The 40,426-nt window shown below is 68.6% G+C and carries 37 protein-coding genes and 1 pseudogene; 22 read left to right on the top strand and 16 right to left on the bottom strand.

Annotated elements, in window-relative coordinates; genetic code table 11:
• On the top strand, positions 1-1,120 hold a 1,120-nt coding region (locus tag ACFSXZ_RS29950; RefSeq protein ID WP_378268685.1), incomplete at its 5' end, for a styrene monooxygenase/indole monooxygenase family protein.
• Positions 1,121-1,542: 422 nt separating this feature from the next.
• On the opposite strand, the gene ACFSXZ_RS29955 is transcribed toward ACFSXZ_RS29950, so the two are convergent.
• The 5 genes from ACFSXZ_RS29955 to ACFSXZ_RS29975 all read right to left on the bottom strand — a co-directional run bounded on the left by ACFSXZ_RS29955 (position 1,543) and on the right by ACFSXZ_RS29975 (position 7,139).
• Positions 1,543-2,697, bottom strand: a complete 1,155-nt coding sequence (locus tag ACFSXZ_RS29955; RefSeq protein WP_378268687.1) for a glycosyltransferase family 4 protein — start codon at positions 2,695-2,697, stop codon at positions 1,543-1,545.
• 62 nt (positions 2,698-2,759) lie between these two features.
• Positions 2,760-3,890, bottom strand: a complete 1,131-nt coding sequence (locus ACFSXZ_RS29960; RefSeq protein ID WP_378268689.1) for a radical SAM protein — start codon at positions 3,888-3,890, stop codon at positions 2,760-2,762.
• Positions 3,891-3,950: 60 nt separating this feature from the next.
• Entirely contained in the window at positions 3,951-4,361 is a 411-nt protein-coding gene (locus ACFSXZ_RS29965; protein ID WP_378268691.1) for a hypothetical protein, read from the bottom strand.
• A 109-nt stretch (positions 4,362-4,470) separates the two neighbouring features.
• The gene (locus tag ACFSXZ_RS29970; RefSeq protein ID WP_378268692.1) at positions 4,471-4,893 is read right to left on the bottom strand and encodes a hypothetical protein; all 423 of its coding nucleotides are present in this window, start codon (positions 4,891-4,893) and stop codon (positions 4,471-4,473) included.
• 863 nt (positions 4,894-5,756) lie between these two features.
• On the bottom strand, positions 5,757-7,139 hold the full coding sequence (locus ACFSXZ_RS29975) for an MFS transporter (protein ID WP_378268694.1): 1,383 nt from the start codon (positions 7,137-7,139) through the stop codon (positions 5,757-5,759).
• A gap of 294 nt (positions 7,140-7,433) precedes the next feature.
• Between ACFSXZ_RS29975 and ACFSXZ_RS29980 the strand changes: the two genes are divergently transcribed.
• The 3 genes from ACFSXZ_RS29980 (at position 7,434) to ACFSXZ_RS29990 (ending at position 10,283) form a co-directional block, all read left to right on the top strand.
• Complete coding sequence (locus ACFSXZ_RS29980; RefSeq protein ID WP_378268695.1) at positions 7,434-8,675, top strand: S1C family serine protease; 1,242 nt, start codon at positions 7,434-7,436, stop codon at positions 8,673-8,675.
• A gap of 199 nt (positions 8,676-8,874) precedes the next feature.
• On the top strand, positions 8,875-9,990 hold the full coding sequence (locus ACFSXZ_RS29985) for a WD40/YVTN/BNR-like repeat-containing protein (RefSeq protein WP_378268696.1): 1,116 nt from the start codon (positions 8,875-8,877) through the stop codon (positions 9,988-9,990).
• The gene (locus ACFSXZ_RS29990) at positions 9,987-10,283 is read left to right on the top strand and encodes a MoaD/ThiS family protein (RefSeq protein WP_378268697.1); all 297 of its coding nucleotides are present in this window, start codon (positions 9,987-9,989) and stop codon (positions 10,281-10,283) included. The genes ACFSXZ_RS29985 and ACFSXZ_RS29990 overlap by 4 nt, the downstream gene beginning before the upstream one ends.
• 92 nt (positions 10,284-10,375) lie before the next feature.
• On the opposite strand, the gene ACFSXZ_RS29995 is transcribed toward ACFSXZ_RS29990, so the two are convergent.
• The 4 genes from ACFSXZ_RS29995 to ACFSXZ_RS30010 form a co-directional block, all read right to left on the bottom strand.
• The gene (locus ACFSXZ_RS29995) at positions 10,376-11,548 is read right to left on the bottom strand and encodes an ROK family protein (RefSeq protein WP_378268698.1); all 1,173 of its coding nucleotides are present in this window, start codon (positions 11,546-11,548) and stop codon (positions 10,376-10,378) included.
• Positions 11,549-11,580: 32 nt separating this feature from the next.
• Positions 11,581-12,999 carry a sugar ABC transporter permease gene (locus ACFSXZ_RS30000; protein WP_378268700.1) on the bottom strand — a complete coding sequence of 473 codons (1,419 nt, stop codon included), beginning with the start codon at positions 12,997-12,999 and terminating at the stop codon, positions 11,581-11,583.
• A 181-nt stretch (positions 13,000-13,180) separates the two neighbouring features.
• Entirely contained in the window at positions 13,181-13,954 is a 774-nt protein-coding gene (locus ACFSXZ_RS30005) for an ATP-binding cassette domain-containing protein (protein ID WP_378268702.1), read from the bottom strand.
• Positions 13,955-14,051: 97 nt separating this feature from the next.
• Entirely contained in the window at positions 14,052-15,176 is a 1,125-nt protein-coding gene (locus tag ACFSXZ_RS30010) for a sugar ABC transporter substrate-binding protein (protein WP_378268704.1), read from the bottom strand.
• Positions 15,177-15,417: 241 nt separating this feature from the next.
• Between ACFSXZ_RS30010 and ACFSXZ_RS30015 the strand changes: the two genes are divergently transcribed.
• The 7 genes from ACFSXZ_RS30015 (at position 15,418) to ACFSXZ_RS30045 (ending at position 21,328) form a co-directional block, all read left to right on the top strand.
• Positions 15,418-17,199: a gamma-glutamyltransferase family protein gene (locus tag ACFSXZ_RS30015; RefSeq protein ID WP_378268706.1), complete on the top strand. Its 1,782-nt coding sequence runs from the start codon at positions 15,418-15,420 to the stop codon at positions 17,197-17,199.
• A 501-nt stretch (positions 17,200-17,700) separates the two neighbouring features.
• Positions 17,701-17,943, top strand: a complete 243-nt coding sequence (locus tag ACFSXZ_RS30020; RefSeq protein ID WP_378268708.1) for a hypothetical protein — start codon at positions 17,701-17,703, stop codon at positions 17,941-17,943.
• Positions 17,876-18,154, top strand: a complete 279-nt coding sequence (locus ACFSXZ_RS30025; protein ID WP_378268709.1) for a hypothetical protein — start codon at positions 17,876-17,878, stop codon at positions 18,152-18,154. Before ACFSXZ_RS30020 ends, ACFSXZ_RS30025 begins: the two co-directional genes overlap by 68 nt.
• Positions 18,155-18,614: 460 nt before the next feature.
• Positions 18,615-19,772, top strand: a complete 1,158-nt coding sequence (locus ACFSXZ_RS30030; protein ID WP_378268711.1) for a globin domain-containing protein — start codon at positions 18,615-18,617, stop codon at positions 19,770-19,772.
• A 29-nt stretch (positions 19,773-19,801) separates the two neighbouring features.
• Positions 19,802-20,416: a DivIVA domain-containing protein gene (locus tag ACFSXZ_RS30035; protein ID WP_378268713.1), complete on the top strand. Its 615-nt coding sequence runs from the start codon at positions 19,802-19,804 to the stop codon at positions 20,414-20,416.
• Complete coding sequence (locus tag ACFSXZ_RS30040) at positions 20,403-20,762, top strand: group I truncated hemoglobin (protein WP_378268715.1); 360 nt, start codon at positions 20,403-20,405, stop codon at positions 20,760-20,762. The genes ACFSXZ_RS30035 and ACFSXZ_RS30040 overlap by 14 nt, the downstream gene beginning before the upstream one ends.
• 167 nt (positions 20,763-20,929) lie before the next feature.
• Entirely contained in the window at positions 20,930-21,328 is a 399-nt protein-coding gene (locus ACFSXZ_RS30045; protein WP_378268716.1) for a VOC family protein, read from the top strand.
• 6 nt (positions 21,329-21,334) lie between these two features.
• On the opposite strand, the gene ACFSXZ_RS30050 is transcribed toward ACFSXZ_RS30045, so the two are convergent.
• Together ACFSXZ_RS30050 and ACFSXZ_RS30055 are read right to left on the bottom strand one after the other, a co-directional pair.
• Positions 21,335-22,711, bottom strand: a complete 1,377-nt coding sequence (locus tag ACFSXZ_RS30050; protein ID WP_378268718.1) for a hypothetical protein — start codon at positions 22,709-22,711, stop codon at positions 21,335-21,337.
• Positions 22,653-24,875: a hypothetical protein gene (locus tag ACFSXZ_RS30055; RefSeq protein WP_378269089.1), complete on the bottom strand. Its 2,223-nt coding sequence runs from the start codon at positions 24,873-24,875 to the stop codon at positions 22,653-22,655. Before ACFSXZ_RS30055 ends, ACFSXZ_RS30050 begins: the two co-directional genes overlap by 59 nt.
• Positions 24,876-25,006: 131 nt before the next feature.
• Here ACFSXZ_RS30055 and ACFSXZ_RS30060 point away from each other — a divergent pair, with 131 nt between their 5' ends.
• On the top strand, positions 25,007-25,948 hold the full coding sequence (locus ACFSXZ_RS30060; RefSeq protein ID WP_378268719.1) for a ribose-phosphate diphosphokinase: 942 nt from the start codon (positions 25,007-25,009) through the stop codon (positions 25,946-25,948).
• Between the two features lie 19 nt (positions 25,949-25,967).
• Here the strand turns inward: ACFSXZ_RS30060 and ACFSXZ_RS30065 are convergent, their stop codons facing one another.
• Together ACFSXZ_RS30065 and ACFSXZ_RS30070 are read right to left on the bottom strand one after the other, a co-directional pair.
• Entirely contained in the window at positions 25,968-26,108 is a 141-nt protein-coding gene (locus ACFSXZ_RS30065) for a hypothetical protein (protein ID WP_378269103.1), read from the bottom strand.
• Positions 26,041-26,247: a hypothetical protein gene (locus ACFSXZ_RS30070; protein WP_378269090.1), complete on the bottom strand. Its 207-nt coding sequence runs from the start codon at positions 26,245-26,247 to the stop codon at positions 26,041-26,043. The genes ACFSXZ_RS30065 and ACFSXZ_RS30070 overlap by 68 nt, the downstream gene beginning before the upstream one ends.
• Between ACFSXZ_RS30070 and ACFSXZ_RS30075 the strand changes: the two genes are divergently transcribed.
• Positions 26,203-26,709 carry a hypothetical protein gene (locus ACFSXZ_RS30075; RefSeq protein WP_378269104.1) on the top strand — a complete coding sequence of 169 codons (507 nt, stop codon included), beginning with the start codon at positions 26,203-26,205 and terminating at the stop codon, positions 26,707-26,709. The two genes, ACFSXZ_RS30070 and ACFSXZ_RS30075, sit on opposite strands and share 45 nt — an antisense overlap.
• On the opposite strand, the gene ACFSXZ_RS30080 is transcribed toward ACFSXZ_RS30075, so the two are convergent.
• Positions 26,690-27,619, bottom strand: coding sequence for an alpha/beta hydrolase family esterase (locus ACFSXZ_RS30080; RefSeq protein WP_378268720.1), 930 nt, complete (start codon positions 27,617-27,619; stop codon positions 26,690-26,692). The two genes, ACFSXZ_RS30075 and ACFSXZ_RS30080, sit on opposite strands and share 20 nt — an antisense overlap.
• Before the next feature lie 170 nt (positions 27,620-27,789).
• Between ACFSXZ_RS30080 and ACFSXZ_RS30085 the strand changes: the two genes are divergently transcribed.
• The 4 genes from ACFSXZ_RS30085 to ACFSXZ_RS30100 are packed head-to-tail and all read left to right on the top strand — an operon-like array spanning position 27,790 to position 31,560.
• Positions 27,790-29,247: a class I adenylate-forming enzyme family protein gene (locus ACFSXZ_RS30085; RefSeq protein ID WP_378268722.1), complete on the top strand. Its 1,458-nt coding sequence runs from the start codon at positions 27,790-27,792 to the stop codon at positions 29,245-29,247.
• Positions 29,244-30,401 (top strand): acyltransferase, encoded by a 1,158-nt coding sequence (locus ACFSXZ_RS30090; protein WP_378268723.1) that lies wholly within the window; start codon positions 29,244-29,246, stop codon positions 30,399-30,401. Before ACFSXZ_RS30085 ends, ACFSXZ_RS30090 begins: the two co-directional genes overlap by 4 nt.
• Positions 30,398-31,138, top strand: a complete 741-nt coding sequence (locus ACFSXZ_RS30095) for a phosphosulfolactate synthase (protein ID WP_378268725.1) — start codon at positions 30,398-30,400, stop codon at positions 31,136-31,138. Before ACFSXZ_RS30090 ends, ACFSXZ_RS30095 begins: the two co-directional genes overlap by 4 nt.
• A 23-nt stretch (positions 31,139-31,161) precedes the next feature.
• Complete coding sequence (locus tag ACFSXZ_RS30100; RefSeq protein ID WP_378268726.1) at positions 31,162-31,560, top strand: VOC family protein; 399 nt, start codon at positions 31,162-31,164, stop codon at positions 31,558-31,560.
• A 27-nt stretch (positions 31,561-31,587) separates the two neighbouring features.
• Here ACFSXZ_RS30100 and ACFSXZ_RS30105 read toward each other — a convergent pair whose 3' ends face one another.
• Complete coding sequence (locus ACFSXZ_RS30105) at positions 31,588-32,286, bottom strand: response regulator transcription factor (protein WP_378268727.1); 699 nt, start codon at positions 32,284-32,286, stop codon at positions 31,588-31,590.
• Complete coding sequence (locus ACFSXZ_RS30110) at positions 32,283-33,455, bottom strand: sensor histidine kinase (RefSeq protein ID WP_378268729.1); 1,173 nt, start codon at positions 33,453-33,455, stop codon at positions 32,283-32,285. The genes ACFSXZ_RS30105 and ACFSXZ_RS30110 overlap by 4 nt, the downstream gene beginning before the upstream one ends.
• Before the next feature lie 106 nt (positions 33,456-33,561).
• Here ACFSXZ_RS30110 and ACFSXZ_RS30115 point away from each other — a divergent pair, with 106 nt between their 5' ends.
• The 5 genes and pseudogenes from ACFSXZ_RS30115 to ACFSXZ_RS30135 form a co-directional block, all read left to right on the top strand.
• Entirely contained in the window at positions 33,562-35,085 is a 1,524-nt protein-coding gene (locus ACFSXZ_RS30115; protein ID WP_378268731.1) for a hypothetical protein, read from the top strand.
• A 119-nt stretch (positions 35,086-35,204) separates the two neighbouring features.
• Positions 35,205-35,828 carry an L-threonylcarbamoyladenylate synthase gene (locus ACFSXZ_RS30120; protein WP_378268732.1) on the top strand — a complete coding sequence of 208 codons (624 nt, stop codon included), beginning with the start codon at positions 35,205-35,207 and terminating at the stop codon, positions 35,826-35,828.
• Between the two features lie 84 nt (positions 35,829-35,912).
• Positions 35,913-38,684, top strand: a complete 2,772-nt coding sequence (locus ACFSXZ_RS30125; protein ID WP_378268734.1) for an AfsR/SARP family transcriptional regulator — start codon at positions 35,913-35,915, stop codon at positions 38,682-38,684.
• Between the two features lie 58 nt (positions 38,685-38,742).
• Positions 38,743-39,468 (top strand): type VII secretion target, encoded by a 726-nt coding sequence (locus ACFSXZ_RS30130; protein ID WP_378268735.1) that lies wholly within the window; start codon positions 38,743-38,745, stop codon positions 39,466-39,468.
• A pseudogene (locus tag ACFSXZ_RS30135) lies at positions 39,465-40,426 on the top strand (hypothetical protein); the annotation flags it as partial. The gene ACFSXZ_RS30130 and the pseudogene ACFSXZ_RS30135, both read left to right, overlap by 4 nt.

Below are 40,426 nucleotides of genomic sequence, written 5' to 3' on the forward strand. Positions count from 1 at the left end.
CATGTTCCACAACGCCCTCACCCTCGAACGCAACCACGGCCTCAACTTCTTCGACCACGTCGCACCCGAAATAGGCGGCCTTGGCGTCTCGATAGCAGGCCCCGAAGGCAACCGCGCCCTGAACTGGATCGCTTCGTGGGACGACGGCCCGGCACAATCGGTCGACCAGCGGGTGAAAATGGCGCTCTGGCTGGAACGCTTCGAGAAATGCGGCGGGAAGGTCGTCATCCACGGTGCGACCACGGCCGATCTCAATGCTCTCGCGGCACTGTACGACCTGGTGATCGTCGCCGCGGGCAAAGGCGAAATCGCCCAGCTCTTCGACCGCGATCCGCAGCGGTCGGTGCACTCGAAACCCTTACGGATGTCGTCCGCCACCTATGTGCACGGCGTGAAATCACGCACCGAACGCCCGGGCGCCACCGACATCTGGATCAACATCGTGCCGGGGGTGGGCACCTTGCTCAACATTCCCGCCTACACCAGGTCCGGCGCCTGCGACATCCTCTATCTCTCCGCTGTCCAAGGCGGCCCCTTCGACGCGTTCCGCGACCGGCCCTCCCCCGCCGAGCAACTGTGCCGGCAACTGGATCTCCTGCGGCAGTACCTTCCGTGGGAATACGAGCGTTGCCGCGACGCCGAACTGACCGACTCCCGTGGCACCCTCGCCGGCGCCGTGACGCCCACGGTGCGCAAACCCGTCGGCCGCCTGCCCTCCGGCGCCTACGTACTCGGCATGGCCGACGTCGTCACGATCAACGACCCCGCGGCCGGTCAGGGTTCCAACAGCGCCGCCAAATGCGCACAGTATTATTTGGACAGTATCCTCGAACGCGGGAGCCGCCCGTTCGATCCGGGTTGGATGCAGGCCACCTTCGAACGGTTCTGGGACTACGCGCGGCACGTCGCGAAGCTCACGACCACCATCGCGTCACAACTGCCGCCGCACGGTCTCGAAGTCCTGTGCGCGGCCCAGACCAACGAAAAGGTGGCCAAGGCCTTCGTCGAGGGTTTCAACCATCCGCCGTCACTCGCGGACTGGCTCTACGAGCCGGAAAAGGCACGCGCCTTCCTGGCCGGCGCCGGAGCCGCACCGGCCCCGGCCGCCTCATCGTCCTGAATCGCTTTTCCGCCGACCTGGCAAAGATTTCTCCTCTTAGCGAAGGAATCCACGGGACGGGCCGGGTCTGGAGGCGGTTGCATGAAACCTGCTGGCCGGTTGAACGGCCGCGTGCCAGCCGCCTGGCCGAGGGTGGTGATCGACGGCTCGGGTGTCCGGCCGATGAAAGCTAGCCCACAACCCGGCCGAACCTGGTCGACCGTGCGCGGCCGCCGCGGCCGTCCACGACGACGACCGGACACGGTGTGCTTGCCGACCGTGCCTACGACCACGACACCTACCGGCAAACAGGTCCACTCGGCCGGCGTCACATCGACACGACATCCACGAAGCATTCCTCCGTCGCTGGTGCGCCATCGCCGACTGACCAACATCAAACTCTGTCAGGCAGTTTTCAGTGCCATCGGCCGTGCCGGTGAATGCTACCCGTACAGCGCGATATACAAATTCCTGCATATTTCGCCGGTCAGCATGGGCAACTCCGCCTCGCTGCAGGTGGCCAGTCTGAAAATTTCTTCGATGCCGTTGAGCGATAGGTGCTCGGCTGCTTCCCGGAGTAAGGGATCGAGTCGCCCGGACTTGCGTTCTTGTCCGCGCCGCGCCGAGCCGGTGCCATCCAGTGTTTCCAGCAGGAGTCCGTTGAAGCGAGATTCGAACCATGTCCGCGTGCACTGTTTCGGGGCTGGGTCCGCACGTGGCTGGGTGATGAGAACATCTACGCACGCTCGCACCGTCGCGGAAAGATCGGCCATCGCGTACGACCAACGGTCGTACACCGGCTCGGTCAGGAAGTTCACCGGCACCAGACGGTGGCCGTCACCCCGCGCATAGGAACGGAATCCGTCCCAGTCGGGCAGAACCACAGGACAGCCGCACGTCATCGCCTCCAGCGGCGACATTCCGAATGTCTCATGATAACTCGTGGCGCAGGAGAGGAAGACATCCGCCGCGCAGTACAGATCCGCCAACTCCGGCGGGGAGAGATTATCCAGGATCTTCACGTCGGCAAGTGCACCCAGGCGGCTCTTGTAATGAACGTCCACGAAACGGACGGCCATGACCAGCTCAACCTCGGGAATGTATCGTCGCACCGAGCGGTACGTCGCGATGAGCGCGCCGATGTTCTTGTCCGGCGCCAATCTCCCCGTGTAAAGCATCAAAGGCGCGCCGGAAAGTCCGAACCTGCTACGTGCGGCATCCTTGTCCCGACGTAGATAGACCGATTCGTCCACACCGTAAGTCGGCATCGGCTCCGACCGCATACCGAACAGTGACTCGTACCGCCGTGCGGTCACCGGCGAACCGGCAACCACAACATCACGAGGACCCCACAAGCCAGACCAGAGCAACGCGTGCACGAAATTCCTGGTCGGGTAGGGGTTCACGTGCGGGATCACGACTACTGGCCCCGAATAACCTTGCCGCCTGAGCTGGAACATCACCGGGGCCGATGAGAGGTTTTCGCAGATGACGCAGTCGACCTCCGAAAGCTCCCCGACGCCCGAGCACGCCGACGCGATGGCCGTCGGCGACTCGCGACCGTACACCCCCGATTCGGGCCAGTCGATGGTCTCCACCGGGTAATTCCGGCAGATCGTACCGAGTTCGCTGCTGTTCTGCGCTATAAGAAGAAGTCGTCTCACGCGCGACCAGTTCCGAGCCCGGCCGGGTGTCCTAGTTTCAACCTGGCTACCTGAGGGTTCTCAATGATCCTCGCGGAGATGTGCTCGATAAGGTTGGCATATCCGCAGCACAGCACCGGGCCACCGCCGCCCAGCCGTGCGGCCACGTACCTATCCTTCGGGCAGCCACCATTGCACACCGACTTCCAGTTGCACGTCAGGTTGCGCAGGTTCGCTTCTTCGGACTTGATCAGCGCCTTTATCCGTGACCCCTCCAGCAAGGTCTTCATGTCGTGTTCGACTATGTTGCCCAAGCGGTAATCCGAGTCCGTCATAAATTCATCACAGTGGTAGAAGTCGCCGTTGAAGTTGATCGCGAAATCCTGCCCAATGCACTGGCCGGCCAGCAGGCAGATCGAATGTTCGCCGCCGAGGAGGACGCGCATGATGGACTCGAAATCCCGAATGTGGACCCCTGGGTCGTCCATCTCGTACCATATATCAAAAATGTCATTGACGAATTCGGAATGACTGCTACTCTCTCGCGGCAGGTGACCCTTACCACCTTTTATCAATACCGGCTTGAGGGAGAGCAGGGCGATGTCTGTCAGTCCATTGTCAAGATAGAAATCGAAGAATTTACGCGCGCCCAGCTTTATCGTTTCTTCGGTCACCACGGCCAGGACACCGAACCGCTGGTTCCGGGCTTTCAGCAGCGAAATACCGCGCATGGCTTTGTGGAACGTGCCGGTCCCATTGCGGAGCACCCGGTTGCTGTCGTGGAGCTCCGCCGGACCATCGAGGCTCACCCCGACCGAAAAGTTCCCATCATCGAAAATGTCGATCCATTCGTCGTTCAGCAGGGTGGCGTTGGTCTGGATCGAGTTGGAGACGAACTGGTTCTCCCGCCGGTAGTGCTCCTGCAACCAGAGGGCCTTCCGGTAAAATTCCTGCCCGAGCAAGAGAGGTTCGCCGCCGTGCCAGATAAATTGCGCGGGCCGTCCGGTTCCCAGAGCTTTGGCGGTCAGGCTGGCCAGCACTTCGAAGGGCATCCGCCGACGCGAGTAAATGTCCGCGTCGCAATAGGAACAGGCCATGTTGCAGGCGCTGCTGGTCTTGACGATCAGGGTAAGTGATGGCTGCCGCAATAATCTGCCCTATCTTTCTGTGCCCTCGCCGTTATTTTCGCCTGATCCGCGGGACCACCATCATTCCCTGAGGTCTATGTCCAGCCGCTTGACGACTTCGAGTTCGTCCGCGGAAAGGCTTACCTTGGCGACCAGGCGTCGGATAACCCTGCTCACCTCGGGAAGTGCCGTGACGACAACCCTTTCCCAGTGATTGATGCGGTCCCAGGACTGGCGCCATTCGTGGCCGAACACCTGTAGTCCCGAATCACTGTACCCTAGTTTCGCTCTCAGAATATCGGTGATCAGAGCCTTGATGATGGCCTCACCGAGGACTCTGGTGGTGGGTTCTTCACCCCCGGTCCGGGTGAGGATTTCGGAAAGCCGTGTGACGTCGACCGTTTCGAGGCTGTAGCCACCAGGTGGCGTAGACGGCAGACTCGGTACGGAGGGAGGATCCGGACCGTGCCGCGGGGCCCTTTCTTCATTCATCTTCTGCGCACCTCCCGTGCGGTTCCAGTGCCTGCTTCGCTGGTGACGAACAGGGGAAGACGCGCTGGCAGAAGACGACAACTTTTCTGCCGCCACGCGACGTCAGGCGTCATTCCTCCAGGTTGATGTCCAGTTGCTTGATGACCTCCAGTTCGTCGGCTGAAAGGCTCACGTTGGCGATCAGCCGGTTCACGACTTTGCTCACCTCAGGAAGGGGCCTGGTGGGAGTGTTTCTGTCCCATCCCCGGCCCCAGCTCGTTTCTCGCCCCCAGCCGTCCTGCCAATATGCTGCCGTAAATCCCAGTTTCGCTCTCAGAATATCGGTGATGAGAGCCTTGATGATGGCCTCACCGAGGACTCTGGTGGTGGGTTCTTCACCCCCGGTCCGGGTGAGGATTTCGGAAAGCCGTGTGACGTCGACCGTTTCGAGGCTGTAGCCACCAGGTGGCGTGGACGGCCCGCTCGGTACGGGGTGAGCGTCCGGATCAGGCTGCGAGGCGGAATCCGGGGCTGTTTCCGCTTCCTCGTTCATGACCGCGAGCGCCCTCCGCCTTTGATTCGAGTGTTTTCTCCTGGATGGTGAACAGCCGACGATCGAGTCCCGTCCGCAGTTTCGCCAAGGATCGCACGCGTCCGTGTGGCCTGGCAAGCCACGTTTACCTTTCGGATGATAACCGAACGTGTATTTGGCGACTGTGACGGCGAGCCGGATGAACCGTTCATCGCGCCCGCTCGCATAATCACCGCGACGTAACCAATGCCGTTTAGAAGTATCGGTTGTGATCCGCGCCGTGCCGATGTGGCGGCTCGTTGTGGGTCAGAATCGGCGGCCAGGCGCAATGGGCCGGGCAAGGCCGCGGCGCTCGGTGATGCCGCCGCTGTTCGTGGCGCAGCGGAATGAAGTCTCGGATCCGCGGCCTTGCCGGTTGCCAGGAAACCTGTCGTGTCTCCGGGGACGATCTGGTGGCGTCCTTTGGACCGCACCCGACAGTATCGTGGAGCGAACCTGGAACCGATGCGCCCCGGGACAGTGACGATACCGCGGATCGCCGAACGGGAACGCGAGGTGCCTGAATCGCGGCAGGCGGACGAGATCCTCAAGATCACCTCGGCGTCTTTCGCCGAGGCAGAGCTCGACCGCAGGCAAATAGCCTCTGACGATTCAACGGATCGGTGGGGGCAATCGTGAGAAAATCACGTCGGCTGCAATCCGTACACAGATCCTCAGGCCGTCAATTCACCTCCGAATAGATGGACGGCCGTATTGCCGCCATACTTCAAGGATGACATCGGGCAAGCGAACCCGTCCTTGTCGTGAGCGGCGACCACACACACCGAACAAGAACGGGAAATTCCCGAAACACGCGGCCGACTACACCAGAGGCTCGACAGGAGTCATTCCGTCGCGGCTGCGCTTTCCACGTAACCGTGGACTTCGGGCAGCACGAACCGGGCGCCGAGCCAGCCGATCAGCGAGAACACCGCCGCGAACAGCGTGGCCAGCGGGACGCCCCAGGCGTCGAACAGCGACGGGAACAAGAAGATCGTGAAGAACAACGGAATCTTCACGAAGAGGTACGCGAATCCCGACGCGGTCGCCTTGTACCGGGTCGGCGCCATCATCGAGGCCACCGTCATCCCGTTGGACGCCGCCCAGTAGTGCCCCCACAGCAGGACCGCCGCCGCGAGCGGGACCACGGCGTTCCAGCCGACGCCGAGGAACAGCGCGGCGGCGCACAGGCCGGCGAAGGCGGTGCCGAACCCCCACATCGACAGCCGTTTGTGGCCGATGCGGGGCAGGATCGCGGGCCCGACGAAACCGCTGATCGTGGCCACGGTGTAGATCGCGGCGGAGAGGAAGTTCGTGTCCCGGATACCGGACACCCCGGCCACCACGAAGATCACCGGAAGGTAGAAGGCGAAGGTGGCGAACTCCGCGCCCTGCATGGCGTTGGAGATCCAGGCGAAGATCGTGGCGCGGCGGCGGGTGTGGTCGGACCACAGGTCGGCCAGGAAGTCCCGGGTCCGCGGGCGGGGCAGGTCGTGGTCGGTGCCGGGCAGCATGTCCAGCGGGTCGCCGAACATCTCCATCGACACCTTCTTGGCCTGCGCGAACCGGCCTCGCTGGATCAGCGAAAGCGGAGTGTCGGGAATGCCCAGCCGTCCCAGCAGCAGGGCCAGCGCGGGCAGCGCGCCCAGGCCGAGCGCGATCCGCCACAGCAACTCGTGGTCCATACCGGAGACGTACATGATGGTGACGACGATGATGGCGAGCACCTCGCCGATGCCGAACATGCCCTGCCACCGGCTGCCCATCACCTCGCGTTTGCTCCGGGGCATCGACTCCATGATGTAGGTGTAGGCGGTGGCGATGTCACTGCCGAGCGGGATGCCCAGCAGGAAACGGACCCCCACCAGCCACCACAGGTTCGGCACGAACGACTGGGCGAGCGCGAGCACCACGAACGCGGCCATGGTGGTGAGGAACACCGGCCGCCGCCCGAACTTGTCCGCGAGCCAGCCGCCGGACAGCGCGCCCACCACGGCGCCCGCCTGCACCGCGGCCGACGTCAGGCCGAGCAGCAGCCAGCCGGGGTTGTACTGCGCCTTGAGGAACACCAGGATGAACGAGATCGAGTAAAGGTCCCAGGCTTCGATGAGGATGGTGGAGATCATCAGCCAGCCGGACCGGCGGCCCGCGCCGGTGCCGTGCGTGCGGAGCACGTGGGCCACCGCGCGATCGGAAAGGTCCTGGAGCTCGGCACGAGCGGACGTCATTGTCGCTCCCAACCTTTGGTAGTTCCCCACAGAACTACTTCGGCGAAAAGATCTCACCGAACGTATTCCGACGGTGGCGGACGCGTCAAGAAACCGGCTGTTCCGTTCCGTCACCACGGCGTGCCCGTCCGTCACCGACGCCCGCGGACCGCTGCCACGCTGTGGCTTCGCCCTGGTCACCGCGCCGGCCGTAACGACCGCGGGTTTCTCGCCGTGTGCAAATCTCACGGTCTCTCAGGTGATTCACGGTTCCGCTGCAGGCGGTTCTCAGCCCGAAGGGGTCTACTGGAAGACATGAGCCACCAGTTCCCGCCGCCCGAGAACCGGCCGTACCCGTGGCCGTACGAGTCTCCCTACTACCCGCCCCCGCCACCACCACGACGGCGGAGCATCGCGGTGCGCCTGATGTACTTCGTGCTGGGCACGATCACCCTGACCGCGCTGGTCGCGACCGTCGTCTTCTTCGTGGGACCCGGTCACGGCGGGCCGAGCCAGTCGCGGGCGTGGTCGCCGTTCAACAGGCCGGGCAGCGGGCAGAGCGCCCCGCAGTCGCTGGACACCCAGTCCGTCGCGGGCAAGGTCAGTCCGGGCCTGGTGGACATCAACACCACACTCGGCTACGCCGGTGGCGAGGCCGCCGGGACGGGCATGGTGCTCACCGGCGACGGCGAAGTGCTGACCAACAACCACGTGGTCGAAGGCGCGACCCGGATCCAGGCGACCGACATCGGCAACGGCCGCACCTACTCCGCCACGGTCATCGGCTACGACCGCTCCGAAGACGTCGCCGTCATCAAACTCCAGGGCGCCTCGGGGCTGCAGACCGTCACCACGGGCGACTCCTCGAAGGTCGCCGTCGGGGACGCCGCGGCCGGCATCGGCAACGCCGGCGGCACCGGGGGCACGCCGAGCGTGGCGGCCGGCACCGTCACCGCGCTCGGCCAGTCGATCACCGCGTCCGACGAATCCAGCGGCAGCTCCGAACAGCTGACCGGGCTGATCCAGGTGAAGGCCGACATCGAGTCCGGTGATTCGGGCGGGCCGCTGGTGAACAGCTCCGGCGAGGTGATCGGCATGGACACCGCCGCCTCCACCGGCTACCAGCTCGGCCCGCGCGGCGGCCAGGGCAGCAGGGGCACCGCGGGCGGGACCGGGTACGCGATCCCGGTCAACCAGGCGCTGGCGATCGCCCACCAGATCGAGAGCGGCAGCGCGTCGGACACCGTGCACATCGGCCGGTCGGCGTTCCTCGGCGTCACGGTGACCGACACGGGGCAGGCCCAGGGCCAAGGGCAAGGCCAGGGACAGGGCGCGGCCGTCCGTCAGCTCGTCCGCGGTGGTCCGGCCGAGGGGGCCGGGCTGTCCCCCGGTGACGTGATCACCGGCATCGACCGCCAGTCCGTCGACTCCGCCACCTCGCTGACGAACGTGATGGACACCCACCACCCCGGGGACCGGATCACGATCACCTGGGTCGACCAGGCTGGCAGCAGCCAGAGCGTCACCACGACGCTGGCCGAAGGCCCGGTCGGATAAAACGGCTCCGTGGCGCGCACTGCGCAAGATTGGAGAAGACATCCGGCGGCGTGGCGACCTAAGTTGGCAATCCGACCGAAAGTAGGCGGAGGCGGTCCGCAACCGAAGCGCTTGCAGACACTCGTTTCCGCCGTGGCTGCCGTCGGATTGACAACCAACGGCGCAGTCCAGGCACGGACGACTTCACCGAGGAGCGAGGATGAGCCGGGTACGGGTGCTGGTCGGGACGCGCAAGGGCGCGTTCGTGCTGACCGCGGACGGCAAGCGCGAGCACTGGGACATCAGCGGACCGCATTTCGCGGGCTGGGAGGTCTACCACATCGCGGGGTCGCCCGCGGAGCCCGACCGGCTCTACGCCTCGCAGTCGACGTCGTGGTTCGGCCAGCTGATCCAGCGCTCGGACGACGGCGGGCAGAACTGGGAGCCGGTCGGCAAGGAGTTCCTCTACGAGGGCACGCCGGGCACCCACCAGTGGTACGACGGCACACCCCATCCCTGGGAATTCGCGCGGGTGTGGCATCTGGAGCCGGCGCCGGACGATCCCGACACCGTCTACGCCGGGGTCGAAGACGCGGCGCTCTTCCGCTCCCGTGACGGCGGCCAGAACTGGCACGAGCTCCCGGGTCTGCGCACGCATCCCTCGGCACCGTCGTGGCAGCCGGGCGCGGGCGGGATGTGCCTGCACACCATCGTGCTCGATCCCGCGAATCCCGGGCGGATGTTCGTGGCCATCTCCGCGGCCGGCGCGTTCCGTACCGACGACGCGGGCGAGAGCTGGCGCCCGATCAACCACGGCCTGAAATCGCAGGGCATTCCGGATCCGGACGCCGAGGTCGGTCACTGCGTCCACCGGCTCGCGATGCATCCCTCCCGGCCGGACGTGCTGTTCATGCAGAAGCACTGGGACGTGATGCGCACCGACGACGCCGGCGAGACGTGGCGGGAGGTGAGCGGTGACCTGCCCACCGACTTCGGTTTCGCCATCGACGTTCACGCCCACGAGCCCGACACCGTCTACGTGGTGCCGATCAAGAGCGACTCCCACCATTTCCCGCTCGACGGAGCACTTCGCGTCTACCGCAGCCGCACCGGCGGCGACGAGTGGGAGCCGCTGACCAAGGGGCTCCCGGAGCGGAACTGCTACGTCAACGTGCTGCGCGACGCGATGGCCGTGGACTCGCTCGACGACTGCGGGATCTACTTCGGTACCACGGGCGGCCAGGTCTACGCCTCGGCCGACGCCGGCGAGAGCTGGGCTCCGATCGTGCGCGACCTGCCGGCCGTGCTGTCGGTGGAGGTCCAGACGCTCCCATGATCCACGTCCACCTGCCCGCCCACCTGAGGACCCTCGCGCGCATCGAGGGAGAGGTGACGCTCCCCGTCGGGGAGCCGGTCACCCAGCGCGCGGTGCTCGACGCGCTCGAAGCGCGCTATCCGGTGCTGCGGGGCACGATCCGTGATCAGGTCACCGGCAAACGCCGCGCCTTCGTCCGGTTCTTCGCCTGCGAAGAGGATCTTTCCCACGAGGAGCCGGATTCCCCGCTGCCCGAAGAAGTCCGCCTCGGCAAGGAGCCGTTCCTGGTCGTGGGCGCGATGGCGGGGGGCTGAACCGGGGGTGCCGCGACGGCGCGCCGGACTGGTGTCCACCGGGGAAGTGCTTGGGGGTGGCACCAGCCCGGCGCGCCGTTGTGCTCGTTCGTCTACCAGGCCGCGAGCACCGATTCGAAGGCCAGTTCGGCCGCCCCGAGCAGCTTGGCGTCCGAGCCGAGCGAGGAGGTCACCACCCGGGCACCGCCGAGTGCCCGGCTCACCAGGCTCCGGTCGCGCACGATCCGTTCGACCTGGGCCACCAGTGCGGGCGGCAGGGCGGCGAACAGGTCCCCGAGCACGACCAGTTGCGGGCACAGCAGGTTCACCACGTTGCCCAGCCCGATGGCCAGCCACTCGGTGAACTCGCCCAGCCGGTCCGTCACCGCCGCGGCGGGCATGTCCTTCAGTTCCGCGACGATCGCACCCACCGGCGAGTTCTCGTCCATGCCGAGCGCCCGGCACAGCGCGCGCTCCCCGACCTCGGTCTCCCAGCAGCCGAAGGAGCCGCACAGGCACGGCAGGCCACCGGGCCGCACGACCATGTGCCCGATCTCGCCGATGTGGTGCCCGCCCGCGCCGCGCAGCGAGACGCCGTTGGAGATCACTCCCCCGCCGACGCCCACGTCGGCGCCGACGTAGACGATGTCGTCCGCGCCCCGCGCCGCGCCGCGCAACTGTTCGGCGATCGCGCCGAGTTCGGCGTCGTTTCCCATGTGGACGGTCACCTCGAGCGCCCGGGAAAGCCAGGCGCCCAGCGGAACGTCACTCCAGTGCAGGTTCGGCGCCTCGTGCACGTAGCCGTCGGCGTGCCGGACCACGCCGGGCACGGACACTCCGACCGCGACCGGGCGCACCGCGAACTCCTCGATCAGCGGCACCGCGGTGTCGACGATCTTGGTGAACACCTCGGCCGGCTCCCGGGTGCCCTCGCGGACGTTCCAGCTGCCCCGGCCGAGGATCTCCCCGCCGATCCCGACCAGGGCCATGGCCGTGCGCTCGACCCGGATGTCCACCGCGAGCACCACCGCCGCCTGTGGCTGTGGCAGGACGAGCAGCGAGGGCCTGCCCGCCCCGCTGCGCTGGGCAGGCACCCGCTCCTCCACCACACCGTCTTCGGCGAGTGAGTCCACCAATGCCTTGATCGTGCTGCGGTTGAGCCCGAGCATGGTGGCGAGCTTGGCACGAGTCGCCGGTCCGTCCACATGCAACCGGCGCAGCAGGGCCGCGCGGTTGTGCCGGCGGACGTCGTCCGGCCGCGTTCCGGCGGTGGAGGGGCTGGACAACCTGCGCTCTTCCCTGCTGTTCTCCCGCGCGTTCAGGTTGTGGCTGAGGCGCGCTTGCGGGACAGCGCGTCCACAGTGGCCGCGACCAACAGGACCAGGCCGGTGACGATGTTCACTGTAGCCGCTTGGTATCCCAAGAGCCCCAGACCATTCTGGACAGTCGCCAGGACGAGACCACCGATCACCGCGTCACGCAGCCGTCCCCGCCCGCCGAAGAGGGAGGTGCCGCCGATCACCGCCGCGCCGACCGCGAACAGCAGCGTGTTGCCGCCACCCGAGTTGCCGTCCACGGCACCGACCTTCGAGGTGTAGACGACCCCGCCGAGCGCCGCGACCGACGAACAGATCACGAACACGCTCATCCGGATCTTGTCCACCTTGACACCCGCGCGCCGCGCCGCTTCCCGGTTGCCGCCGACCGCGTAGACGTGGCGGCCGTAGCGGGTGCGGTCGAGCGCGAACGTGCCCGCCACGAGCAGGACCAGGATGATCGGCACCACGTAGGGGATGCCGCGGAGCGTGACCAGCGCCGGGTTCGCCGCACGGTTGAGCGTGAACAGGTAGGTCGCGATCGCGCCGACCACGAGCACCCCGCCCGCCTTGACCCCGACCAGCACCGTCGGCTGGGCGACCAGGCCGTGGCGCAACCGCGCGAAGTGCCGGTACAGCACGACCGCCGCGTAGCCGCCGCCGAAGAGCACGAACATCACCCAGCTGCCGGCCACGCTGAGGTTGCCGTTGGCGACATCGGACAGCACCTGGTTGTCCCGCACCGGGACGGTGCCGTCGCCGCCGATGAGCTGCAGGATGATGCCGTACCAGGCGATGAACAGGGCCAGGGTCACCACGAACGCCGGGATGCCGATCTTCGACACCAGCGCCCCGGTCAGGCCGCCGATGACCGTGCCGACACAGACCGCGAGCACGATTTCCACCCAGGCGTTGGCGGGGAACCCGGCGAACAGGATCACCGCGGCCACCAGGGACATCACCACGCCCGGCCAGATCCGCAGCAGCGCACACAGGCCCGCGGCGACCACCGCGCCGACGATGAACCCGTAGAACACCACCGGTCCCATCGCGCTGAGCAGGTTGCCGTTCAGCTTGAGATGCAGGGCCATCACCGACGCCGCGACGCCGGAGGCGGTACCGGCGGACAGGTCGATCTCACCCAGCAACAGCACCGGCACGATGCCCATCGCGATGATCGTCTGCCCCGCGCCCTGCGCGAACAGGTTCCCGATGTTGGCGAGGGTGAGGAAGTACTCCGAAAGCGCGGTGAACACGACCACCAGCACGAGGAGGCCCAGCAGCGCGGGCAGCGCGCCGAGTTGGCCGGCCCGGACGCGGCTGAAGTAGTCGCCGATCGCTTCCTTGGCGGACCGGGAGGTGGTGTCGATACCGAAGTCGGAGACGGCGCCGGAGGGCACCTTGAGCGGAGTCTCGGTCATCTCTTGGTCCTCATTTCTCCGCGAGTTTGCGCGCGACCGCGATCGAGCCGCCAGGGTGCTGCGGGCGAATGCCGGTCACGCGGCGTTGAGGGGCACCCTGCCGACCCGATAGCGGGGCTCCGCCATGGCGCGCTCCGTGGTCGCTTCGACAGCCGCGAATTGAGACGATCATGGGTCCTCCTCAGACCGCGACGGTTTCGGGCCGCGCCAAACCGAGATCACCCGAGCGGCCCGCGGTGATGAGTTCGACGATCTGGCTGTTGGTGACGTCCTTGGTGGCCACGTCCGCGGCCAGCCTGCCGAGGTAGAGCGTCGCGATCCGGTCGGCGACCTCGAAGACGTCGTTCATGTTGTGGCTGATCAGCACCACGCCGAGGCCCTGCTCGGCCAGGCGGCGCACGAGGTCGAGCACCTGCCGGGTCTGGGCCACGCCGAGCGCGGCGGTCGGCTCGTCGAGCAGCACCACCTTGCTGTCCCACAACACGGCCTTGGCGATCGCCACGGTCTGCCGCTGACCACCGGAGAGCGACGACACCGGCGTGCGCACCGACTTGACGGTGCGGACCGACAGCGAAGCCAGGGTCTTGCGCGCGGCGAGTTCCATCGACGCCTCGTCGAGCATGCCGTGCTTGCGGCGTTCCCGGCCCAGGAACATGTTCTGCACGATGTCGAGGTTGTCCGCCAGCGCGAGATCCTGGTAGACCACCTCGATGCCGAGCGCGGCCGCGTCCCGCGGGTTGTGGATCTGCACCTCTTCGCCGTTGAACAGGATCTGCCCGGAGTCGGCCGGATAGATCCCCGCGATGCACTTCACCAGCGTCGTCTTGCCGGCGCCGTTGTCACCCACGAGCGCCGTCACCTCGCCCGGCCGCACCGAAAAGTCCACGTCGTGCAGGACGTGGACCGGGCCGAAACTCTTGTTCACGCCTCGCAACGCGAGGACCGGCTCGTTCACTTGCTAGAACCTCCACAGTGGACGGTCCCGGGGCGGGGCCTTCCGGCCCCGCCCCGGCGGGCCACCCGGGCCGCGCCGCCCGGGTGGCCCTGGGGTGTTACTGGATGCCGAGCTGCTTGCAGACGGCGGCGGTGTCGGTGTCGCAGATTTCGCTCGCCTTGATGTAACCGGCGTCCACGACCACCTTGACGTTGTTCTTCGTGATGGACTGCGGCGTCCGGAGCACCGACTTGACCGTGCGGTTGCCCTTCGGGTCCTGCGAGGGGTCCTTCGCGATCGCGTCGGCGCCCGCGGTGTCACCCTTGACCAGGGCGGCGGCGATCTGCGCGGTGGCGTCGGCCTCCTCCTGGATCGGCTTGAACACCGTGGAGTACTGGCTTCCCTGCAGGATCGCCTTGAGCCCGGCGGCGCTCGCGTCCTGCCCGGTCACCGGCACCTGGCCGGCGAGGTGGTTCTTGGCCAGGACCGTGATGATCGCGCCGGCGAGGCCGTCGTTGGCCGCGAGCACGCCGTCGACCTTGCCGCCGTTGCCGGACAACAGCTGCTCGAAGGTCAGGCCGCCCTTCTGGTTGTCCCAGCCGTCGATCTGCTGGCTGGCGACCAGCTTGAGGGCACCGCTGTCGTACAGCGGCTTGACCACCTTTTCCTGCCCGTTGTGGAACAGGGTGGCGTTGTTGTCGGTGGGCGAGCCTTCGATCTCGATGATCTGGCCGCCCGGCTTGTTCGCCATCGCGTCCTTGAGCGCCTGCCCCTGAAGCTCGCCGACCCGCACGTTGTCGAAGCTGACGTAGTAGTCGGCGCTGCCACCGAGGTTGAGCCGGTCGTAGTCGATCACCGGCACGCCCTGCTTCTTGGCCTTGGCCTCGACCGTCGCGCCGACATCCCCGTTCGGCGCGGCGATGATCAGGACCTTCACGCCCTGGGTCAGCATGTTGTCCGCGAACTGGGAGAACTTCTGGTTGTCACCCTGGGCGTTCTCGATGATCGGGTTCAGCCCGGCCTTGGTCAGCGCGGACTGCAGCATCGGTGCGTCGAATCCGGCCCACCGGGCCGAGGTGGCGGTCTCCGGCAGGATGACCCCGACCTTGGGGCCGTTGTTGCTGGAACCCGAACCCTGGCCACTGCCGGCGTTCCCGCTGGAACTGTTCGCCCCGCAGGCGGACAGGCCCAGCACAAGGCTGGTGCCCGCGGCCAGCAGGGCAAGGGTCTTCGTTCGCTTCATTGCGTCCCCTTGGGAAATGTTGTGGTCGGCAACATACGAATGTTGTGGACGACAACATACGACCCTCCCGCGCCAACGGGAAGCCCCTGAAGTTCACGTTCCGGTAACACGCGGGCCCTCACCTCGCCGGACGGCTCCGCTCGGTGATCACTCGGGCACGGTTCGAGACCGGCCGGAAAAGGCTTCCGCTGTGAGACAAACGCCGGCCGCGGGCCGAGTACCAGATGCTTTACTGCCAGTCATGTTCACCACGCGCCCGACCCTGCGCGGCACCTTCGGCATGGCATCCTCGACCCACTGGCTCGCCTCGGCCACCGCGATGGCGGTACTGGAGGACGGCGGCAACGCCTTCGACGCGGCGGTCGCCGCGGGCTTCGTGCTCCACGTGGCGGAACCGCACCTGAACGGCCCTGCCGGAGAGGTCCCGATCATCCTTGCCCCGGCCGGGACGAACCCGCGGGTCCTGTGCGGGCAGGGGCCGGCACCGGCAGGCGCCACGATCGAGCACTACACCTCGCTCGGCCTCGATCTCGTGCCCGCCACGGGCCCGCTCGCCTCCGCCGTGCCAGGGGCGTTCGACGCCTGGATGCTGTTGTTGCGGGACCACGGCACGAAGCGGCTGTCCGAGGTCCTCACCTACGCGATCGGCTACGCCGAGCAAGGCTGTCCGGCCGTGGGGCGGATCGGCGAGACCGTGGAGACCGTGCGCCACCTCTTCGAAACGGAATGGACCACCTCCGCCGAGGTGTACCTGCGCGACGGAAAGGCGCCGGAGGCGGGACGGCTGCTGCGCAACCCCGCCCTCGCCGCCACGTGGAAGCGGCTGATCGCCGAGGCCGAGGCGGCGGGCCCCGGACGCGAAACCCAGATCGATGCCGCTCGCCGGGTGTGGCGAGAGGGCTTCATCGCGGAAGAACTGGCCACGGCGGCTGCAGAGTCCACAATGGACAGTTCCGGCGAACGGCACGCCGGCACGCTCACCGGAGCCGACCTCGCCGCGTTTTCCGCGCACTACGAGCAGCCCGCCACCTACGAATGGAACGGATGGACCGTCGCGAAGGCGGGCCTGTGGAGCCAGGGGCCGGCTTTCCTGCAGCAGCTCGCACTCCTGCCCGACGGCCTGGAGTACGGCTCCCCCGCCTACCTGCACACCCTTGTGGAGAACTCGAAACTCGCCATGGCGGACCGGGAGGCGTGGTACGGCGACAGTGCCGACGTGTCCCTGGACACCCTGCTTTCCCCTGACTACAACGAACACCGCCGCACCCTCGTCGGCGAAGAAGCCTCGCTCGAACTGCGGCCCGGCTCTCCCGACGGCCGCGAACCCCGGTTGAGTGAGCACACTCGCCGGGTGCTCTCCGGCGCGAGTCCCGACGTACCGCCCGGCGCCGGGGAACCCACGGTCGCGATGGACGTCGCGATGAACGGCGTGACCCGGGGCGACACCTGCCATGTCGACGTGGCCGACCGCTGGGGCAACATGATCTCCGCGACGCCGAGCGGCGGATGGCTCCAGTCCAATCCCGTGATCCCCGCGCTCGGGTTCCCGCTCGGCACCCGGCTGCAGATGGTCTGGCTCCAACCGGGCCTGCCGAACTCGCTGGCCCCCGGGAAACGGCCGCGCACCACCCTTTCCCCGTCGCTGGCGCTGCGCGGAGGCGAGGCGGTCATGGCCTTCGGCACCCCTGGCGGCGACCAGCAGGACCAGTGGCAGGTGCACTTCTTCCTCGCGGTGGCGCTGGGCGGTCTCGACCTCCAGGGCGCCATCGACGCGCCGAACTGGCATCAGGACGGCTTCCCCTCCTCGTTCTATCCGCGGCCGATGCACCCCGGCCGGCTGGTGATCGAGTCCAGGATCGGCGAGGACACGATCGGCGAGTTGCGCCGCCGCGGCCATCGCGTGGTGACCGGGGCGCCGTGGTCCGAAGGCCGGCTGTGCGCGGTCGCCCGTGACCCGGAGACCGGCCTGCTGTCCGCGGGAGCCAACCCCCGGGGAATGCAGGGCTACGCCGCGGGCCGCTGAATCCACTCGGGAAATGGCGGTCATCGCCCGCCATTTCCCGCCCGTTTTCCCGTGCACCGCCGCCGCGAATCACGCGCGTGACCGCCCGCGCGGCCGCGCCTTTGCCGGATCGGGCGAAGAAACCGTTTCCGGAACCGGCGAACGAACGCCGGGCCTTGCTCCCCCTGGAGCCACTCCAGGCGGAGCAACAGGACATAACGGGCGGTCACAGGACGATTTCGGTGACTACTCGACAGTAGGAACGCGAAGCGTGAGCGTGCGCTCGCCGTCCGCCGGACACATTCACTTTCCCTTTTTCCGTAATCGACACCGGCGCACCTCGTTTTCACCCGGAAAACGAAATCCTCGCACCGATTCCGGCGAGCGCGTTAGGCTCGCCGCCGGCGGGCTCACTCGAACCCGGTGAATAATCACGTTTCCGGGGAATCACCGTTCCCCAGGGGGAATCTCGCGTTTCAAACGACGGAGCGCGTGAAAAGAATTTCCAGGACAGGGGATCTCATGCACGGACGCAACGCGGCGCTGGTGGCCGCCGCCACGACCGGCGCCGCGATGGCGCTGACCGCCCTCCCGGCCGTCGCCGCCGGTGGCCTGGTAGTCAAGAACGGCAACCCGGACAACCACATCACCGGGTACGCCGACTCGGTGACGCTCACCGATCACACCGTCGGGGTCGGTGTCACCTGGCCTCAGCACCGGCTACGCCGGGGTGGTGCGGGTGCACGCCGCGACCTCGGGCTGTGAGTTCGACGTGACCGGGAACATGCCGGCGCGGTACGACAACACCACCGGCGTGCTGTCGTTCACCTCGAGCGTGCCGCTGCCCCGCGGCATGGCGCCACTGGCGGTGGAGAACGTCAAGGGTTGCTTCGGGGTCATCAAGACGACGGACACGATCACCGTCGAAGCGGACTACCACCTCACCGGCCCGGCCCCGCTCACGATCACCGGCTGATCCGGATCCCCGGCCGGCGGCGAACCGGTGGTCGTGTCCGCCGAACGCGACCACCGGGTGCGTTTTCGTGATGGCGATCCGCTGACGCATTCTCGCTTCACAAGAACAAAACCTGACGACAAGTCAATGACGAGTGGCAGTCCGTGACCACGCGTGTGTGATTAAGGTAACGCCGGACCGGCCGGTCCGGAGATACTTCCGCCGAAACTCGGCCGGATTTCCGCTCCGGCGCGGCGAGTTCAAGAGCACAGGGCCCCTTCGATGGCCCGTGATGAGCCGAAACGCCCACGGTCCACTACGACATTCGGAGCAGTACGCTTCGGTCACATTACGCGACTGTAAGTCGAACGTTGCGGGAAGTCGGCAAGTTCCCCTCACCGTGCCGAGTTCGTTCGGGAAAGTCTTTCGATTCGTTGTGGGTACTTGCTTGCGAAATATGCTCGCCATATGCTTCCGCCCCATGGATACGGCGGCCCTGCGGGCGAGCTGGCACAAGGTCGCCGGGTTCGGCGGCCAGGTCACGCTATTCTTTTATTCCTCGTTGTTCCTGGCCAACCCCGGCACGCGCGAGATGTTTCCGGTATCGATGGCCGGGCAGCGGGACAAGCTCTTCGGCGCGCTCGGTCACGTCGTGTCGAATGTGGACGACCTCGACTCCGCGGTCCCGTTCCTCCAGCAGCTGGGCCGTGATCACCGGAAGTTCTCCGTCCAGGCCGAGCACTACCCGGCAGTGGGCGGGGCTCTCCTGAAGACACTGGAACACTTCCTCGGCGAGGACTGGACACCGGAACTGGCCGCCGACTGGACGGCCGCGTACGGCCTGGTCTCCGAGGTGATGCTGACCGCGGCGAACGAGACCGCCGAGAACACGCCTCCCTGGTGGGAGGCCGAGATCGTGCGGCACGAACGCCGCTCGATCGGGGTCGCGGTCCTCACCGTGCGCCTCGACCGGCCGATGCACTACCTGCCCGGACAGAGTTTCTCCCTCGAAACGCAGATCCGGCCGCGGGTGTGGCGGTACTTCACCCCCGCCAACCCGCCCCGTGACGACGGGCTCATCGAGCTGCACGTCCGGTTGATCGACGGCGGTGCGGTCAGCACGGCACTCGTGCAGGCGGCCGGTGTCGGTGACGTGCTGAAACTCGGCGCACCGGTCGGCACCGGATTGACGCTGGACCACAAACAGGACGTGGTGCTGATGTGCGCCGGCACCGGGCTGGCGCCGTTCAAGGCCCTGCTCGGGCAGATCGCGCAGGAAGGGTTCCAGCGCCGGACGCACCTCTTCCTCGGCGCACGGAGCGGCGTCGAGTTCTACGACCATCTGGCGGTGAAGGCGTTCGACCGCGCGCTGCCCCATCTGACCGTGGTACCGACAGTGCTCGACGACGCGCGCTTCCGCGGCCCCAGAGGCCACCCCACCGAGGTCGCGCTCCGGTACGGCCAATGGCACGACCAGGAGTTCTACCTCTGTGGCTCGCCCACCATGGTGAAGGACGGCATGGATCTGCTGCGCACCGCCGGGATCGGCGAGCACCGGATTCACGTCGAGGACTTCACCAGCCAGGTCGGTCCGGCGTTTCACACGATCGCTTCGTCCCAGAAAGACCTTGGACTATGACACTTGAGGCAGACCGGCCGTTCCGGCGGGTGTTCACGCCTGAGCGTATCCGCAGCATCACTTTCAGCAAGTCGCCGATCGGCCGCCGCGGAGTGGATCCCGGCGAAGTGGAACTGTTCCAGCGCAGGCTCGCCGAGGAACTCGCCGCCTCGGAAGCGGAGAACTCACGCCAGCGCGCCGAGGCCGAACGCCTGCGCGCCGAGGTCGAGCGGCTGCGCGACTGGTACCGCAACAACGGTGAAGCGATCGAACCCAGCAGAGCCGTCCCGCCGCAGGTCGACGTGCAGGCGATCAACCTGCTTTCCGAAGCGCAGCTTCAGGCCGAGGCCTACATCGCGCAGGCGGAAGCGCACTGCCGGCGGGTCACCGTGGAAGCACGGGAGCAGGCGGCGGCCATCCTGGGCGACGCCCAGCGGCGCGCCGAAGTGGCCGCCCAGGAAGCGGCCCAGACCTACCGCCAGCAGGCGGGCCCCGGCTACGCCGCCGAGCTGGAGGAGATGGAGCGCCGCATGGCCTGGCTCCAGGCGTTCTGCCATGCGGTGCAGGTTCAGTTGAAGGCGGCCTCCGACGCCTTCTCGGGTGAGATCGACAAGCTCACCCGCATGCCCGAAAATCCAAGAAAGGGACAGCATGAGCGTTTATGAGCGGATCGGCGGCCAGGAGGCCCTCATCGCGGTGGTCGATGACTTCTACGAGCGGGTCATGGCCGAACCGGATCTCGCGCGGTACTTCGCCGGGTCCCCGATGAACCGGCTGAAGGGCAAGCAGGTGGAGTTCTTCGCCGCCGCGCTCGGTGGCCCCGACCACTACGACGGGCTGTCGATGAAGGACGCCCACCGCGGCCGTGGCATCACCCAGGAAGACTTCGGCAAGGTGGCCAAGCTGCTCGCCGATTCCCTTGCGGACGCGGGTGTCCCCGCCGGCACCGTCGACGAGATCATCGGCGCGATCGCTCCCCTGTCCCAGGACATCGTCGCCACCTCCGTCTAAGGCGCGCCGCACAGGCTTCATAAGAGCACCCGCGCGGGTGAGACAGCCGCCCGAAGGGCGTCCTTTGAGGGTGGCGGTGGGTGACGGGAGGGGGAGGTGCCGCTCGCCCGCGCGGGCCGCCACCGTTCGGAGTTTGCAGACGCCCCGCCGGTCTTTAGGCTCTCGGCATGCCCAACCAGCGCATCTTCGTGAACCTGCCGGTGCGGGACCTGACCAGGGCCAAGGTCTTCTGGTCCGGCCTCGGCTACGTCTTCGACCCGCAGTTCACCGACGAGAACGCGGCCTGCCTGGTCATCAGCGACTCGATCTACGTGATGCTGCTGACCACCGAGTTCTTCGGAAACTTCGCGCCAGGCAAGGAGATCGTCGATGCCAGCCGGGCGGTCGAGGCGATCTTCGCTCTCTCGGCCGAAACCCGGGAGGAGGTCGATGCCCTGGTCGACGGCGCGCTCGCGGCCGGCGCGACCGAGCCTCGGGAGCCGATGGACCACGGCTTCATGTACCAGCGCAGCTTCGACGACCTCGAGGGACACCAGTGGGAGGTCGTCTGGATGGAACCCGGGTGACGCCGGTCAGGAATAGGTCCAGTGACCGAGCCAGGATTCCCGCCACGCGACGGTCAGTTCCCCCAGACCGTCCACATCGGACTGATCCAGCCGCGCCTTCCAGGCTTCCTCCAGCGCCGAACACAGCTTCGCCGTGGGAGGCTGCGCCCCGTCGCCGGAAAATCGCCGCAGCGCCGCCTTGGGCACCGCGAGCTTCGCCTTGCCCCGCACCACGGATCGCTCGGTGGCGCGGCACAGCAGGTACTCGACCGTGGCCGCCTCGTGGCGGGCCGCCCGGAGGGCATCCGTCGAGGGGGGTGGCGGGAGTACCTGGTCCAGCGCCTCGTAGAGGCACCTCAACGGCACGCCCAGCGCGTCGTCGTGCCGCGGGATGCGCCAGGACACCCAGACCGCCAGCATGTCCGCCACCTCCGCCGCCGAAGCCGGCCGGTGCGCGAAGGCGGGTCCGGCGAAGGTCTGGTAGTCACTCGCGAGATCGGGATCGGCCGGCCCCGGACCGGCCGGTTCCGGCCGCACACCCAGGCGGTCGAACAATTCCCGCAGGAGCTTGCGCGGACGGGCGGGCGCGGTGCCTTCTTCGAGCAGTTTGCCCAGGATCCGGTTCAGCCGGTCGACACCGACTCCCTGGATCGAGAGCACCAGATGGCAGAAGGCCACGTCGGCCAGTGTCGTTTCCGCGCAGGACACCACTCCCACCCGCGGATAGCGCTGCAGGAACGAGACGATCGCGTGCGCCGAACCGACCCGGGCCGGACCCGCGCAGGTCACCGGAAGGCAGGTGCCGATCCGGGCACGGGAGGCCAGATCCCCGTTGTAGAGCGGGGAACGCCCGTCACCGGCGTGACAGATCTCGAACCAGTTCCCCGGCCGGTGCCCTGGCCGGGTGTCGGCGATCCAGAGCCCGAAACCGTGCTTCTCGCTCAACTCCCGGAAGCGGTCGGCGAGTTCGAACCGCATCGCGGCCGAGACGTCGCGCAGCGCGATGGCGAACCGGACCGCCAGCGACGCGGGCGGCGAGGGGATTTCCTTGCGGGTGGACAGATCGTGGTTGCGGGTCTTCACCACGATCGGCAACTGGGCCGGGCACTGCAGGGTCAGCAACGGCGCCCCGGCGACGTTCGTCGCGATTTCGGTGATCTCCTTCACCAGGTCGCGGACGGCCAGACCGTGCCACTCCCCCAGTTCGCGCGCGGCCGGATCCACCGCGATCAGCCCGTCGAAGGTCTCCGCCGACTCGTAGATGAACGCCGGATTCGGCCAGGCGGTCCGCCGGAAGCTCCAGCCCTCCTCACTCACCTCGGGCGGCTCGGCGTGCTGCTGGGCGTCAGGACGCTCGATGCCTTCGGCGCCGCCCGCGCGATTCCGGGTCCGCGTGCCGATCACCACTCCGGCGCCGTTCGCCGACGAACACAGAGTCTCCAAGAAGGTCGCGTTCGCGGGATCGGGCTCCATGAGCTCGCGAAGGTAATCCGGGAGGGCGCGTACGTGGCGCACCTCGAAGTCGACCTTGGTCACCGGCTGCCGGGTGATCTCGAACCCGGCCCTGGCCAGATCGGCCATCGTGCGGATCGAGGTTCGCCGGTGCAGCGACGTCATCACCACCACCCCCGGATGAGTCGAAGCGGACGTTGAAGGCCATCGGTTCCCGGCGTTCCCGGGCGCCTTCACCGGCCCACCGCGGCACGCCGATGCGCGACAGCGGAACGGCGGACTCGTGCCACGAACGTTGTCTCAACAACAGTAACGCGGTAAGCAAGGGCACCCCGACCGCGAGCGTCAAGGAAACCTGCACCACCTCACCCGGGCTCTTCGTGGCGATGGTGGCGGCCAGGCCGGCGGCGACGCCGATGCTCAGCTGGCCGAGCGCGCGAGGCAGGGTACCGAGGTAGCCGACCACGGTCCGGCGCGGCGGCAGCGAGAGCCGGGTGTAGAGGAAGCCCGGGACCAGCAGCAGCATGGTGATCACCGACTGGCCGTCCCCTACCTGCGTGAGCGCGTCGGTGGCCTTACGGCCGTACGGCCACGGGCTGCCCACCAGCAGCCAGCCCAGGATGAACGACACCGCGCCGACGCCCAGCGCGTAGAGCATCACGCTGAACGGCCCGGATTTGGTGGAGTCCTTGAGGACCAGCCCCGCTCGCACACGGACCTGCTCGCCGTGCTGGCGCGAGCCGGCAGGCCGCCAGTACGCCCGCGCCTCGTTGTCGGTCACGGCGTTGACCAGCACCAGGTCGTGCCCGAACTGGCGGTCGGCCAGTTCCCAGGCCGCGGCCCGCAGGTTCGGTGCGGTGAACTGCGGGTGGCGCAGCAGCGAGTTGTCCAGCTCGTTGGCGGGTGTCCGCACCGCGTCGCCGGTGGTCGCGGCCGCGGCGAGCCGGTGACAGGCGGGGATGCTCTGCGCGGACAGGCCGGGTCCCGGCTGGCCGGCCTCCCATCTCCGGCGGCGCACCAGATCCGCCAGGCGGCGCAGCGTGGTCTGGGCCTGGAGTTCGAGGATCTTGTGGTCGCCACCTCCGGTCAGCGCCGCGGCTTCCCGGCGCCCGGCCAGCGAACGCAGGTCCGCGGCCAGGCTGTCGACGAGTTCGCGGTCGGCGTCGGTCGACAGGTACATGCGGGCGATCTCGGCTTCCGGCGCGGTGCGGGCGACCAGGTGGTAGGACTTCAGCGTGGCGGGAATGGTGGTCTCGTAGCCGACGAAGTAGCCGTGATGGCCCGACGTCAGCCGCCGCCACTGTTCCTTGAACCACGGACGCGCCTTCGCGTCGACGTGCAGCGGCGTTTCGTAGGTGAGCCGCTGTTCGTCCACGGAGTCGTCGAGTGCGACCACGAGCAGGTACTCACGGACCGCGATGGTGAGCAGTTGCGCGTACTCGACCAACAGGTGCGCGTAGTCGTCGAGCACGCGCAGCGCCATTTCCCGGCATTGACGGCCGTAGCCGGGCACGGTGCCGTCCGCGGACTCCAGGACGAACTCCTCCGCCGGATGGGTTCGTTCGGTGAGCAGGGTCAACAGCGCCTGCTGGACCAGCCAGCGCGGTTCGTGGACCTGGAACAGGAACGTGTTCAGTTCGTGCTTCGCCGACTGCGCGTGCTCGTCCCCGGCCAGGATTCCGCGCAGCAGCCGGTAAAGGCCCGAAGCGATCAGCCGGGACGCCTCGTGCTGGGTCAGCCGCGGAAGCTTGCGGCCCCGGCTGTCGAGGACGTCGACCGGTGACGCGTCGCGCCGGGGCAGCCGCGTCAGCGGCACCCACAGCTGGTGGGTCCGCGCCTTGTCCCGCTCGCCCTGGTCGCGGCCGATCAGGTCACCCAGCGCCGCGGTCGCCTGGCGCTGGCCCTCGTCGAGCAGTCTCAGGCTGACGTCCACTTCGGTCGTGCGGCGCGCGGTGCCGTGTTCGACCACGGTGAGCCGTTCGGTCAGCCGGCGCACATGGTTTAACCGCAGCGACGTGTCGAGCAGGGCGAGGCCGACGGCGGCCCCCTGACGGGAAAGTCGTGGCGGCGCACCGGGAATCGGTACCGTCTCGATCGCATGCCGCAGGCTCTCCATCCCATCCACGACTGTGAGACGTTACCGCGTCGCGCTCAGCAACGGCTGGGACCGAAATACGCCCAGACGGAGTACAGCCGGCCTCTTCACCGAAATGCGTTGCCCGGCCGCGGAGCGCTACCGTCCGAAGAGTGCGGGAGATCGCCGTGTTCAGTGGGAGCGCCCACCCCGGCCTGGCGGCCGCGATCTGCGCTCAGCTGGGGCTCGAACCGCGGTCCGCACGGGTCTCGCGGTTCGCCAACGACTGCCTGGAGGTGCGGCTGCCGGCGAACTGCCGCGAGCGCGACGTCTTCCTGATTCAGCCGATCGTGGCTCCGGTGCAGGAAAACCTCGTCGAGTTGCTGCTGATGTGCGACGCCGCCCGTGGGGCGTCAGCGGCACGGACGACGGTGGTGCTCCCCCACTTCGCCTACGCGCGCTCCGACAAGAAGGACGCGCCCCGGATCTCCATCGCCGCCCGCCTGGTCGCCGACCTGCTGGTCACCGCCGGTGCGGACCGGGTGCTGGCGATGGCCCTGCATTCTCCGCAGGTGCACGGATTCTTCAGCGTCCCCGTGGACCACCTGCACGCGCTGCGCGAGCTGGCCGCCCATTTCCGCCATGGCGACCTGACCAACACCACGGTCGTCGCCCCGGATCTCGGCTACGCCAAGGAGGCCGCCCGGTTCGCGCGCCTGCTCGGCGTGCCGGTGGCCGCCGGGGCGAAGGAACGCTTCCCCGACGACCGGGTGGTGATCAGTTCGGTGATCGGCGACGTCAGCGGGCGCGACGTGATCGTGCTCGACGACGAAATCGCCAAAGGCAGCACGGTGCTCGAACTGCTGGCCAGGCTGCGCGAACGCGGCGCGGCCTCGATCCGGGTCGCCTGCACTCACGGGTTGTTCGCCGGTGACGCGCTCACCCGGATCGGTGACCAGGACGACGTGCTGGAGATCGTGTGCACCGACACCGTGCCGATCCCGCCCGGGCACCGCCACGCCAAGCTGACCGTCCTGTCGGTGGCGCCCGCGCTGGCCGAGGCCATCCGGCGCATCCACAACGGCGAGTCGGTCAGCGCCCTGTTCGACACCTGAGTTTCCGGGGCGGACGCGGTCAGGCGCCGGGGAGAATCACCTTGCGGAGTACGTCACGGGGATCGGGAGCGGACGCGATCTGGGCGGCGGCGTCACGAGCGCGCCGGGTGAACGACGGATCGCCGAGCACCCGGGCCACGGCGGGGCCGAGCTGTTCCACGGCCGAGATCGTTGTCGCGACCCCCGCCGCGGCCGCACGGGCGGCGTTGCGAGGCTGGTCGGCCCCCCTGCGGCCAGAGCACCATCGGGACACCGTGGGCCAGGGCCGCCGGCACGGTACCGGAGCCGCCACTGCCGATGACGAGCGAGGCACCATCGAGAAGCTCGTCGAGCGGAGCGAACTCGACGGTGCGGACCCTGCCTTCGCGATCGGGGTCGGCGAGCATCCGAGGGCACGGATCGAGGTAGCCGGCGGAACGTGCCTGGGTCACCCCGTGCTCCCGGTACCGGGCCTCGGCGACGCGGGCGATCTCCCGGCCGACCCCATCGGGCACTCCCGAGAGGAGCCCAACGGTGTAATGCGGAACAGTGAGCGCACTCGCCACGAAGGGCCCCACCGTGTCGTAGGCATCGCTGATCACGATGTCGGTCCCACGGGTGCGGGCCGCCGCGAGCACGGCGTCCGCGGCGGTGTCGAGCAGGACACCCCCGAACATCTCGCCCGCGACCTCCGCAGTAGGTGCGAAGACGTCGGCACCGCCACCATCACCCTCACCGGCACCACCCGCCGACGGGGAACGCTCACGCGGGATGCGCGGTGAGGAAGTTCCACATCACCGTGGCCGCCGCGGCCTGTGCGCCCACCCCCGCGGTGAACGGCACCTCGCCGGCCTTGACGGCCGGCCAGGGATGTCCGATCCCGTGGTACAGGGCGGAAGCGACCGCCGTCCCGTCGTGGCAGCCCGCCCAGGTGGTCAGTGTCAAAGGTCCGCTGTGGGTGACCGAATCCGCCGAGGGACAACCGTCCCGCGAACGCCATTGCGCGACGGTGCCGGTGAAAGAGCCCTCGCCGCGCACCAGCGTGTCGGCCGCGCCTGCCGCGATCAGCACCGGTTTCGGCGGCCCTTCGCACATCGCGGGCGGGAGCGCGCCGTAGGTGGCGAAACCGGCGAAAAGCGCCGGATGCCGGCACATCTCCTCGAAGGTGAGGCGTGCGCCATTGCTGTAGCCGACCAGGTACACGCGCTTGGGATCACTGCCGAAGTACCGGATCGCGTCATCGGCGACGCCGGTGACGAAGCCCACGTCGTCCACATTGGCCGCCGAGGCCCGGCCACAGCAACCGTGGCCCGCGTTCCACGAGTTGGCTGTCCCTTGTGGATAGACAAGGTCGGCCAGGCCGCGCTCGGCATAGGGAAGAAAGCCGGTGCGTATCGACTCCTGCCGCGCGGTGTATCCCCGGCCGTGCAACACGATCAGCAACGGGCGGCCGGGTTTGCCCGCCGCGCCGATCGCGAGATAGGTGCGCCGGATGCCGCCCACGGTGAGATCGCGTTCGGTGCTCGGCGCGCCGCCGGACACCGCGGCCCGGGAAGCCTGCGTGACCACCGCGGGCGGGACCGAGGGGCTCGTGCCGGGCGAGCACGCCGCGATGCCCAGCACCACCAACGACACCAGGACCGCCCACAGGGCGGCGAACCGTCCCTTTCGACCGGATGGAGACCTCACCACACCCCAAGTCTGCACCGGAGTACCGCGAAGCCGGCGTGAACCGGACCCATGACCTGAACGTGTGAAGCGACATAGTGTGACTGAAAAACCTCTTAGGTCTGTTTCATTGGCCTGCCAGCCCGTTCCCAGAAAAGATGAGCAAACTCGGCCGGGTGGTGGGAGAAAAACATATGTCCGCGAAGTCGCGGTTGTCCCTTTTATTGTCGATTCGCGCGGACGAACGGCCGGAAGCCGTCGCGTTCCGTGACGGTGACGACGGCCGCGTCCTCACCTGGCGGGCGTTGGCCGCGCACGCCGGGCGCTGGCAGGCGGCCGTACGTTCCGGCGAAATCACCCCCCACGCGCGAGTGGGCCTGGTGGCCGCCGGGCCGCTGGAGTTCACCGCCGCCTACCTCGGCTGCGTCGCGGCGGGCCTGACCGCCGCGCCGGTCGACCCCCGGCTGACGCCCACCGAACTGACCTCGGCCCTGGCCCGGCTCCGGGCCGATGTCGTCGCCACGGACGATGTCGCCCGCACCGGTTCCGGACCGGGCACGTGGCGCATCACTCTCGACGGCCCGGTGAAGGTCTGCTCCACTACCCGCCCGGCCCGGACGGTGGCCCTGCGGCCCGCGGTACTACTGACCAGCTCCGGCACCACGGGGCGGCCGAAGGGCATCCCGCTGTCGGAGTGGCAACTGCTTCACGCCGCCGGCCGCGTCGCCCGCCACCACCGGTTCGGACGCCACGAGCGCGGCTACACGACGCTGCCGCTGTTCCACGTCAACGCACAGGTGATGGGCCTGCTGGCCACGGTCGTCAGCGGCGCATCCCTGGTCATCGACCGCCGTTTCGACCCGGCCGGGTACTGGGCCCGGGTCGAAGAGTGGAAACCGACGTGGCTCAACACCGTTCCCGCGATCCTCGCCTCCCTCGCCGGCCTGCCCGCGCCGACGCTGTCCGGAATCCGGTTCGCGCGCTCGGCGTCGGCGCCGCTGCCACCCGCGACCGCTGAGGCGTTCACCGGGCGGACCGGCATCGGGGTCCTGGAGACCTACGGCATGTCCGAGGCCGCCGGGCAGATCACCGCCAACCCGCTCGAGCCCGCCGAGCGCCGGAGGGGATCCGTGGGCACGCCGGTCGGCGTTGAACTCGGTATCGGCGACGACGGCGAGATCCTGTTGCGGGGCAGGCAGATCGTCAGCCACTACCTCGACCTCGCCGAGGACGGGCCGGAGCGGGCGCGCCCCGCCCGCACGCCGTCCGGCTGGCTGCGCACGGGTGATATCGGTTCGCTGGACGACGCGGGCTTCGTTCGCCTGGCCGGCCGGGCCGATGACGTGATCAACCGGGGCGGCGAGAAGATCTATCCGCAGGAAATCGAGAACGTGCTGCTCGGCCATCCGGCGGTGGCCTCGGCGGCGGTGGCGGCCACCCCGCACGACCGGCTGGGCCAGGTTCCCGCCGCGTTCGTGACCGCGCGGCCCGGTACCGGTGACGACCTCGGCGAACTCCGGGAATCGCTGCGCGCGTGGTGCGCCGACCGTCTCACCCGGTACAAACGCCCGGCGGTGATCGAGGTGACCGACTCCCTGCCGCTCGGGCCGACCGGAAAAGTCCTTCGCCGGATGCTGGCGGTCACCCGGTGAGCCAGGCACTGGCGAGGGAGCACCTGCACTACGTCGACATGATCCGGGTCCTCACCATCGGACTCGTCATCGGCACGCACGTGCTGGCGCTGGAGCCGATCGCGCCGACCATCGGCCTCGGTGCGGTGACCATCGTCTTCCATGTCAGCCGTGAGGTGTTCTTCCTCCTCACCGCCTTCGTGCTGACCTACAGCACCACGCGCCGGAAACCGCACTGGCCTTCGTTCTGGCGAAAGCGCTTTCTGTTCGTGGCCGTGCCCTATCTGACGTGGACGGTGCTCTATTTCCTCGCCGACGGGCCCCCGTTACGCGCCGACGTGTTCTGGCAGGACCTGCTCACCGGTACGGCCCGGTACCACCTGTACTTCCTGCTGGTGTCGATGCAGATCTACCTGGTGTTCCCCCTGATCCGCGAACTGCTGCGCGCTACCCGCGGGCGGCACGGCGCGGTGCTGGCCGCGTGCGCGGCCTTCCAGGTGCTGTTCAGCTTGTTTGTCCAAAAAGGATGGACGGCCGGTGTTCTCACGGGCTGGCTGCACTTTCCCGACGCCCTGTTGCCGAGTTATCTCGGCTATGTCGTGGCCGGCGCGATCGCCGGTGAGCACCGCGAAGAACTCGTCGCGTGGACACGGGCCAACTTCCGGCTGGTCCTGGCCGGATGCTGGAGCACGATCTTCGTCGGCGTGGGTATCTACGCAGGACAGGTCTTCATCGGCGGAGAAACACCGCTCGCCGCCAGTGGCGTGTGGCAGCCCGCGGTCGTCGTGGAAAGCGCCGGGATCGCTTGGGCGTTCCTGGCACTCGGGTTGCGCTGGCAGGACCGGGGTTTGCCGGGAAAGCGGCTCATCCAGTCCACTTCGGACGCTTCCTTCGGCGTTTACCTGATCCACCCCCTGATCCTCCAGTACCTCCTCACCGGGGCCGCGGCGATCGGGCTGATCACGCTCGCCGGCACCCTGCCGCCCGCCCTCGTCCTGGTGCTCATGGTGGCGGTGCTGGTGCCGCTGGTCTATCTCCTCTCCGGACTGACCGCGGCCGCCCTGCGTCACACCCCGGCCAGTCTCGCGCTGGCCGGGCGGGCCCGCCGCCGCACGCCCGCGAACAGCCGAAAGCGCCTGGATCCCGCACTCGCGACCACAGGAGGCATGCGATGACCGCGCACGGTCTCACCATGGTGATCGACCCCGGCCTGCCCACCGGTGCCTTCACCGATCTGGTGACCAGCCACGGCGACCACATCGGCCTGGTCAAGTTCGGCTGGGGCACCGCCCTGGTCACCCGCGACCTGGACCGGAAAGTGGCCGTCCTGAGGGAGAGCGGCATTGGGTTCTTCTTCGGCGGAACCCTGTTCGAGCACCACCTGTTCGGCAACCGGCTCGGCGAATACCTCGATCTGGTGGAGCGGACCGGCGCCACCCACATCGAGGTCTCCAACGGCACGATCCCGCTCGACCAGCACGCCAAGGCAGGCCACGTGCGCCGCATGGCGCGGTACCGGCCGGTGCTCTCCGAGGTGGGGTACAAGGACGCGGACCGTTCCGCCCGGCTTTCTCCCGACGACTGGGTGAACGCCGTCACCGAAGACCTCGACGCGGGCGCGGACATGGTGATCACCGAGACACGGGAAAGCGGCCGCAGCGGCATGGCCCGTCCTGACGGCCACCTCCGCGACGAAGTGCTGCGCGCGGTGCTGGCCGCCGTCGACGCCGGCCGGCTGCTGTTCGAAGCGCCCACCAAGGATCTGCAGGTCGAACTGCTGCGGGCGATCGGCCCGGGAGCCAACCTGGGCAACATCGCCGCGGCGGACGTGATCGGCGTGGCCACGCTCCGGCTGGGTCTGCGCGGGGACACCCTCCTGCAGTTCGCGCCCCGCGTCGCTTCCGTCGCATAGCTGGGAGAAGGGAAAGAAGGACATTGCGTGACACGCACGACGCCTGCCACATCGCGGTCCCGGCCCGGGATCTCGACGAGGCGGTGGATTTCTATGTCTTCGGCCTGGGCGCGAAACTCGCCCGCCGCTACGACGACCGCGTCACCTTCGACTTCTTCGGTGACCAGCTCGTCTGCCACCTCTGTGAGGAGGTCCCGGAGGAAGCGGTCGCCTATCCACGTCATTTCGGGGTGAGCTTCGCGCGAAGCGAGGATTTCGACCGCCTGGTGCGGTTGGTGGAGAACCGGAAACTGCGGACGCTTTCCGGCCCCGCGGTGCGGTTCGAAGGCACCGCGGAACAGCATCGCACGATCTTCCTGGCCGACCCGTCGAACAACGTCATCGAATTCAAGAACTACGACGATCCGAGACTGCAGTACTGACGCGTCGCCGAGGACGCGGCGACCTGCTCATGGACCCTCGGACGAAGACCGCCGGTCGCCGGATCCCGGATCGGTGAGGCGATAGCCCACGCCCGGCATGGTGGCGATGACGGGCGGGTCGCCCAGTTTGCGGCGCAACCGGCCGATGGTCACGGTGACCGTGTTGGTGAACGGATTGGCGTTCTCGTCCCAGACCCGTTCGAGCAGTTCCTCGGTGCTGAGGTAGGCGCCGTCGGCCAGCAGCAGGGCCTCCAGGAGCGCGAACTCCTTCACCGAGAGGTCGAGTCCCCGGCCGTCGCGGGTGGCCGTGCGAGGGACCGGGTCGAGTTCGATGCCGGCGCCACGGAGGGTCCGTGCGCGGGCGGCCGGGCGCCGTCGCGCCAGTGCCCGGACGCGAAGGACGAGTTCGGGGAAGTGGAAGGGCTTGGGGAGGTAGTCGTCGGCGCCCAGGGTCAGGCCGCTGACCCGGTCGCCGGGTGAGGCCGCCGCGGTCAGCATCAGGACCATGGCGCGATCGTCGCGGTCGGTGATCATCCGGCAGAGCGTGTCGCCGTGGATGCCGGGCAGGTCGCGGTCGAGAACGACGACCTCGTAGGCGTTGAGGTCGAGTTTGGCCGCGGCGGCGAGACCGTCGTGGGCGACATCGACGGCCATGCCCTGGTCCCGGAGTCCCTCGGCCACGACGTCGGCCAGCGCTCGCGCGTCTTCGACCACCAGGATTCTCATACCGGCACCCGTTCCGAGGTCAGGGGCAGCGAAACGACGACGCGAAGCCCGCCTTCCGGTCGCGCGTACAGGCCCAGTCTGCCGCCATGAGCCCGCGAAATCGCCGAGACGATCGAGAGGCCGAGACCGGAGCCGTGTTCCGAGCCGGTCCGGTCGGCGGCGAGTCGCTGGAACGGCTTGGTGAGACGGTCGACGTTGTCCTGGTCGAACACCGCGCCACCCGTCTCGACGACGAGTGCCGCGGTGCCGTGCTCGTCGTTCGTCGCGACCCGGATCCAGCCTCCCTCGCTGTTGTGCGTGATCGCGTTTTCGATGAGGTTGTCCACCATGTGGGCGAGCAGCGTCGGGTTGCCCCAAGCCGGGGTGGCATCCCGCAGGCCGCGGTCGTCGACGGTCAGGGCCTTGGCCGCGATCCGGTCGATGCGCGCGGTCAGAGCCGCGGATACCAGCTCCCGCACCGGGACCGGAGCTTCGTCCTCCAGCGCGCCGTGCTGCGCGCGGGCGAGGACGAGAAGTCCTTCCAGGAGGCGGTCGGCCCGGTCGAGTTCGGCACCAAGGCGGTCGGCCAACGCGACCGTTTGCGCCGAGGGCCGCGGTTTCGCGACCGCCACGTCCAACGACGCCCGCATGGTCGCCAAGGGGGTGCGCAGTTCGTGCGAGGCATCGGCCACGAACCGGCGCTGGGCGGCGAACGAGGATTCCAGGCGCTCCAACAGGCCGTCGATGGTGTCGGCGAGGTCCTTGACCTCATCGGCCGGTCCCGGCACGGCCAGCCGCTGGTGGAGATTCTCGGCGGAGATCCGCCGCGTGAGGCCGGTGATGGTCCGCAACGGGCGCAGGACCCGTCCGGCGACGAGCCTGCCCAGCACCACCGAGATCACCGCCATCACGGCGAGGGCGATCAGCGAACCGGCCAGCAGCCGGCGGGACTGCGCGGTCTGGGCCTGCGCCAGTTGCGCCCGCAGTCCGTGAATCAGTTCCTGCGCGGCCGGGAGATCGGTCCGCTGAGCCTGCGTGGGTGGCCCGGGCGCGCTCACCTTGCCGCCGGCCAGCAGATTGGTCAGCACCAGCAGGACGATGCCGGAAGCGAGAAAGACACCGGCGTACAGGATGGTGAAACGCAGCCGCACACTTCGCCGTGGCCTCTTCGGGCCTCGCGCCTTCTCCATGTGTTCTCCCCGTCCGTGCCGGCCTCCAGGATGCCGTGCCGCCCCTAACAGCGGTATGACAACGGCGGTTCGGGTCGTGTGAGGCCCGGGCCGATAGACCGGGCGAATGCGAAACGACCGATCGTTCACCGCGTCCGTACGCCAGGAGTGGATCTCCTTCCGCAGCCGGGGGCGGTTCGTCGCCCTGGCGGCCGTGGTGACCCTCACTGTCCTTTTAGGACTCGTATACGCCTTCGTCAACCGCTCGACCTGTAGCGAGGGGAACGTCGTGGTGACCTGCGCCAGTGACCCGGTGGGGCCGCAGGGGGAAGCGGTGACCGACCATTTTTCCTTCGGCCATCGGTCGCTCACCGGCGATGGCGTCCTCACGGTCCGGATGACCTCGATGACCGGCATCATCACCTACCCGCCACCGCGCCACGACAAGATCGTCCCCGGGCTGGTGCCATGGGCCAAGGCGGGCATCATGATCAAGGACGGGCTCACGCCGGGTTCCCGGTACGCCGCGATCATGGTCACCGGCCACAACGGCGTGCGGATGCAGTCCGACTATGTCCACGACACCCCGGGCAGCCCCGGCGGCGTGTCCGCCCAGGCGCCGCGCTGGCTACGCCTGGCCCGCTCCGGCGACAGCATCACCGGCTTCGAGTCGGCCGACGGCACCCACTGGACGCAGGTCGCCACCGCCGGCCTCACCGGACTGCCCAAGACCGTCCAAATAGGACTCTTCGCCACCTCTCCCGGAGATCTCACCCTCGAACCCACCGGTCTCGGCGCGAGCCGGTCGAAGGTGCGCTTCACGCAAGCCACCGCCACCTTCGACAACGTCACCCTGACCGGCGCGGCCGGCGAAGCGTGGCGCGGCGACGTGGTCGGCGGAGGGGACCGGACCGAATGGGAGCGCGACCACCAGGCGCCCGGACTCGTCACGGCGAACGGCTTGTTCACGGTGACCGGGTCCGGTGACGTCGGCCCGATGGGCACCCAGCACGGCTACGACATCGAGGACACGCTGATCGGCCTCGCCATCGCCCTGATCATCGTGCTCATCGTGGCCGCGCGGTTCGTGGCCCGTCCGGCTACGGCGCCGCTGGACGGCCGGGCCCTGGCGGCGAAGATCGTCGTCCTCGGCGGCGCGACCTTCTCGACCGGGCTCGTCACCGTGGGCGTGGCGTTACCGGCCGGAGCGGCGGCCCTGCGCGCCTTTGGCAGTTACGTCCGGCCGGTGTCCACTTTGACGGAGATACGGATCATCGTCTGCCTCGCCGGGGTGATCGCCGTAGCCGCCGTGCTCGCCGCGGCCCTGGGTGCGCTGTTCCGGCGGGCTTGGCCGGCGAGCCTCATCGCGAACGCGGCGATCGTCGTTCCGGCCGTCCTGGCGACTTCACCTCTGCTGCCCGACACCGTGGCAGCCTGGCTGCTGCGCCTGACCCCGGCCGCCGGCTTCGCGGTCGAACAAAGCAGGCCGGAGTTCGCCCAGGTGATCGGCCACTACACACCGTCGGTGGGCTATTTCCCGTTACCCGGATGGGCCGGGTTCGCGGTGCTGGGTGGCTACACCGCTGCGCTTCTCGGCTTCGCCTTTCTCCGGCTCCGTCGCCGGTCTTCTCCGGAACCGCGGTGGCGGTGAGATCTTCCGATGAACCTTCGCGACTCGCGCCTCCGTGGCCAATGTGGACGCGGCCATCGCATCCGGCTCCGCCGGGAGCACGAACACCACGGCATGGCCGCCGACTAGGCTCCGGTCCCATGGCCAGGTACTTCGACATCCATCCCGAGAATCCGCAGCGCCGCGCGATCGGCCAGGTGGTCGACCTGCTCCGGGCCGACGGCCTGATCGCCTACCCGACGGACTCCTGTTTCGCGCTGGGGTGCCAGCTGGGCAGCGCCGCCGGGCTGGAACGGATCCGCACGATCCGGCACCTCGACGATCGTCACCATTTCACCCTGGTCTGCCGCGATTTCTCCCAGCTCGGGCAGTTCGTCTATCTCGACAACACCGTTTTCCGTGCCCTCAAGGCCGCCACGCCGGGCCGGTACACCTTCATCCTCCCGGCCACCAAGGAGGTACCGCGCCGTCTGCTCAACCCCAAGAAGAAGACGGTGGGGGTGCGCATTCCCGACCACGTCGTGACCCAGGCCCTGCTCGACGCGCTGGGAGAACCGCTGGTGTCGAGCACGCTGCTCCTGCCCGGCCAGGCGGAACCACTCACCCAGGGCTGGGAAATCAAGGAGGAACTGGACCACGTGGTCGACGCCGTACTCGATTCCGGGGACTGCGGAACCGAACCGACCACCGTTGTCGACTTCTCCGAGGGGGAACCACAGATCGTGCGCCACGGGGCCGGTGACCCCACGCGGTTCGAAAGCTGAGCCTTTCCGCCAGAATGGGTTTCCCGCGGGGGCGGGGCGGTGCAGGATCGGATCGGGGGCTTCTCCGCACGAGGAATCGGGGGTGTGGTGGAATTCCGGATTCTGGGGCCGCTCGAGGTGGTCTCCGCCGAGGGCCGCGTCGAGCTCGGCGGGCCCAAGCCCCGGGTGGCGCTGGCGTTGCTGCTCGCGCACGCCGGCACGGTGGTGCCCGCGGAACGGCTCATCGCCGCGATGTGGCCGGACCGTGCGCCCTCCTCGGCGGCCAAGAACCTGCAGACCTATATCTGGTCATTGCGCCGCGCGTTCGCCCAGGCCGACGATGACCCGCGGATCGTGGCGCGGTCGGGCGGATACGTGATCACGCCCGGTCCCGGCGAACTCGACCTGACCGTCTTCGCCACGCTCGCCGGCGAAGGGCGCCGGCTGCTCGCCACTGATCCCGCACAGGCGTCGGCGAAACTGCGGGCCGCGCTGGCGCTGTGGCGGGGGCCCGCGCTGATGGACTTCCACGTGCCCGAACTGGAGATCGAGGCGAGCAGGCTCGCCGAGCAGCACCGGACGGTGCTGGAGGCACGCTTCGAAGCCGATCTCGCGCTGGGCCGGCACGCGGAACTCGTACCCGAACTGGCCGCTTCGGTCGCCGAACATCCGGCGCGCGAACGACTCCGCCGGCTGCTGATGCTCGCGCTCTACCGATGCGGGCGCCAAGCCGACGCGCTGGCCACCTTCGCCGAAGCCCGCCGGTATCTGGTCGGCGAACTCGGCGTGGAACCCGGCCGCGAGCTGCGGGAGCTGCACCAGCGGATCCTCGCCGCGGACAACGGCCTGGACCTGCGCGGGGAGATCCCGCGCGCCGTCGTCCCGGCCGAACTTCCGCACACCATAACGGGTTTCGCCGGACGAGAAGCCGAGCTGGAGCGCTTGGAGGAGATCACGCGGAAGGCCACCGTCGTGGTGATCGAGGGCGTCGGCGGGGTCGGCAAGACGGCGCTGGCGGTCCGGTTCGCGCACCGGATCGCCGGCGGGTTCGCCGACGGCCAGCTCGCGGTGAACCTGCGCGGCTTCGACCCCGGGCAGCCGCCGGTCGAGCCCGAAGAGGCTTTGCGGTCCTTGCTGCGCGGGCTGGGCGCCGACCCGCGCTCCCTCCCGTCGGAGGCGGCCGACCTGGCGCGCCTGTTCCGCAGCCGGTGCGCGGGCCGGAAACTGCTGATCCTGCTGGACAACGCGGCGAGCGCCGAGCAGGTACGGCCCCTGCTTCCGGGCGAGCCGCACTGCCGGGTCGTGGTCACCAGCCGGCACCGGCTCGGCGGACTGGTCACCCGGGAGGGCGCGGCACGGCTCACCCTGGACGTCCTGGGCGAGACCGAGGCGACCGAGGTGCTCGCCCATGTCGTGGGGGCGGAACGGGTGCGGGCCGAGCCCGTCGCCGCGGCCGAGATCGCCCGGCTGTGCGACGGTCTTCCGCTCGCGCTGCGCATCGCCGCAGACCGGGCGGGCATGGTGCCCGGCGCGCCGCTGACGAGCCTGGCGGCACGGCTGGCCGCCGAGCGCGAACGTCTGGACCTGCTCGCCGTTCCCGGCGACGACACCACCGCGGTCCGATCGGCCTTTTCCCTGTCCTACCGGGCCCTCGACGACGAGGCGGCCCGGCTTTTCCGGTTGCTGTCGCTGCATCCGGGCGAGGGCATCGGCGAAGGCGCGGCCGCCGCGCTGGGCGGCATGCCGGTCGCCCGCGTACGGCGGCTGCTCGATGTCCTGGCGGGCGCGCACCTGCTGGAATACGCCGCGCTGGACCGGGTCCGCTTCCACGACCTGATCCGGTTGCACGCCGCCGAACTGAGCGCGTCCACCGACTCGGAGGCCGAACGTGCCGCCGCGCGCCAACGGGTCGCCGAGTGGTACCTGCACACCGTCGACAACGCCGGGCGGCTGCTGATCCCCGCGCGGGTTCGTCCCGAACTGACCGTCCCCGAAGGCTGCGAGCCGCTCACCCCGCGCACCCATCGGGAAGCCCTTTCCTGGTTCGACGCGGAGGAGGCGAATCTGGCCGCGCTGATTCGCGAAACGGTGCGGGCACTGCCGTCGGTGGCGTGGAAGGTTCCGCTGGCGGCCTGGGATTTCTACTATCTTCGCCGTCCCTGGGCACCGGACCTGCCCGAACTGCACCGGCTCGGGCTCGACGCCGCCCGGGAGATCGGTGACACGCACGCGCAGGCCTGGGTGCTGACCAGCCTCGGATACCTGCCGTGGGCGTTGCGGCATCCCGACGAAGCGATCCCATTCCTGCTGGAAGCCCGGGAACTGTGGGAGGCGGGCGGTCCTTCCCGTGGACAGGGTGCGGCGTTCATCGCGCTCGGCATCTGTTACCGGGCCCAGGGGCGGTTCGGCGAAGCCAACGCGTGCTGCGAGCGCGCCGTCGAGATCTTCCACGCCCTGGGCGACCGCCACGGCGAAGGGTTCGCGCTGACCGGTGTCGGCGCCGGCTTCCTGGGAGACAAGCGATACGACGAGGCGGTCGTCCACCTCGAACGCGCGGTGAAGATGTTCGAACACGACAGCGACGTGTGGGGGCAGGCGGTCGCGCTGACCGATGCCGGCAACGCCTACCGGAACCTCGGCCGCACCACCGAGGCGCTGGATTGTCTCGGGCGGGCGCTCGACATGCACCGGGCGATCGGGGACCGGAAACGAGAGGCGGTCGTCCTGCGGTTGCTGGGCGAGACGCGCGTGGCGGCCGGTGAACCCGGGCCCGCGCGGGGCCTGTTCGAGCAGGCGCTGCAGATCTACGAAGACATTTCCGATCCGCACGCGCACGCCGTGGCCGCCCTCCTCGCGGCCTTGCCCCGGACCTCCTAGCTGCGCTTGTACCGCGTTTGGAGCGGTATTTGGACCGGTAAGGGCCATCCTGGCGGCCATGACGGACCACATCCAGGTCGACTCGGCGGCCTTGCACGCCGCGGCCGGGAACACCGGCCGGATCGGCGCCGGCCTCCACACCGCTGTGCGCGCGAACGCGCCGCGCCTGATCGACAGTGGCGCACCCACCCGGTGGGCGGCCAGTCAGGCGCTCGGGCAGTGCTCGGACGCCTGGGAGATGGAACTGACCAGGGCGGCCCAGGCACTGCACGACACCAGCGACAAACTGGCGCTCGCCGCCGGGCGCTACACCGCGACCGAGGCCACCATCGCCGAGACGCTTTCGGTGTTCCTCGATCAGGAGCGGTACTGCGCCGACAATGACCAATCCGACGGCAGCCACGGCGGAAACGGTTCCGCACAAGAGCACGGCGGTCGCGAAGCGTGTCCGCCTACTTCCGGTCGGATTCGTGATATGGCCGGGGAATTCCACTTCGACCCCGCGCCGGTGGACCGGGCGATCGGCCGGCTCACCACGATCCTCCAGCACGTCAACGCCGACACCGACCGGGTCCGCCGCCTCCAGCACGTGACCCGCCCCGGGGATTCGCCCGCCACCAGGACCTTCCACGCGAAGCTGACCACGTCGATGCGACGGCTGCAGGAGCAGCATCTCGCGCTCGCCAAGACCATCGAGGCACAGATCGAAACGCTGCGCCAGGCAAAGCGCCGGTACGCCGCCAGTGACAACGCCGCCATCACGAAGCTCAGGGATGCGCAATGACCGCTCCTGAATGGCTCAGCCAGGCGGTCGGAGATGTGGTCCAGACCGCCGAGAACGTCGTCTTCGCGGACGGGTCCCGACCGGCGGGCACCGATCCCGCGCAGATCTACGCGTGGTTCCACAATGGACCCGGCACCGGCTCCTATTCCACCGCGGGGGCGGATCTTTCGGCGCTCGCAACGTCCTATCCGGACTACGGCGAGCAGCTCAGGGGCGCCCAGCGCGAGCTCGCCGCGGGATGGACGGGCGCGAGCGCCCAGGCGGCGGTCTCCTCGTTCGACCCGGCGGTCAAGGCCGCGGACCAGCTCGCCCGGCACGCCGGCCGCGCGGACAAGGCGCTGACCGAACAGGTCACCTCGTTCGCGGACACGAAGAACCGCGTGATCAGTGTCGCGGCCACGCCCCCGAAGGGGCCGGGGATGAACCAGTTCGTCAACCCGCTCGCTCCGGACAACTACACCGCGGACGCGGCGGTGGCGGCCTACCAGTTGGGCACGCACAACAACCAGGACGCCTACGGCTCCTACCAGAGCCAGACCTCGCACCACGGCTCGGGCTTGCCCGTCGACGGTCCCCCACCACCCACCAAACGCCCGAAACCCGGGGGTGACCCGCCGCCGGAGGGCAATCCCCCGCCAGGCGGCCAGCCTCCCCCAGGCGGCCAGCCACCACCGGGCGGGCAGCCACCACCGGGCGGGCAGCCACCGGGCGGGCAACCGCCGTCGGGCACCCACCCCCCGGGCAGCCAGCCGCCCCCGGGCAGCGGCCCGCCCGCCGCGCACCAGCCACCGGCGAACCACCAGACCGTCCCCCCGGCCACCCCGGGGCAATCCGGGGCCACGTCACAGCCGGGCACGCTCCCCGGTACGCACGACAACACCGTCTCGTCGAGTTTCGGGCCCGCGTCCGACCTGCTCCCCTCCCCGCCGCCGGAAAGCGCTTTCGGGGGTGGGGGCGG

Source organism: Amycolatopsis pigmentata, from assembly GCF_042684065.1.
In the GTDB taxonomy this organism is placed as follows: domain Bacteria; phylum Actinomycetota; class Actinomycetes; order Mycobacteriales; family Pseudonocardiaceae; genus Amycolatopsis_E; species Amycolatopsis_E pigmentata.

Bases quoted from the DNA above. Each gene is read 5' to 3' on its own strand.
- ACFSXZ_RS29985 (WP_378268696.1), top strand. From the start codon at position 8,875: ATGAGCCGGGTACGGGTGCTGGTCGGGACGCGCAAGGGCGCGTTCGTG.
- ACFSXZ_RS30130 (WP_378268735.1), top strand. From the start codon at position 38,743: ATGACGGACCACATCCAGGTCGACTCGGCGGCCTTGCACGCCGCGGCC.
- ACFSXZ_RS30045 (WP_378268716.1), top strand. From the start codon at position 20,930: ATGCCCAACCAGCGCATCTTCGTGAACCTGCCGGTGCGGGACCTGACC.
- ACFSXZ_RS29990 (WP_378268697.1), top strand. From the start codon at position 9,987: ATGATCCACGTCCACCTGCCCGCCCACCTGAGGACCCTCGCGCGCATC.
- ACFSXZ_RS30120 (WP_378268732.1), top strand. From the start codon at position 35,205: ATGGCCAGGTACTTCGACATCCATCCCGAGAATCCGCAGCGCCGCGCG.
- ACFSXZ_RS30030 (WP_378268711.1), top strand. From the start codon at position 18,615: ATGGATACGGCGGCCCTGCGGGCGAGCTGGCACAAGGTCGCCGGGTTC.
- ACFSXZ_RS30085 (WP_378268722.1), top strand. From the start codon at position 27,790: ATGTCCGCGAAGTCGCGGTTGTCCCTTTTATTGTCGATTCGCGCGGAC.
- ACFSXZ_RS30020 (WP_378268708.1), top strand. From the start codon at position 17,701: ATGCACGGACGCAACGCGGCGCTGGTGGCCGCCGCCACGACCGGCGCC.
- ACFSXZ_RS29970 (WP_378268692.1), bottom strand. From the start codon at position 4,893: ATGAACGAGGAAGCGGAAACAGCCCCGGATTCCGCCTCGCAGCCTGAT.
- ACFSXZ_RS30110 (WP_378268729.1), bottom strand. From the start codon at position 33,455: ATGGAGAAGGCGCGAGGCCCGAAGAGGCCACGGCGAAGTGTGCGGCTG.
- ACFSXZ_RS30055 (WP_378269089.1), bottom strand. From the start codon at position 24,875: ATGGAGAGCCTGCGGCATGCGATCGAGACGGTACCGATTCCCGGTGCG.
- ACFSXZ_RS30040 (WP_378268715.1), top strand. From the start codon at position 20,403: ATGAGCGTTTATGAGCGGATCGGCGGCCAGGAGGCCCTCATCGCGGTG.
- ACFSXZ_RS30010 (WP_378268704.1), bottom strand. From the start codon at position 15,176: ATGAAGCGAACGAAGACCCTTGCCCTGCTGGCCGCGGGCACCAGCCTT.
- ACFSXZ_RS29980 (WP_378268695.1), top strand. From the start codon at position 7,434: ATGAGCCACCAGTTCCCGCCGCCCGAGAACCGGCCGTACCCGTGGCCG.
- ACFSXZ_RS30015 (WP_378268706.1), top strand. From the start codon at position 15,418: ATGTTCACCACGCGCCCGACCCTGCGCGGCACCTTCGGCATGGCATCC.
- ACFSXZ_RS30105 (WP_378268727.1), bottom strand. From the start codon at position 32,286: ATGAGAATCCTGGTGGTCGAAGACGCGCGAGCGCTGGCCGACGTCGTG.
- ACFSXZ_RS30000 (WP_378268700.1), bottom strand. From the start codon at position 12,999: ATGACCGAGACTCCGCTCAAGGTGCCCTCCGGCGCCGTCTCCGACTTC.
- ACFSXZ_RS29975 (WP_378268694.1), bottom strand. From the start codon at position 7,139: ATGACGTCCGCTCGTGCCGAGCTCCAGGACCTTTCCGATCGCGCGGTG.
- ACFSXZ_RS30115 (WP_378268731.1), top strand. From the start codon at position 33,562: ATGCGAAACGACCGATCGTTCACCGCGTCCGTACGCCAGGAGTGGATC.
- ACFSXZ_RS30095 (WP_378268725.1), top strand. From the start codon at position 30,398: ATGACCGCGCACGGTCTCACCATGGTGATCGACCCCGGCCTGCCCACC.
- ACFSXZ_RS29965 (WP_378268691.1), bottom strand. From the start codon at position 4,361: ATGAATGAAGAAAGGGCCCCGCGGCACGGTCCGGATCCTCCCTCCGTA.